General features: G+C 68.7%; 51 protein-coding genes and 1 riboswitch (2 of these 52 cut by a window edge). Of the genes, 34 read left to right on the forward strand and 17 right to left on the reverse strand.

What is annotated here, in order from left to right:
- The 14 genes from ribD to ppc all read left to right on the forward strand — a co-directional run.
- A protein-coding gene (gene ribD / locus KB201_RS17310) for a bifunctional diaminohydroxyphosphoribosylaminopyrimidine deaminase/5-amino-6-(5-phosphoribosylamino)uracil reductase RibD (RefSeq protein WP_211539969.1) crosses the window boundary here: on the forward strand, nucleotides 1-392 show its 3' portion. The gene continues 634 nt to the left of window position 1, outside the view; only the last 392 of its 1,026 coding nucleotides appear in the window; its start codon lies off the left edge, out of view; it ends in the stop codon at nucleotides 390-392.
- A gap of 82 nt (nucleotides 393-474) precedes the next feature.
- A riboswitch (FMN riboswitch) is annotated at nucleotides 475-631 on the forward strand.
- A gap of 44 nt (nucleotides 632-675) precedes the next feature.
- Nucleotides 676-1,314 carry a riboflavin synthase gene (locus tag KB201_RS17315; protein WP_211539970.1) on the forward strand — a complete coding sequence of 213 codons (639 nt, stop codon included), beginning with the start codon at nucleotides 676-678 and terminating at the stop codon, nucleotides 1,312-1,314.
- Nucleotides 1,315-1,334: 20 nt separating this feature from the next.
- Nucleotides 1,335-2,663, forward strand: a complete 1,329-nt coding sequence (locus tag KB201_RS17320; RefSeq protein ID WP_058250565.1) for a bifunctional 3,4-dihydroxy-2-butanone-4-phosphate synthase/GTP cyclohydrolase II — start codon at nucleotides 1,335-1,337, stop codon at nucleotides 2,661-2,663.
- Nucleotides 2,660-3,172 (forward strand): 6,7-dimethyl-8-ribityllumazine synthase, encoded by a 513-nt coding sequence (gene ribH, locus KB201_RS17325; RefSeq protein WP_058250361.1) that lies wholly within the window; start codon nucleotides 2,660-2,662, stop codon nucleotides 3,170-3,172. Before KB201_RS17320 ends, ribH begins: the two co-directional genes overlap by 4 nt.
- On the forward strand, nucleotides 3,169-3,657 hold the full coding sequence (locus KB201_RS17330) for a PH domain-containing protein (RefSeq protein ID WP_068971584.1): 489 nt from the start codon (nucleotides 3,169-3,171) through the stop codon (nucleotides 3,655-3,657). The genes ribH and KB201_RS17330 overlap by 4 nt, the downstream gene beginning before the upstream one ends.
- A gap of 10 nt (nucleotides 3,658-3,667) precedes the next feature.
- Complete coding sequence (gene uvrC / locus KB201_RS17335) at nucleotides 3,668-5,725, forward strand: excinuclease ABC subunit UvrC (protein ID WP_211539971.1); 2,058 nt, start codon at nucleotides 3,668-3,670, stop codon at nucleotides 5,723-5,725.
- Nucleotides 5,718-6,650 (forward strand): RNase adapter RapZ, encoded by a 933-nt coding sequence (rapZ, locus tag KB201_RS17340; protein WP_065632222.1) that lies wholly within the window; start codon nucleotides 5,718-5,720, stop codon nucleotides 6,648-6,650. Before uvrC ends, rapZ begins: the two co-directional genes overlap by 8 nt.
- Nucleotides 6,647-7,675 carry a uridine diphosphate-N-acetylglucosamine-binding protein YvcK gene (gene yvcK, locus KB201_RS17345; protein WP_058250364.1) on the forward strand — a complete coding sequence of 343 codons (1,029 nt, stop codon included), beginning with the start codon at nucleotides 6,647-6,649 and terminating at the stop codon, nucleotides 7,673-7,675. Before rapZ ends, yvcK begins: the two co-directional genes overlap by 4 nt.
- A gap of 72 nt (nucleotides 7,676-7,747) precedes the next feature.
- Nucleotides 7,748-8,725, forward strand: coding sequence for a DNA-binding protein WhiA (whiA, locus tag KB201_RS17350; protein ID WP_174316851.1), 978 nt, complete (start codon nucleotides 7,748-7,750; stop codon nucleotides 8,723-8,725).
- 159 nt (nucleotides 8,726-8,884) lie between these two features.
- A complete protein-coding gene (gene gap, locus KB201_RS17355) occupies nucleotides 8,885-9,904 on the forward strand; it encodes a type I glyceraldehyde-3-phosphate dehydrogenase (protein ID WP_058250365.1) in 1,020 nt (339 codons plus the stop codon).
- 33 nt (nucleotides 9,905-9,937) lie between these two features.
- Nucleotides 9,938-11,149: a phosphoglycerate kinase gene (pgk, locus tag KB201_RS17360; protein ID WP_058250366.1), complete on the forward strand. Its 1,212-nt coding sequence runs from the start codon at nucleotides 9,938-9,940 to the stop codon at nucleotides 11,147-11,149.
- Nucleotides 11,150-11,152: 3 nt separating this feature from the next.
- Nucleotides 11,153-11,941, forward strand: a complete 789-nt coding sequence (gene tpiA, locus KB201_RS17365) for a triose-phosphate isomerase (protein ID WP_058250367.1) — start codon at nucleotides 11,153-11,155, stop codon at nucleotides 11,939-11,941.
- A gap of 106 nt (nucleotides 11,942-12,047) precedes the next feature.
- Nucleotides 12,048-12,284 (forward strand): preprotein translocase subunit SecG, encoded by a 237-nt coding sequence (gene secG, locus KB201_RS17370; RefSeq protein ID WP_010841002.1) that lies wholly within the window; start codon nucleotides 12,048-12,050, stop codon nucleotides 12,282-12,284.
- Between the two features lie 55 nt (nucleotides 12,285-12,339).
- Complete coding sequence (gene ppc / locus KB201_RS17375; RefSeq protein ID WP_211539972.1) at nucleotides 12,340-15,171, forward strand: phosphoenolpyruvate carboxylase; 2,832 nt, start codon at nucleotides 12,340-12,342, stop codon at nucleotides 15,169-15,171.
- Nucleotides 15,172-15,178: 7 nt separating this feature from the next.
- On the opposite strand, the gene pgl is transcribed toward ppc, so the two are convergent.
- From pgl to tkt, 5 genes are read right to left on the reverse strand one after another with little or no spacing between them, the layout of a single operon-like run.
- Entirely contained in the window at nucleotides 15,179-15,916 is a 738-nt protein-coding gene (gene pgl / locus KB201_RS17380; RefSeq protein ID WP_058250369.1) for a 6-phosphogluconolactonase, read from the reverse strand.
- Complete coding sequence (locus KB201_RS17385) at nucleotides 15,913-16,845, reverse strand: glucose-6-phosphate dehydrogenase assembly protein OpcA (RefSeq protein ID WP_058250370.1); 933 nt, start codon at nucleotides 16,843-16,845, stop codon at nucleotides 15,913-15,915. Before KB201_RS17385 ends, pgl begins: the two co-directional genes overlap by 4 nt.
- A gap of 49 nt (nucleotides 16,846-16,894) precedes the next feature.
- Nucleotides 16,895-18,448, reverse strand: a complete 1,554-nt coding sequence (gene zwf, locus KB201_RS17390) for a glucose-6-phosphate dehydrogenase (protein ID WP_058250371.1) — start codon at nucleotides 18,446-18,448, stop codon at nucleotides 16,895-16,897.
- Nucleotides 18,449-18,454: 6 nt separating this feature from the next.
- Nucleotides 18,455-19,576 carry a transaldolase gene (tal, locus tag KB201_RS17395; protein ID WP_058250567.1) on the reverse strand — a complete coding sequence of 374 codons (1,122 nt, stop codon included), beginning with the start codon at nucleotides 19,574-19,576 and terminating at the stop codon, nucleotides 18,455-18,457.
- Nucleotides 19,577-19,605: 29 nt separating this feature from the next.
- Nucleotides 19,606-21,684 (reverse strand): transketolase, encoded by a 2,079-nt coding sequence (gene tkt, locus KB201_RS17400; protein ID WP_058250568.1) that lies wholly within the window; start codon nucleotides 21,682-21,684, stop codon nucleotides 19,606-19,608.
- Between the two features lie 340 nt (nucleotides 21,685-22,024).
- On the opposite strand from tkt, the gene KB201_RS17405 reads away from it, so the two are divergent.
- Nucleotides 22,025-23,020 carry a heme o synthase gene (locus KB201_RS17405; protein ID WP_078112378.1) on the forward strand — a complete coding sequence of 332 codons (996 nt, stop codon included), beginning with the start codon at nucleotides 22,025-22,027 and terminating at the stop codon, nucleotides 23,018-23,020.
- A gap of 7 nt (nucleotides 23,021-23,027) precedes the next feature.
- Here the strand turns inward: KB201_RS17405 and KB201_RS17410 are convergent, their stop codons facing one another.
- Nucleotides 23,028-24,002 carry a quinone oxidoreductase gene (locus tag KB201_RS17410; RefSeq protein WP_078112379.1) on the reverse strand — a complete coding sequence of 325 codons (975 nt, stop codon included), beginning with the start codon at nucleotides 24,000-24,002 and terminating at the stop codon, nucleotides 23,028-23,030.
- Nucleotides 24,003-24,034: 32 nt separating this feature from the next.
- Between KB201_RS17410 and KB201_RS17415 the strand changes: the two genes are divergently transcribed.
- A complete protein-coding gene (locus tag KB201_RS17415; protein WP_058250374.1) occupies nucleotides 24,035-24,421 on the forward strand; it encodes a hypothetical protein in 387 nt (128 codons plus the stop codon).
- 13 nt (nucleotides 24,422-24,434) lie between these two features.
- Here the strand turns inward: KB201_RS17415 and KB201_RS17420 are convergent, their stop codons facing one another.
- The 4 genes from KB201_RS17420 to mptB all read right to left on the reverse strand — a co-directional run bounded on the left by KB201_RS17420 (nucleotide 24,435) and on the right by mptB (nucleotide 29,217).
- Entirely contained in the window at nucleotides 24,435-25,484 is a 1,050-nt protein-coding gene (locus KB201_RS17420) for a heme A synthase (RefSeq protein ID WP_058250569.1), read from the reverse strand.
- On the reverse strand, nucleotides 25,481-26,311 hold the full coding sequence (locus tag KB201_RS17425; RefSeq protein WP_058250375.1) for an ABC transporter permease: 831 nt from the start codon (nucleotides 26,309-26,311) through the stop codon (nucleotides 25,481-25,483). The genes KB201_RS17420 and KB201_RS17425 overlap by 4 nt, the downstream gene beginning before the upstream one ends.
- Complete coding sequence (locus KB201_RS17430) at nucleotides 26,308-27,288, reverse strand: ABC transporter ATP-binding protein (RefSeq protein ID WP_374193952.1); 981 nt, start codon at nucleotides 27,286-27,288, stop codon at nucleotides 26,308-26,310. Before KB201_RS17430 ends, KB201_RS17425 begins: the two co-directional genes overlap by 4 nt.
- A gap of 108 nt (nucleotides 27,289-27,396) precedes the next feature.
- Nucleotides 27,397-29,217, reverse strand: coding sequence for a polyprenol phosphomannose-dependent alpha 1,6 mannosyltransferase MptB (mptB, locus tag KB201_RS17435; protein ID WP_211539989.1), 1,821 nt, complete (start codon nucleotides 29,215-29,217; stop codon nucleotides 27,397-27,399).
- 133 nt (nucleotides 29,218-29,350) lie between these two features.
- Between mptB and KB201_RS17440 the strand changes: the two genes are divergently transcribed.
- The 8 genes from KB201_RS17440 to KB201_RS17475 all read left to right on the forward strand — a co-directional run bounded on the left by KB201_RS17440 (nucleotide 29,351) and on the right by KB201_RS17475 (nucleotide 36,345).
- The gene (locus KB201_RS17440) at nucleotides 29,351-30,193 is read left to right on the forward strand and encodes a metalloregulator ArsR/SmtB family transcription factor (protein ID WP_078112382.1); all 843 of its coding nucleotides are present in this window, start codon (nucleotides 29,351-29,353) and stop codon (nucleotides 30,191-30,193) included.
- Nucleotides 30,190-31,638: a Fe-S cluster assembly protein SufB gene (sufB, locus tag KB201_RS17445; RefSeq protein WP_058250379.1), complete on the forward strand. Its 1,449-nt coding sequence runs from the start codon at nucleotides 30,190-30,192 to the stop codon at nucleotides 31,636-31,638. Before KB201_RS17440 ends, sufB begins: the two co-directional genes overlap by 4 nt.
- On the forward strand, nucleotides 31,638-32,825 hold the full coding sequence (gene sufD, locus KB201_RS17450) for a Fe-S cluster assembly protein SufD (protein WP_078112383.1): 1,188 nt from the start codon (nucleotides 31,638-31,640) through the stop codon (nucleotides 32,823-32,825). Before sufB ends, sufD begins: the two co-directional genes overlap by 1 nt.
- A gap of 57 nt (nucleotides 32,826-32,882) precedes the next feature.
- The gene (gene sufC, locus KB201_RS17455) at nucleotides 32,883-33,656 is read left to right on the forward strand and encodes a Fe-S cluster assembly ATPase SufC (protein WP_058250381.1); all 774 of its coding nucleotides are present in this window, start codon (nucleotides 32,883-32,885) and stop codon (nucleotides 33,654-33,656) included.
- A 45-nt stretch (nucleotides 33,657-33,701) separates the two neighbouring features.
- Nucleotides 33,702-34,979 carry a cysteine desulfurase gene (locus KB201_RS17460; RefSeq protein ID WP_058250570.1) on the forward strand — a complete coding sequence of 426 codons (1,278 nt, stop codon included), beginning with the start codon at nucleotides 33,702-33,704 and terminating at the stop codon, nucleotides 34,977-34,979.
- 3 nt (nucleotides 34,980-34,982) lie between these two features.
- On the forward strand, nucleotides 34,983-35,450 hold the full coding sequence (sufU, locus tag KB201_RS17465) for a Fe-S cluster assembly sulfur transfer protein SufU (RefSeq protein WP_211539974.1): 468 nt from the start codon (nucleotides 34,983-34,985) through the stop codon (nucleotides 35,448-35,450).
- On the forward strand, nucleotides 35,447-35,851 hold the full coding sequence (locus KB201_RS17470; protein WP_082652858.1) for a metal-sulfur cluster assembly factor: 405 nt from the start codon (nucleotides 35,447-35,449) through the stop codon (nucleotides 35,849-35,851). The genes sufU and KB201_RS17470 overlap by 4 nt, the downstream gene beginning before the upstream one ends.
- A 101-nt stretch (nucleotides 35,852-35,952) precedes the next feature.
- Nucleotides 35,953-36,345, forward strand: coding sequence for a DUF1992 domain-containing protein (locus KB201_RS17475; RefSeq protein ID WP_211539975.1), 393 nt, complete (start codon nucleotides 35,953-35,955; stop codon nucleotides 36,343-36,345).
- On the opposite strand, the gene KB201_RS17480 is transcribed toward KB201_RS17475, so the two are convergent.
- Together KB201_RS17480 and KB201_RS17485 are read right to left on the reverse strand one after the other, a co-directional pair.
- Nucleotides 36,346-37,473, reverse strand: a complete 1,128-nt coding sequence (locus KB201_RS17480; RefSeq protein ID WP_211539977.1) for a lycopene cyclase family protein — start codon at nucleotides 37,471-37,473, stop codon at nucleotides 36,346-36,348.
- A gap of 58 nt (nucleotides 37,474-37,531) precedes the next feature.
- A complete protein-coding gene (locus KB201_RS17485; protein WP_058250384.1) occupies nucleotides 37,532-38,344 on the reverse strand; it encodes an SDR family oxidoreductase in 813 nt (270 codons plus the stop codon).
- A gap of 100 nt (nucleotides 38,345-38,444) precedes the next feature.
- Here KB201_RS17485 and KB201_RS17490 point away from each other — a divergent pair, with 100 nt between their 5' ends.
- On the forward strand, nucleotides 38,445-40,073 hold the full coding sequence (locus KB201_RS17490) for an ABC-F family ATP-binding cassette domain-containing protein (protein WP_058250385.1): 1,629 nt from the start codon (nucleotides 38,445-38,447) through the stop codon (nucleotides 40,071-40,073).
- Here the strand turns inward: KB201_RS17490 and KB201_RS17495 are convergent.
- From KB201_RS17495 to KB201_RS17505, 3 genes are all read right to left on the reverse strand, one after another.
- Complete coding sequence (locus KB201_RS17495) at nucleotides 40,057-41,043, reverse strand: histidinol-phosphate transaminase (RefSeq protein WP_211539991.1); 987 nt, start codon at nucleotides 41,041-41,043, stop codon at nucleotides 40,057-40,059. The genes KB201_RS17490 and KB201_RS17495 overlap by 17 nt on opposite strands.
- A gap of 12 nt (nucleotides 41,044-41,055) precedes the next feature.
- Nucleotides 41,056-42,618 carry an AMP-binding protein gene (locus KB201_RS17500; RefSeq protein ID WP_058250386.1) on the reverse strand — a complete coding sequence of 521 codons (1,563 nt, stop codon included), beginning with the start codon at nucleotides 42,616-42,618 and terminating at the stop codon, nucleotides 41,056-41,058.
- 113 nt (nucleotides 42,619-42,731) lie between these two features.
- Nucleotides 42,732-44,297: a GMC oxidoreductase gene (locus KB201_RS17505; RefSeq protein ID WP_211539993.1), complete on the reverse strand. Its 1,566-nt coding sequence runs from the start codon at nucleotides 44,295-44,297 to the stop codon at nucleotides 42,732-42,734.
- Nucleotides 44,298-44,492: 195 nt separating this feature from the next.
- Between KB201_RS17505 and KB201_RS17510 the strand changes: the two genes are divergently transcribed.
- Nucleotides 44,493-45,365 carry a hypothetical protein gene (locus KB201_RS17510; RefSeq protein ID WP_078112389.1) on the forward strand — a complete coding sequence of 291 codons (873 nt, stop codon included), beginning with the start codon at nucleotides 44,493-44,495 and terminating at the stop codon, nucleotides 45,363-45,365.
- A 2-nt stretch (nucleotides 45,366-45,367) separates the two neighbouring features.
- Here KB201_RS17510 and KB201_RS17515 read toward each other — a convergent pair whose 3' ends face one another.
- Both KB201_RS17515 and KB201_RS17520 read right to left on the reverse strand, forming a co-directional pair.
- Complete coding sequence (locus KB201_RS17515; protein WP_058250388.1) at nucleotides 45,368-45,934, reverse strand: TetR/AcrR family transcriptional regulator; 567 nt, start codon at nucleotides 45,932-45,934, stop codon at nucleotides 45,368-45,370.
- Between the two features lie 15 nt (nucleotides 45,935-45,949).
- Nucleotides 45,950-48,751: an aconitate hydratase gene (locus KB201_RS17520; protein ID WP_058250389.1), complete on the reverse strand. Its 2,802-nt coding sequence runs from the start codon at nucleotides 48,749-48,751 to the stop codon at nucleotides 45,950-45,952.
- 381 nt (nucleotides 48,752-49,132) lie between these two features.
- Between KB201_RS17520 and KB201_RS17525 the strand changes: the two genes are divergently transcribed.
- From KB201_RS17525 to KB201_RS17560, 8 genes are all read left to right on the forward strand, one after another.
- Nucleotides 49,133-49,744 carry a DUF6676 family protein gene (locus KB201_RS17525; RefSeq protein WP_078112390.1) on the forward strand — a complete coding sequence of 204 codons (612 nt, stop codon included), beginning with the start codon at nucleotides 49,133-49,135 and terminating at the stop codon, nucleotides 49,742-49,744.
- 372 nt (nucleotides 49,745-50,116) lie between these two features.
- On the forward strand, nucleotides 50,117-51,631 hold the full coding sequence (locus KB201_RS17530; RefSeq protein ID WP_078112462.1) for an NlpC/P60 family protein: 1,515 nt from the start codon (nucleotides 50,117-50,119) through the stop codon (nucleotides 51,629-51,631).
- 185 nt (nucleotides 51,632-51,816) lie between these two features.
- The gene (locus KB201_RS17535; protein WP_078112391.1) at nucleotides 51,817-53,016 is read left to right on the forward strand and encodes a MoxR family ATPase; all 1,200 of its coding nucleotides are present in this window, start codon (nucleotides 51,817-51,819) and stop codon (nucleotides 53,014-53,016) included.
- On the forward strand, nucleotides 53,006-53,944 hold the full coding sequence (locus KB201_RS17540; protein WP_058250392.1) for a DUF58 domain-containing protein: 939 nt from the start codon (nucleotides 53,006-53,008) through the stop codon (nucleotides 53,942-53,944). The genes KB201_RS17535 and KB201_RS17540 overlap by 11 nt, the downstream gene beginning before the upstream one ends.
- Nucleotides 53,945-53,948: 4 nt before the next feature.
- Entirely contained in the window at nucleotides 53,949-54,917 is a 969-nt protein-coding gene (locus tag KB201_RS17545) for a VWA domain-containing protein (RefSeq protein WP_078112392.1), read from the forward strand.
- A 90-nt stretch (nucleotides 54,918-55,007) separates the two neighbouring features.
- Nucleotides 55,008-55,742, forward strand: coding sequence for a 3-oxoacyl-ACP reductase FabG1 (gene fabG1 / locus KB201_RS17550; protein ID WP_065632177.1), 735 nt, complete (start codon nucleotides 55,008-55,010; stop codon nucleotides 55,740-55,742).
- Between the two features lie 87 nt (nucleotides 55,743-55,829).
- Nucleotides 55,830-56,669, forward strand: a complete 840-nt coding sequence (gene inhA, locus KB201_RS17555) for an NADH-dependent enoyl-ACP reductase InhA (RefSeq protein ID WP_078112393.1) — start codon at nucleotides 55,830-55,832, stop codon at nucleotides 56,667-56,669.
- Nucleotides 56,666-57,671, forward strand: the 5' portion of a protein-coding gene (locus KB201_RS17560) for a ferrochelatase (protein ID WP_211539979.1). It continues 116 nt past the right edge of the window; only the first 1,006 of its 1,122 coding nucleotides appear in the window; its start codon is at nucleotides 56,666-56,668; its stop codon lies beyond the right edge, outside the window. Before inhA ends, KB201_RS17560 begins: the two co-directional genes overlap by 4 nt.

Genomic DNA, 57,671 nt, shown 5'->3' on the forward strand with positions numbered 1-57,671 from the left:
GCGCGCTCCATCCGCACCAACCCGCTCGCGTCGTCCTCGGTCATCGCGGCATCCCGGCCGACGCCCGGCTCCGGGATCCGGCCGGCGGGCCGCTGGTCCGCGTCGAATCCCACGACCCCGCCGACGTCCTCGCCGCGCTGCCCGACGCGCTGTGGGTGCTGGTCGAAGGCGGGCCACACATCCTGGGGGCGTTCTTCGCGGCGGGCCTCGTCGACGAGGTGCACGCCTACGTCGCCCCGCTGGTGCTGGGTGCCGGTCGCAGTTCGGTCGAGATCCCGGGCGTGACCACCCTCGACGACGGCCAGCGGTTCAGCACGAGATCGGTGACCCGACTCGGGGAGGACGTCCTCGTCACACTGTCGCGGCCGTCGACCACCCCGCGCGACAGCTGAGCGAGACGACATGCCCGCGACGCATTTCGCTCACCGGAATCGCAATGCGACTGACATCCCCGACCGTGCTAGCGTCGATGTCACCAGTTCTCGGGGCGGGGTGGAAATCCCCACCGGCGGTGATGAGGGTGCGGTGGATCCGCATCGTCCAGCCCGCGAGCGCCTGCCACCAGGCAGGGACAGCAGATTCGGTGCGAATCCGAAGCCGACGGTCATAGTCCGGATGCGAGAGAACAGGCGACACGAGGCCGCCCTGTCTGCTCCGAGCGAGCAGGAGGAGTGCGTGTTCACCGGAATCGTGGAAGAACTCGGCGTCATCGCCGACCGCGAGGATCTCTCCGATGCCGCCCGATTCACCGTCCGCGGGCCCGTGGTCACCGCCGACGCCGGTCACGGCGACTCCATCGCCGTCAACGGCGTGTGTCTGACGGTCGTCGACCTCCGTCCCGGTGAGTTCACCGTCGACGTGATGGGCGAGACGCTGCGCCGCAGTTCGCTATCCGACCTCGCCGCCGGGAGCACCGTCAACCTCGAACGCGCCATGCCCGCGAACGGCCGCTTCGGCGGCCACATCGTGCAGGGGCACGTCGACGGCACCGGGACGATCGCCGCGGTGAGCCCGTCGGAGAACTGGACGGTCGTACGGATCGCCGTGCCCGCGGCGCTCACCCGGTATCTCGTCGAGAAGGGTTCCATCACCGTGGACGGGGTGTCCCTCACCGTGTCCGCGGTCGGCGGGTCCGGCGACGACTCCTGGTTCGAGATCTCCCTGATCCCGACGACCCTCAACGAGACCAACTTCGGCGCCGCCCGACCCGGCACCGTGGTCAACCTCGAAGTCGATGTCATCGCGAAATACGTCGAGCGCCTTCACCTGGGTTCGGACACGACTGGTACTCCTGATGTAGCGGGGGCGAAATGAGCACAACGAGTGAGGTTCTGATGAGCGAGTCACCGCGCGAGGGGAACGACGCGACGGCAACCGAGGGTGGCGGCGCCGTCGCCTTCGACACGATCGAGCGCGCCATCGCCGACATCGCCGCCGGCAAGGCGGTCGTCGTGGTCGACGACGAGGATCGTGAGAACGAGGGCGACCTGATCTTCGCGGCGGAGAAGGCGACCCCCGAACTGGTGGCGTTCATGGTGCGCTACACCTCCGGCTACCTGTGTGTCCCGCTCGACGGCGACGCCTGCGACCGGCTCGGCCTGCCGCCGATGTACTCGATGAACCAGGACAAGCACGGCACCGCCTACACCGTGACCGTCGATGCCCGTGAAGGCATCGGTACCGGCATCAGCGCCGCCGACCGCGCCACCACCATGCGTCTGCTGGCCGACCCCGACGCCGCGGCCGCCGACTTCACCCGGCCCGGCCATGTCGTGCCGCTGCGAGCCAAGGAGGGCGGCGTGCTGCGTCGTCCCGGGCACACCGAGGCCGCGGTCGACCTCGCCCGCCTGGCCGACCTCGCCCCGGCCGGCGTGATCTGCGAGATCGTCAGCCAAAAGGACGTCGGCTCGATGGCGCAGACCGACGAGCTGCGTGTGTTCGCCGACGAGCACGACCTCGCACTGATCTCGATCGCCGACCTCATCGCGTGGCGCCGCCGTCACGAGAAGCACGTGGTCCGCGTCGCCGACGCCCGGATTCCCACCCGGCACGGCGACTTCCGTGCCGTCGGCTACTCCAGCGTCTACGACGACGTCGAACACGTCGCGCTCGTCAAGGGAGACGTCACCGGCGAGGACGGCGAGGGCCACGACGTCCTGGTCCGGGTGCACTCGGAGTGCCTGACGGGCGACGTCTTCGGATCGCTGCGCTGCGACTGCGGCCCGCAGTTGGACGCCGCGATGGAGATGGTGGCCGACGAGGGCCGCGGGATCATCCTGTACATGCGCGGGCACGAGGGTCGCGGGATCGGGCTGTTGCACAAACTGCAGGCCTACCAGCTGCAGGACGCGGGGTCCGACACCGTCGACGCCAACCTGGAACTGGGCCTGCCCGCCGATTCGCGGGACTACGGACTCGGTGCCCAGATCCTCGTCGACCTCGGCGTACGGTCGATGCGTCTGCTGACCAACAACCCCGCCAAGCGCGTGGGGCTCGACGGATACGGTCTGCACATCGTCGACCGGGTCCCGATGCCGGTGCGCGCCAACGCCGAGAACCTGCGGTACCTGCGTACCAAGCGCGACCGGATGGGCCACGATCTGATCGGGCTCGACGATCACGTCCAGCCCACCGACGGCGCGTCCGAAGGAGCACCTGCATGAGCGGCCACGGAGAGCCGACCCTCGAACTCGCCGACGCCGGCTCGCTGCGCCTGGCGATCGTCTCGTCGCAGTGGCACGAGGTCGTCTGCGGCGCGCTACTCGACGGCGCCATCCGGGCCGCGCGCGACAACGGCGTCGTCGACCCGACCATCGTGCAGGTGGCCGGCGCCATCGAGCTGCCCGTCATCGTGCAGGCACTGGCGCGGACGCACGACGCGGTCGTCGCGCTGGGCGTCGTGATCAAGGGTGAGACACCGCATTTCGAGTATGTGTGTGACGCGGTGACCGCCGGCCTGACACGGGTGTCGCTCGACGAGTCGACCCCGGTCGGCAACGGAGTCCTGACCGTGCTCACCGAGGACCAGGCGATCGCACGGGCCGGACTCCCGGGCTCGACGGAGGACAAGGGCGCCCAGGCGACGGTCGCCGCGCTGGCGTCGGCGCTGACCCTGCGCGCGCTCGCGCGTGGCGAAACCCTCCCGGTGGCGGTCGGAGGAGCATCGGCGTGAGTCCCGCGGACACCCCGCCGACCGACTCCGCCGGCTGGGACCTGGTCTACCGGCCCCGCAACCTACCGCGATGGGCCATCGCCGCCGCGGTCGTGGTGATGGCCATCCACATCACGTTCGGTCTGCTGCTCACGATCGACGACGTCGGAGTCCGCAATCTCGGCGGTTCCGACCAGATCGCGATCATCCTCATCGGCGTGCTCATCTCGGCAGCCATCCTGCTGTTCACCCGCCCGCGACTGCGCGTCGGAGCCGCCGGCGTCGAGGTGCGCAACCTGGTGTCGGCGCGGCTCTTCGAATGGGACCGTGTTCTCGGTCTCACCTACCCGGAGCAGGGTTTCGGGGCGTGGCTGCTCTTCCCGGCCGACGAACACATCACCGTCCTGGCGGTTCAGGCCGGTGACGGTCAGCGCGCCATCGACGCGATGGGTCGATTCCGCGAGCTCGAGGAGCGCTACCGCGGGACTGTCCGGCCCGGACACTAGCCTGGAACACGTGGCCGACCCGACTACCTACCGACCCGCCCCGGGGTCCATCCCGACCGATCCCGGGGTGTACAAGTTCCGCGACGAGCATCGTCGTGTCATCTACGTGGGTAAGGCCAAGAACCTCCGGTCGAGGCTGACGTCGTACTTCGCCGACAGCGCCTCGCTGCACCCCCGCACCCGTCAGATGGTGACGACGGCCGCTTCCGTCGAGTGGACGGTGGTCGGCACCGAGGTCGAGGCGCTGCAGCTCGAATACAACTGGATCAAGGAATTCGACCCGCGCTTCAACGTCCGCTACCGCGACGACAAGAGCTACCCGATGCTCGCGGTCACCCTGAACGAGGAGTATCCGCGCCTCTTCGTGTATCGGGGTCCGCGCCGGCGCGGCGTGCGCTACTTCGGTCCGTACGCTCACGCGTGGGCGATCCGCGAGACGGTCGACCTGCTGACCCGGGTCTTCCCGGCCCGGACCTGCTCGGCCGGAGTGTTCAAACGGCACCGGCAGATCGACCGCCCGTGTCTGCTCGGCTACATCGACAAGTGCTCCGCCCCCTGCGTGGGGCGGGTGGACGCCGAGGAACACCGGGAGATCGTCGAGGACTTCTGCGATTTCCTCGCCGGCCGCACCGACCTGATGATCCGCAAGATGGAACGGGACATGAACGTCGCGGCCGAGGAGCTCGACTTCGAGCGTGCCGCACGGTTGCGTGACGACATCGGTGCGATGCGACGCGCCATGGAGAAGCAGGCGGTCGTGCTCGGCGACGGCACCACCGCCGACGTGATCGCGCTCGCCGGTGATCAGCTCGAGGTGTCGGTCCAGGTGTTCCACGTCCGCGACGGACGGGTGCGCGGCCAGCGCGGATGGGTGGTCGAGCGCAGCGACAACGGCACCGACGGCGATGTGGTGGGGGAGTTCATCACCCAGTTCTACGGCGCCCAGGTCGATTTCGACGCCACCGTCGACGTCGGGACCGATCGGGCACACGGGGAGTCCATACCCCGTGAGGTGCTGGTGCCAGAGTTGCCGTCCGACGCCGAGGAGCTCGAGGAGTGGCTGTCCGGTCTCCGCGGCAGCCGGGTGCGGTTGCGGGTGCCCCAGCGCGGCGACAAGAAGGCGCTGTTCGAGACCGTCGCCCGCAATGCCGGCGAAGCCCTGGCGCAGCACAAACTCCGACGCGCGGGCGATCTCACGACCCGATCGGCGGCGCTCACCGAACTGCAGGAGTCGCTACTGCTCGATCAGGCGCCGCTGCGCATCGAGTGCGTCGACATCTCGCACGTGCAGGGCACCGATGTGGTCGCCTCCCTCGTGGTCTTCGAAGACGGTCTGCCGCGTAAGTCCGACTATCGGCACTACTCGATCCGGCACGCCGCCGGCGAGGGCCGATCCGACGACGTCGCGTCCATCGCCGAGGTCACCCGACGCCGGTTCCTGCGCCACCGCACCGACCGCGATGCGCCGCCACCGGTGTCCGGCGAGATCAGCGCGGCGGCCGACACAGCGGCGCAACCGCGAAAGTTCGCCTACCCGCCGAACCTCTTCGTCGTCGACGGCGGTGCGCCCCAGGTGCACGCCGCCGCGGCGGTCCTCGACGAACTCGGCATCACCGACGTCTCGGTGATCGGGCTCGCCAAACGCCTCGAGGAGGTGTGGGTGCCCGGCGACGACGACCCGATGATCCTGCCGCGCAACAGCCAGGCACTGTTCCTGCTGCAACGGGTGCGCGACGAGGCCCATCGGTTCGCCATCACGTTCCACCGCAGCAAGCGCAGCAAGCGCATGACCGAGTCGGTGCTCGACGGGGTCCCCGGCCTCGGCCGAACCCGCCGCACCGCGCTGGTGACCCACTTCGGTTCGGTTGCGCGCCTGCGCGAGGCATCGTTGGATGAGATATCCCAGGTGCCCGGGATCGGCCTCACCACGGCGCGTGCGGTCCAGACCGCGCTCTCCGGCGAGGTGGCGGCGCCCGACCAGACCCCGAACCCGGCCCCGATCCCGGAGCGGGCCGAGAAGGAGATGACGGTGGCGACCGGTGACGCGGGACGAGGTGCCGATGAGTGACCACACCGAAGTGCAGAGCGCGGCGATCGCCGAGGCGAACGACACCGACTTCACCGTCCTGTTCGTGACGGGGATGTCCGGCGCGGGACGCTCCACCGCGGCGAACGTGCTCGAGGACGACGGCTGGTACGTCGCCGACAACGTGCCTCCCTCGCTGATCTCGACGATGGTCGGGATGGTCCGCGAAGACGATCCGGCGATCACCCGGCTCGCCATGGTCTTGCGCGCGTCCGACGCCAACCTGGCCCATCAGCTCGAACAGCTGCGGGACCGTCTCGAAGAGTCCGGGATCCGGACCCGGCTCCTCTACCTCGACGCCAGCGACCAGGTGCTGGTTCGCCGTTTCGAGCAGGTTCGTCGCCGACATCCGTTGCAGGGCAAGGAAACCCTCGTCGAGGGGATCGCCCGCGAACGGGCGATCCTCGCCCCGATCAAGAACGTGGCCGATCTGGTGGTGGAGACGTCGGCGCTGACCGCGGCCAAGCTGCGCGCGATCGTCGAGGGCGTCGCGCCGGGCGACACCGAACCGCGGCTGTCGATCGCGGTGCAGTCGTTCGGCTTCAAGTACGGTCTGCCCATCGATTCCGATCTCGTCGCCGACGTCCGCTTCCTGCCCAATCCGCACTGGATCGACGAACTGCGCGATCACAACGGCCGGGAGGCGCCGGTCCGCGACTATGTCCTCGGCCAACCGGACGCCGACGGATTCCTCGACCTCTACACCGGCCTGGTCTCGATCGTCGGCCGCGGTTACCTGCGGGAAGGCAAGCGCTACATGACCATCAGCGTCGGCTGCACCGGCGGCAAGCACCGCAGTGTCGCCATCGCCGAGGAACTGTCGGCTCGGTTGCGCCGCGCCGTCGACGACGCCGGCCACGCGTCCTATGACGTCCGGGTCATGCATCGTGATCTGGGGCGCGAATGAGTTCCCGGGAGCCCCGGATCGTCGCGCTCGGCGGCGGTCACGGCCTGTACGCGACGCTGACCGCGATGCGCTATCTGAGCGCCGACATCACCGCGGTGGTCACCGTCGCCGACGACGGGGGGTCGTCGGGACGGTTGCGCGCCGAACTCGGACTCATCCCGCCCGGCGACCTGCGAATGGCGCTCGCCGCCTTGATGAGTACGCCCGACGGGTTGCCGGACGCACAGGCCGCCGACGGCCCGGCGGCCCGCCGCCGGCACGAACTGTGGGCCGAGGTGCTCCAGCACCGCTTCGGCGGCCGTGGGGCGCTCGCCGGGCATCCGATCGGCAATCTGCTTCTCGCCGGACTCACCGAGGTGCTCGGCGACACCGTGGGGGCCCTCGCCGAGTTGCGGGAGATCTTCGGCATCACGGGGCACGTGCTGCCGATGTCGACCGTGCCCCTCGACATCGAGGCCGACGTCTCGGGACTCGAGGCCGATCCACGCATCAGTCGCGAGATCCGGGGACAGGTCGCGGTGGCCACCACGCCCGGCAAGGTGCGCCGCGTCCGGCTGTTGCCCGGCGACCCACCGGCCTGCGAATCGGCGCTGACCGCAATAGAATCGGCCGACCTGCTGATGCTGGGGCCGGGCTCCTGGTTCTCGAGCGTGATCCCGCACGTGCTCGTCCCCGAACAGTTGAAGGCCTTGCAGCGCAGCAGCGCTCGCAAGGTCCTCGTGGTCAATCTGGCCCCCGAGCCGGGGGAGACCCCGGGGTTCTCGGTCGAGCGCCACCTCCACGTCCTGCACGCCCATGCGAACACCTTCCGCGTCGACCACGTCCTCGTGGACGCGTCGTCGGTGCCCGCCGGGCGAGAACGCGATCACCTCGTGCGTGCGGCCGGATTGTTCGGCGCGGAGCTGAATGTCGGAGACGTCGCGGTGCCGGGCCGGCAGGTCCATGACCCGGCGAAAGTCGCCGCCGTGGTGAACGAACTGTGCGAAGGTGAACTGACCCGTTACTCTGACCGAGCGGACGCCTGATTCGGGCGATGTCTCCGCGATTTCACTCGAGGGACGTGTGGTCTGTTGACAGGAGGACAGGTACCGGTGGCGATGACGGCGGCGGTGAAGGACGAACTCAGTCGCCTGTCGGTGACTCAGGTGAGTTGCCGGAGAGCCGAGGTGTCCGCGCTGCTGCGTTTCGCCGGCGGTCTGCACATCGTCGCGGGTCGCGTGGTGGTCGAGGCCGAGGTGGACATGGGCAACGTGGCGCGCCGACTGCGCCGCGAGATCCACGACCTCTACGGCTACGCCTCGGACGTCCACGTCCTGCGCGGTGGCGGGCTGCGGAAGTCGGCGCGCTACATCGTGCGGATCACCAAGGACGGCGAAGGCCTGGCACGACAGACCGGGCTGCTCGACCTGCGCGGCCGCCCGGTGCGCGGCCTGCCCGCCCAGGTCGTCGGCGGTAGTGTCGCCGACGCCGAGGCCGCCTGGCGCGGAGCATTTCTCGCGCACGGCTCGCTCACCGAGCCGGGCCGGTCGTCGGCCCTGGAGGTCAGCTGTCCCGGGCCGGAGGCGGCGCTCGCCCTCGTCGGCGCGGCCCGACGCCTCGGTGTCACGGCCAAGGCCCGCGAGGTCCGCGGAGCCGACCGCGTCGTCATCCGCGACGGCGAGGCCATCGGGGCGTTGCTGACCCGGATGGGGGCCCACGACACGAGGCTCGTGTGGGAGGAACGCCGGATGCGCCGCGAGGTGCGCGCCACCGCCAACCGCCTGGCCAACTTCGACGACGCCAATCTGCGTCGATCGGCGCGTGCGGCGGTCGCCGCCGCGGCCCGCGTGGAACGCGCGCTGGACATCCTCGGCGACGAGGTGCCCGACCATCTGATCGCGGCCGGACAGCTCCGGATCACCCATCGGCAGGCGTCGCTGGAGGAGCTCGGTCAGCTCGCCGACCCGCCGATGACCAAGGACGCCGTCGCCGGGCGCATCCGCCGCCTGCTGTCGATGGCCGACAAGAAGGCCCGCCAGGACGGCATCCCCGACACCGAATCCGCGGTGACCTCCGAGCTGCTCGACGAGGCCTGACACGGACCTGCGGTGTGCCGAGCAGAGGGTCGCCTACTAGGCTGGTGGCGACGTGGGCGGAGGCGTGACCACTCAGGTGTGCTTCGCTGACCGCTCACGCGCGGCCAGACCGGGCTTGACCACCAGGCCCGACCATGAATACCGCTAAGGAGCACAACTGTGACTGTTCGGGTAGGCGTCAACGGATTCGGCCGGATCGGCCGCAACTTCTTCCGTGCCGTCGAAGCGCAAAAAGCTTTGGGCACCACCGACATCGAGATCGTCGCGGTCAACGACCTGACCGACAACGCGACCCTCGCGCACCTGCTGAAGTTCGACTCCATCCTCGGTCGCCTGTCCGACGACGTCACCCTCGAGGGCGACGACACCATCGTCGTCGGTGAGCAGAAGATCAAGGCCCTCGAGGTCAAGGAAGGTCCGGCCGCCATCCCGTGGGGCGACCTGGGCGTCGACGTGGTCGTCGAGTCGACCGGCATCTTCACCGCCCGCGCCAAGGCTCAGGGACACCTCGATGCCGGCGCCAAGAAGGTCATCATCTCCGCCCCCGCCTCGGACGAGGACATCACCATCGTGATGGGCGTCAACGACGACAAGTACGACGGCAGCCAGAACATCATCTCGAACGCCTCGTGCACCACCAACTGCCTCGGCCCGCTGGCCAAGGTCCTCAACGACGAGTTCGGCATCGTCAAGGGCCTCATGACCACGATCCACGCCTACACCCAGGACCAGAACCTGCAGGACGGCCCGCACAAGGACCTGCGTCGCGCGCGCGCCGCCGCCATCAACATCGTGCCGACCTCGACCGGTGCCGCCAAGGCCATCGGCCTGGTGCTCCCGGAGCTGAAGGGCAAGCTCGACGGCTACGCGCTGCGTGTCCCGATCCCCACCGGTTCGGTCACCGACCTCACCGCCCAGCTGTCGAAGACCGCCACCGCCGAGCAGATCAACGCCGCGCTCAAGGCCGCTGCCGACGGTCCGCTCAAGGGCATCCTGAAGTACTACGACGCACCGATCGTCTCGTCCGACATCGTCACCGACCCGCACAGCTCGCTGTTCGACGCCGGCCTGACCAAGGTGATCGACGACCAGGCCAAGGTCGTGTCCTGGTACGACAACGAGTGGGGCTACTCCAACCGCCTCGTCGACCTCATCGGTCTCGTCGGCAAGTCGCTCTGACCCACCCCCAACGACCTTAGGAGTCAACGCCTCATGGGTGTTCCCACTCTGAAAGACCTTCTGGACGAAGGTGTTTCGGGCAGGGGTGTGCTGGTCCGGTCGGATTTCAACGTCCCGCTCGACGGGTCGACGATCACCGATCCGGGTCGCATCCTCGCGTCCCTGCCGACGCTCAACGCGCTCATCGACGCCGGTGCCAAGGTGATCATCACCGCGCACCTGGGTCGTCCGAAGGGCGAGCCGGATCCGAAGTTCTCGCTGGCGCCGGTGGCCGCCCGCCTCGGTGAGGAACTCGGCCGCAACGTGCAGCTCGCCGGGGACGTCGTCGGCACCGACGCGCTGGCCCGCGCGGAAGGACTCACCGACGGCGACGTCCTGCTGCTGGAGAACATCCGCTTCGATCCGCGGGAGACCGCCAAGGACGACGCCGAGCGCGAGGCGCTCGCCAAAGCGCTGGTCGAGCTCGTCGGCGACGACGGCGCGTTCGTCTCCGACGGCTTCGGAGTGGTGCACCGCAAGCAGGCCTCGGTCTACGACGTCGCCAAGCTGCTCCCGCACTACGCGGGCGAGCTGGTGGCGGCCGAGGTCGACGTGCTGTCCAAGCTCACCGAAGAGGTGACGCGACCCTACGCCGTCGTCCTCGGCGGATCGAAGGTGTCGGACAAACTCGGCGTCATCGAGGCGTTGGCACCCAAGGTCGACACGCTGGTCATCGGTGGCGGTATGGCGTTCACCTTCCTTGCCGCACAAGGGCATTCGGTGGGCTCCTCGCTGCTGCAGGAAGATCAGATCGACGTCTGCAAGAGCCTGCTCGAGCGGTTCGGTGACGTCATCCACCTGCCGGTCGACGTCGTGGTGGCCGACAAGTTCGCCGCCGACGCCGAATCGGACACGGTGGCCTCGGACGCCATTCCCGACGGCTGGATGGGGCTCGACATCGGACCGGAATCGGTGAAGCGATTCGCCGCGGTCCTCTCGGGTGCCAAGACCATCTTCTGGAACGGCCCGTCGGGCGTGTTCGAGTTCGAGAAGTTCTCGGCGGGCACCCGCGGTGTCGCCGAGGCCATCGCCGGTGCGACGGGCAACGGCGCGTTCACCGTGGTCGGCGGCGGCGACTCGGCGGCCGCGGTCCGCACTCTGGGTCTGCCCGACTCCGATTTCTCGCACATCTCCACCGGAGGTGGCGCATCGCTGGAGTACCTCGAGGGCAAGGAACTCCCCGGACTGAAGGTTCTGGAGAGCTGATCCATGGCAACTCGTAAACCGCTCATCGCGGGCAACTGGAAGATGAACCTGAACCACCTCGAGGCCATCGCGCTGGTTCAGAAGATCGCCTTCGCCCTCCCGGCGAAGTACTTCGACAAGGTCGATGTGACGGTCATCCCGCCGTTCACCGACATCCGCAGCGTGCAGACGGTCGTCGACGGCGACAAGCTCCTGCTCACCTACGGTGCGCAAGACCTGTCGGCGCACGACTCGGGCGCCTACACCGGCGAGATCAGCGGTGCGTTCCTCGCGAAACTCGGCTGCACCTTCGTGGTGGTCGGGCACTCCGAGCGTCGCACCCTGCACAACGAGACCGATGAGGTCGTGCTGGCCAAGACGAAGGCGGCGCTCAAGCACGAACTCACCCCGATCGTGTGCATCGGTGAGGGGCTCGACGTCCGCGAGGCCGGCGACCACGTGGCCTACAACGTGGCGCAGCTCAAGGGATCGCTCGCCGGTCTGTCCGCGGCCGAGATCGCTCAGACCGTCATCGCGTACGAGCCGGTCTGGGCGATCGGCACCGGCCGGGTGGCGAGTGCGGACGACGCCCAGGAGGTGTGCAAGGCGATCCGTGAGGCGCTGGCGGAGATCGCCGACGCCGAGACCGCGGCATCGGTGCGGATCCTCTACGGCGGATCGGTCAACGCCAAGAACGTCGGCGACATCGTCGGACGTCCCGACGTCGACGGCGCGTTGGTCGGCGGTGCATCGCTGAAGTCCGACGAGTTCGCGACGCTGTCGGCGATCGCCGCGGGTGGCCCCTTGCCCTGACGGGTCGCACCCACGCGTACACTGTGGCAGGTTGGCCTCTTTTCGGGGGTTGACCTGCCACAGCTGTATGTAGGGGCTTTACGGAAGGGCGTTGCGACTCGTGACTGTGCAAGGTGCACTCGACATCGGATTGATCGTGACCAGCGTGTTGCTGATCGTGCTCATCCTGCTGCACCGCGGCAAGGGTGGCGGTCTGTCGTCGCTGTTCGGCGGCGGTGTCCAGTCCAGCCTCTCGGGCTCGAGCGTCGTCGAACGCAACCTGGACCGGTTGACGATCTTCGTCGGGCTCATCTGGGTGATCTTCATCGTCGGCGTGGGCGTCGACATCAAACTGTCCGGCTAGTCACCCTTCGCGCCTCGGGATGCCGCGCCCGTAGGTTGCCGGGATACTTGACGGCATGAGTGAAACCGTTCCCGCGCGGGGAGTCCCGGACTGGCGCCCATCGATCTCCATCGTCGACCACATCGTCGTCGACGACGAGGGCCGAGCACTCACCGAACCCCTACGGGAGGACATCCGCCTTCTCGGCGGGATCCTGGGTGACGTCGTCCGCGAACACTCCGGCAGCGACGTCTTCGACCTCGTCGAAGCCGCCCGCGTGGCCGCATTCCGGGTGCGCCGGAACGAGATCGACCGCACCGAACTCGCCGACATGTTCGTCGATCTGGACATCTCCACCGCGGTCCCGGTCATCCGCGCGTTCAGCCACTTCGCGCTGCTGGCGAACCTGGCCGAGGACATCCACCGCGAGCGGCGCCGCGCCATCCACGTCCGGGCCGGTGACCCGCCCCAGGACAGCAGCCTCGCCGCCACCTACCGCAAACTCGCCGATGCCGGTCTCGGCGACGACGAGGTCGGTCGAGCCCTGACCGACGCCGCGGTGATCCCGGTCATCACCGCACACCCCACCGAGACCCGCCGCCGCACCGTCTTCGAGGCCCAGAACCGCATCACCGAGCTGATGCGATTCCGCGGCCGCACCGAGCTGATGCCGGACGAGGACGCGGAGGTCACCGAGTCCATCCGGCGTCAGATCCTGACACTCTGGCAGACCGCCCTCATCCGCCTCGAACGTCTCACCATCCAGGACGAGATCCGTTCCGGGCTCCGCTATTACGACGCCTCGTTCTTCGAGGTCGTGCCCGCCATCAACACCGCGGTACGCACCGCGCTGCGCTCGACATACCCCGACGCCGGACTCGCCGACGAACCGATGATCCGGATGGGGTCCTGGATCGGCGGCGACCGCGACGGCAATCCGTTCGTGAACTCCGAGGTGGTGACCCTGGCCACCACGCTCGCCGCGCAGACCGCAGTCGGACATCACCTGGCCGAACTCGAGAGTCTCGCACAGGAACTCAGCATGTCGGCCCGGCTCATCGACGCCAGCGACACCCTGTTCGACCTCGCCGGGGCCGACGCCGACGACCCGGGGGCCGACGAGCCCTTCCGGCTCGCCCTGCGCTCCATCCGGTCCCGTCTGGTGGCGACCGCCCGGGAGATGTTCGACGACGACTTCCTCACCTCGAGCGACCTCTTCCTCATCGACGGGAAACAGCCGTACGGCGACGCCGCCGAACTCCTCGCCGACCTCGATGTGATCGACGGCGCGCTGCGCGCGAACAACGACGACACGATCGCCGACGACCGGTTGCTCGCCCTGCGAGAAGCCGTGCGCACCTTCGGGTTCCACCTGTCCGGACTGGACATGCGGCAGAACTCCGACATGCACGAGGAAGTGGTCGCCGAGCTGCTCGCGTGGGCGGGTGTGCATCCGGACTATGCGTCGCTCGACGAGACCGAGCGCGTCGAGATCCTCTCCGCGGAACTGCGTGCGCGTCGACCGTTGACCAGTCCCGACGCCGAGCTGAGCGAGCTGGCCACCAAGGAACTCGGAATCGTCCGGGCCGCCGCCAGGGCGGTCGCGACCTTCGGTCCCGCGGCCGTGCCCAACTATGTGATCAGCATGTGCACGTCGGTCAGTGACATGCTCGAGGCGCTGATCCTGCTCAAGGAGGCAGGCCTCTACGACGCGAATGACGGTTCTCCGCGGTGTAGTGTCCGCGTGGTTCCGCTGTTCGAGACGATCGAGGATCTCCAGCAGGGCGCAGCGACCCTCCTCGCCGTTCTCGACGTCCCGTTCTATCGGGCGATGGTCGAGTCCCAGAACGGGATTCAGGAGATCATGCTCGGCTACTCGGACTCGAACAAGGACGGCGGCTACATGGCCGCGAACTGGGCGCTCTACCGCGCCGAGCTCGATCTGGTCGACGTGGCGTCGCGGTCGGGCATCAGGTTGCGTCTGTTCCATGGGCGCGGCGGGACCGTCGGGCGCGGCGGCGGTCCCAGTTACGACGCCATCCTGGCCCAGCCGCCCGGTGCGGTTCAGGGCTCGCTGCGCATCACCGAGCAGGGCGAGATCATCGCCGCGAAGTACGCCGAACCGGTCACGGCGCGGCGCAACCTGGAGACGCTGCTCGCCGCAACCATCGAGTCCTCGCTCCTGGACACCGAAGGCCTCGGCGACGAATCCGATTCGGCCTACGAAATCATGGACGACATCGCGGCGAAGGCGCGAGCCGCGTACAGCCGGCTGGTCCACGAGACCCCGGGATTCGTCGAGTACTTCACCACCTCGACGCCCCTGTCGGAGATCGGTGCCCTCAACATCGGCAGCCGGCCGGCGTCGCGCAAGCAGACCGAGAAGATCTCCGATCTGCGGGCCATCCCGTGGGTGCTCTCGTGGACGCAGTCGCGCGTGATGCTGCCCGGCTGGTACGGCACGGGCTCGGCGTTCGAGGAATGGGTCGGGGACGATCCGGAGCGGTTGGAGACGTTGCGGCGGTACTACGCCAAGTGGCCGTTCTTCCGCACCGTGATGTCGAACATGGCTCAGGTACTGGCGAAGTCGGACATGGGCCTGGCCCACCGGTACGCACAGCTGGTGCCCGACGAGGAGCTGCGCGAGCGGGTGTTCGGGATGATCGTCGACGAACACGAGCGGACGATCGCGATGTGCGCGAAGATCACCGGCACCGACGACCTGCTCCACGACAACGCCGCGCTGAAGCGGTCGGTCTACAACCGCTTCCCGTATCTCGAGCCGCTCAACCTGCTGCAGGTCGAGTTGCTGCGGCGCTTCCGTGCGGGGGAGGACACCCCGATCGTGCGGCGCGGGATCCAGCTCACGATGAACGGCCTCGCCACCGCGCTGCGGAACTCGGGCTAGCGGACGGTCACCGGATGTCGGCGGCGGCCGCGTCGTCGAGGAACCAGATGGTCTCCTCGGTGCCGCGCGCCCCGGCGGCGGGCCAGTCGGCCGGGTCCGCGCCACCGTGTGCGGCACCGACCGCCTCGGCCTTGTCGGCGCCGGCGACCAGGAACCACACCTGCCGGGAACGGTTGACGACGGGCAGGGTCAGGGTGATCCGGCGCGGCGGCGGCTTCGGCGAATCCTCGACGGCGACCACCGACTTCGTGGTCTCCGCGGTGGCCGCAGTGTGCGGGAACAACGAGTTGATGTGTCCCTCACCGCCCATGCCGAGCAGATGGAGATCGAACTCCGGCGCCACGCCGTCGCTCGACCGGCCGGCGAGAATCGCGGCGTAATCCGCGGCGGCGGCCTCGATGTCGTCGCCGAGCGGTCCGTCCGACGGCGCCATCGGGAACACCCGCGACGGGTCGACGGGCACGGTGTCGAGCAGCGCCTCGCGCGCCTGACCCGAATTGCGTTCCGGATCGTCGGCGGGGACGAAACGGTCGTCGCCCCAGTAGATGTCGACCTTGGACCAGTCGATGGTGCCGCTGTCGGCGGCGAGCGCCGACAGGAGGCCGATCCCGTTGCTGCCGCCGGTCAGCACCACACTCGCGACGCCGCGTTCGGCTTGGGCCCGGGTCACGAGGTCCACGAACCGGGTCGCGGCGGTCTCGACGAGTTCCTGCTTGGAGTCGAAGACGAGGGTCTCGGTGGTCATCGGGCGGCAACTCCTTCGGTGTCATCTGTGAACTCGACCTCGGGCACACCCTTGAGTGCTTCGATGTACACCTCGTCGGTGTCGAGTCGTCGTAGTTCCTCCGCGATACACGCGGGAAGTTCACGTCGGCCCATGGCGACGCGTCCATCGGGTTTGCCGGGCATCGTCAGCACGGCGTTGTTCTCCTCGTCGACGGCGAGGATGGTCGGACCCTCGTCGCGGTGGAGTCGGATCTCGAAACTGCCGCGGCGGCGTCGCGTCGGGACGTTCAGGGTGGACCGCAGCCAACCGGCGATCAGGTCCACCGAGGGCGAGTTCTGCGACCCGGTGACCACGACCTCGGTGATCGGGGTGTGCGGCGGCCGGTCGACCGCGGACGCGAGGATCGCGCGCCAGTGGGTGATGTGGGTCCAGGCGAGGTCGGTGTCGCCGGGGGAGTAGGTCTCGAGGCGCTGCGCCAGCACCGCGAGCGAGTCGCCCGCCTTGCTCGCGTCGACGATGCGCCGGTGCCCGAGTTTGCCGAGCGGATCGTCTGCGGGGCGTCGTGGCCCCTTGCCCGGCCACCAGGTGACGACCGGGGTGTCGGGGAGGAGGAAGGGGGTCACCACGCTGTCCGGATGGTCGGCGAGTTCGCCCTGCAGCGACAGCACGACCACCTCGGAGGCGCCGGCATCGCCGCCCACGCGGATCTGGGCATCGAGCCGTGAGTCGCCTTCGCGCACACCGCGATACACGACGATGACGCGGCTCGGGTGCTCGCGGCTCGCGCCGACCGCCGCCTCGATGGCCCCCTCCATCGGCTCACCGAGTTCGACGCACACGACCAGGGTGAGCACGCGACCCAGACTCAGCGCGCCGCCCGCGGCGCGCACCTCGATGATCTTCTTGGCGACCTTTCCGGTCGACGTGTCGGGCAGTTCGACGATCATCGGGAGGCCTCCTGAACGGATCGGACGGTGCGGGCGTACGGACGTCTCGTCACGGCCGACGCCACGCGCGACCCGTGCGGGCCATCATCTCCTCGGCCGAACGCGGCCCCCACGTCCCGGACTCGTAGGTGTCGGGCGACCCCGACCCGGCCCAGTGGTCGAGCACCGGATCGAGGATGCGCCACGACAGTTCGACTTCCTCGTTGACGGGGAACAGCGAGGGTTCACCCAGCAGGACGTCGAGGATGAGACGCTCGTACGCTTCTGGCGAGGCCTCGGTGAAGGCGGTGCCGTAGCTGAAGTCCATGTTGACGTCCCGGACCTCCATGCTCGACCCGGGGACCTTGGAACCGAACCGCAAGGTGATGCCCTCGTCCGGCTGGACCCGGATCACCAAGGCGTTCTGACTCAGTTCCTCGGTCATGGTCTGGTCGAACGGCAGGTGCGGAGCGCGCTTGAAGACCAGTGCGATCTCGGTGACGCGACGGCCCAGGCGCTTTCCGGTGCGCAGATAGAACGGGACCCCTGCCCAGCGGCGGGAGTCGACCTCGAGGGCGATGGCGGCGAAGGTCTCGGTTTTCGAGTCCTTCGCGAAACCCTCCTCCTCCTTGAGGCCCGGCACCTTCTCGCTGCCCTGCCAACCCGGTCCGTACTGACCGCGGGCGGTGTTCTCGTCGATCGGCAGGACGTTGCGCGTCGCGGCGAGGACCTTGATCTTCTCGGCCTGTAATTGCTTGGGCTCGAAGGAGATCGGCTCTTCCATCGCGACCAGGGCCATGAGCTGCAGCAGGTGGTTCTGGATGACGTCGCGCGCCGCGCCGATCCCGTCGTAGTAGCCCGCCCGGCCGCCGAGTCCGATGTCCTCGGCCATGGTGATCTGGACGTGGTCGACGTAATGCGAACTCCACAGCGGATCGAACAACTGATTGGCGAACCGCAGGGCCAGGATGTTCTGGACGGTCTCCTTGCCCAGATAGTGGTCGATCCGGAACACCGACGACTCGGGGAAGACGTTGTTGACGATCGCGTTGAGTTCGCGTGCGGACTCGAGATCGTGACCGAACGGCTTCTCGATCACCACCCGTCGCCAGCTGTCGCCCGTCGGCGTGGCGAGACCGCTGCGCTCGAGCTGCTCGCAGACCGTCGGGAAGGCCCCCGGCGGAATCGACAGGTAGAACGCGTGATTGCCGTCGGTCCCGCGTTCGACATCGAGCGACTTGAGCGTGTCGCGCAGCCTGTCGAAGGCGGCGTCGTCATCGAATGCGCCCTGCACGAACCGGAATCCCTCGGCGAGGCGTTCCCACACCTCTTCGCGGAATCCGGTCCGTGCGTGTTCACGGACGGCGTCGTGGACGATGGCGCCGAAGTCCTCGTCGGTCCAGTCGCGCCGAGCGAAGCCGACGAGGGCGAACGACGGTGGCAGGAGGCCGCGGTTGGCGAGGTCGTAGACCGCCGGCATCAACTTCTTGCGGGCGAGGTCGCCGGTGACCCCGAAGATGACCAGGCTGCATGGTCCCGCGATGCGCGGCAGCCGTTTGTCCTGCGGGTCACGGAGCGGATTGGTCCACGAACCGGTCCCGGTTGACTCCTCGCCTCCCGCCACCTGGGGTCAGCCCTTGTTCGCCGCGGACAGTTGCTCGGCGGTCGCGCTGAGCAGGTCGTTCCACGCGTCCTCGAACTTGCTGACGCCCTCGTTCTCCAGGACCAGGAAGACGTCGGTCAGGTCGACGCCCACGGCGACGAGCTTGTCGAAGATCTCCTGCGACTCGGCGGCGAGACCGATGATGGACTCGGTGTTCACCCAGCCGTGGTCGGCGAAGGCGTCCATCGTCTTGCCCGGCATCGTGTTGACCGTGTTGGGCGCGACCAGTTCGCTCACATACAGGGTGTCGGGGTAGTCGGGGTTCTTGACGCCCGTCGACGCCCAGAGTGCGCGCTGCGGGCGGGCGCCCTTGGCCAGCAGCTCGGGGAACCGGGACTCGACCTCGAAGACCTGCTGGTAGGCCGAGTAGGCGAGACGGGCATTGGCCAGTGCTGCCTTGCCCTTGAGCTCGGTGGCCTCCGGGGTGCCGATGGCGTCGAGTCGCTTGTCGATCTCGGTGTCCACCCGCGACACGAAGAACGAGGCGACGGAGTGGATGCGGGAGAGGTCGTGGCCGGCCTGGGCGGCGGCGTCGAGGCCGTCGAGGTAGGCGGCGATGACCTTCTCGTAGCGCTCGACCGAGAAGATCAGCGTCACGTTCACGCTGATGCCCTCGGCGATGACCTTGCTGATCGCGGGGAGCCCGGCCTCGGTGGCCGGGATCTTGATGAGCAGGTTCGGCCGGTCGACGATCTTCCACAGCTCGACGGCCTGTGCCACCGTGGCGTCGGTGTCGTGGGCGAGGCGCGGATCGACCTCGATCGACACGCGTCCGTCGACGCCGTCGGTCGACTCGTAGGTCGCGGCGAGCACGTCACAGGCGTTGCGCACGTCGTCGGTGGTGACCGTCCGGATGGTGGCGTCGACGTCGGCGCCCCGTGCGGCCAGTTCGTTGACCTGGTCGTCGTAGGCATTGCCCGACGACAGCGCGGCCTGGAAGATCGACGGGTTGGTGGTCACCCCGACGACCGACTTGGTGCTGATGAGTTCGGCGAGGTCACCTGAGCTGATCAGGTCCCGGGACAGGTCGTCCAGCCACACCGACACTCCGGCGGCGGACAATTCGGCGAGCTTCTCGTTCTGGGTCACCATTCTCTCCTCTTCGGGTTGTGGTGCGCTCAGCCGGCGACAGCGCGCTCGGCGGCTGCGGTCACGGCCTCGGCGGTGATGCCGAACTTCGTGAACAGCACCTTGTAGTCGGCGGAGGCGCCGAAGTGCTCGATCGAGACGATCTCGCCGCCGGCGCCGACGATGCGGTACCAGGGCATGGCGATGCCGGCTTCGACGGCGACGCGCGGAACCGACGGCGGCAGCACGTGGTCGCGGTAGCCCTGCGGCTGCTCGTCGAACCACTCGACACAGGGCATCGAGACGACGCGGGCCTTGATTCCCTTCTCCGCCAACGCCTTCTGCGCGTCCACGGCCAGGTACACCTCGGAACCGGTGCCGATGAGTACGACCTGCGGGTCGCCTTCGGAATCGCTCAGGACGTATCCGCCGTTGGCGACGCCCTGCGCCGAGGTGCCCTCGAGGATCGGGATGTTCTGGCGGGTGAGCGCCAGGCCGACCGGGTGGTTGCGGCGGGTCAGCAGGTGCTGCCAGGCGTACGCGGTCTCGTTGGCGTCGGCAGGACGCACGACGTCGAGGTTCGGGATCGCCCGCAGTGCGGCGAGGTGCTCGATCGGCTGATGGGTCGGGCCGTCCTCGCCGAGGCCGATCGAGTCGTGGGTCCAGACGTAGATCGGATCGATCTCCATCAGTGCCGCGAGGCGCACGGCGGGACGCATGTAGTCGGCGAACTGCAGGAAGGTACCTCCGTAGGCGCGGGTCGGCCCGTGCAGGGCGATGCCCGAGAGGATCGATCCCATCGCGTGCTCACGGACACCGAAGTGCAGGGTGCGGCCGTAGGGGTTGGCCGACCACTTCTTGGTGCTGATCGAGGTCGGTCCGAACGACGGCTCGCCGTCCATGGTGGTGTTGTTGGAGCCGGCCAGGTCGGCCGAACCGCCCCACAGCTCGGGCAGCACGGGCGCGAGCGCGCCGAGCACCTTGCCCGAGGCGCTGCGGGTCGCGACATCCTTGTCGCCGACGTTCCAGCTGGGCAGCACGTCGGTCCAGCCCTCGGGCAGTTCGTGGGCGGTGAGCCGGTCGAACAGCTTCTTGGCGTCGGGGTTCTTCTCCGCCCAGGCATCGAACGACGACGTCCACGCCGTGCGCTCCTCAGCGCCGCGGTCGATGAGCTTGCGGGTGTGGCCGATCACCTCGTCGGTGACCTCGAAGTTCTTCTCCGGGTCGAAACCGAGGACCTTCTTCGTCGCCGCGACCTCGTCCTCACCGAGCGCCGCGCCGTGGGCCATACCGGTGTTCATCATGTTGGGGGCGGGGTAGCCGATGATGGTGCGCAGACAGATGATCGACGGCCGGTCGATGACCTGCTGGGCCGCCTCGATCGCCGCCTCGATGGCGACGATGTCCTCGCCGCCCTCCACGGTCTGCACGTGCCATCCGTAGGCCTCGTAGCGCTTCGCGACATCCTCCGACAACGCGATGTCGGTGTCGTCCTCGATCGAGATCTGGTTCTGGTCGTAGAACACGATCAGGTTGCCGAGCTGCTGCGTTCCGGCCAGCGAGCTGGCCTCGGAGGTCACACCTTCTTCGATGTCACCGTCGGACGCGATGACATAGATGTAGTGGTCGAACGGACTCTTTCCCGGGGCCGCATCGGGGTCGAACAGGCCGCGCTCGCGTCGGGCTGCCATCGCCATGCCGACCGACGAGGCCAAACCCTGACCCAGGGGACCGGTGGTGATCTCCACACCGCGCGTGTGGCGGAACTCCGGGTGGCCGGGCGTGAGGGAATCCCAGGTACGCAGCGCCTCGATGTCGGACAGCTCGAGACCGAACCCGCCGAGGTAGAGCTGGATGTACAGCGTGAGGCTCGAATGACCGCACGACAGCACGAAGCGGTCGCGGCCGGCCCAGTCGGTGTCGGTGGGGTCGTGGCGCATCACCCGCTGGAACAGGGTGTAGGCGAGGGGAGCGAGGCTCATCGCGGTGCCGGGGTGCCCGCTTCCGCACTTCTGCACTGCGTCAGCCGCCAGCAGCCGGGCCGTGTCGACGGCGCGGGTGTCGAGTTCGGTCCAGTCGTCCGGGTGGCGGGGGGTGGTCAATGCGCGGATCTCGTCGGTGTCGGCCACGATGCTGATTGTCTCCTGTGCCTGCTCGGTGCTTGTGTACTCGGTCCGTCTCGGACACATGGCGATCGGTACCCGGGGCGATCGGTACCGGGGCCATCCGTCTTCGGGCAACCGACGATCGTCGGCGTGTATGAGTCCAGAGTAATCGGCGCCGGGCCCGAGCTGCGCGCCGACCGATGGTTACCGGCGAGTTCAGGTGTCGTCGCCGGTCGCGGTGCCGCAGCCGGCGTCGCCATGCCTCGATTCACGGTTCGCAAAGGCAAACGTCTACCATGCTCTGTAGTAGCCCGCGGGCGTCTGTGCGGGCGGACGAGGAGTGTTCGTGAGGATAGGGGAGCGTGTGAGCGGGGACAGTTCCGCCGCATCTCACTCGACCGACACCGCATCGAATCCGCAGGTATCGACCGATCCGGTCGCACCGGGAGATCAGTCGTGGGCCGGGCGCGTGCGTGCGACGGTGCTCGCCTACATCGCACTGACCAAGCCGCGTGTCATCGAGTTGCTTCTCGTCGCGACGATCCCGGTCATGCTGCAAGCCGATCGCGGTCACGTCGACATCGCGGTCATCGCGTTCACGCTGATCGGCGGCTGGCTCGGTGCCGGCAGTGCCAACACCCTCAACATGGTCGCCGACGCCGACATCGACAAGAAGATGAAGCGCACCGCCCGGCGTCCGCTGGCCCGCCGCGCGGTCGCGCCGCGGAGCGCGCTCATCTTCGGTCTCGCGTTGTGGGCGGCGTCGTTCGCGGTCCTGTACTTCGCCGCCAACCTCCTCTCGGCGCTGCTGGTCTCGGCGACGATCCTGTTCTACGTCGGGGTCTACACGCTGATTCTCAAGCGTCGGACCTGGCAGAACGTGGTCTGGGGCGGCGCCGCGGGCTGTATGCCGACCCTGGTGGGTTGGGCCGCGGTCACCGGGTCGCTGAGCTGGCAGCCGATCGTCCTCTTCGCGGTCATCTTCTTCTGGACGCCGCCGCACACCTGGGCGCTGGCGATGCGCTACAAGGAGGACTACAAGGCGGCCGGTGTGCCGATGCTCCCGGTCATCGCGACCGAGGAACGCGTCACCCGCCAGATGCTGATCTACACGGTTCTCACCGTGGTGACCTCACTGCTGCTGATCCCGGCGACGAGCTGGATCTACACCGTGATCGCGCTGACCGCCGGTGGCTGGTTCCTGGAGCGGGTGACCAAGCTGTACCGCGACACCAAGCGCGGTGCCGAGGTGGCACCGCTGAAGGTGTTCCTACAGTCCAACGAGTACCTCGCCATCGTGTTCTGCGGACTCGCGATCGACGCGGTCGTCGGACTGCAGACCATCTCGTCCTACTTCTGAGCGCGGCTCACGTCCCGGCCGGCAACAGCACCGTCGAACCCGTGGTGACACGTGCCTCCAGGTCGGTGTGTGCGGCAGCCGCGTCGGCCAATCGGTAACGCTGGCCGACGCGCACCTCGACACTGCCGTCGACGATCGCCTCGAAGTACTCACCGGCCCGGCGGTTCAGTTCGTCGGCCGTGTCAGTGAAGTGCGCCAGTGTCGGCCGCGTCACCGACAACGACCCCGCGGCGTTGAGACGCTGGAGGTCGAACGGCGGAACCGGCCCGCTCGCCGCCCCGAAGAGCACGATGATCCCCCGGACCGCGGTCGACGCCAGCGACTGCTCGAAGGTGTCGGCGCCGACGCCGTCGTAGACCACCGGCACGCCGCGCCCGTCGGTGAGGTCGCGGACGCGGGAACTCAGGTCCTCTCCGTAGCGCAGAACGTGATCCGCCCCGGCGGCGCGCGAGAGTTCCGCCTTCTCATCGGACGAGACCGTCGTGATGACCGTCAGTCCGCGGCGCTTGGCGAGCTGGGTGAGGATCAGTCCGACACCGCCGCCACCGGCGTGCACGAGGATCGGATCGCCGGCCTGGGGATGAGCACTCCCGTCGAGGAGATAGTGCGCGGTGAGACCGCGGAGCAACGACGAACCGGCCACCGCGTCGTCGACCGCGTCGGGTACCGGGACCGCCTTCGAGGCCGGGACCGCGACAAGCTCGGCGTACGAACCCGGGGCCGCACACCAGGCGACCCGCTGACCTTCCTGCAGCGACGTCACATCCGAGCCGGTCGCGACGACGACGCCCGCGCCCTCGGTACCGGGGATGTAGGGCGGTGTGGAGGGGTACAGGCCCCGGCGCAGATAGGTGTCGATGAAGTTCACGCCCACCGCTGCGGTCCGGACGATCACCTCGTCGGCGGCCGGGATGGGATCGTCGACACTGCCGAAGGTCAGGACGTCGGGTCCTCCGTGGCGGGTCACCTGGATAGCTCGCACGACACCGTTCTACACGCCGGGATCGCCCCGGTATGCTGACCCCCATGACGAACACCACCGACGACGAGAAGTCGGGCACACAGCAGAAGGTCGAGGCGCCCACCGAGGTCGTCGCCTCGGTACGCAAGTTCGTCGAGCGCGAAGGTGGCAGCGCGAAGGTCGTCCTCCAGGCGATCGGGGACGCCGGTGTGCGGATCACGCTCGTCGGCGACGCCAACGGCATCCTCGGGGACCGGGTCGTGCCCGACCTCGCGACCGCGCAGGCCGTGGTCGACGCCGTCGACGGTCTCGAGATCGCCGAATGGGACCGTGACCTCACCTCGGAGACCACGGTGTCGACGTCGCACTACCGCAAGATGGCGGGTTGGGTCGCGCGGCAGAAGCGCTTCCCGCGTGCGCGCAACCGCGCCATCCTCTGAGGCCGGAGTTCGATCAGGCAGGCTCGCGCAGCGGGTCTGCCTTTTTCGTCGCCGGATCCTTGACGATCGGGTTCCGCGCGATCAGGAGCTGCCAGGTGGCGCCGATGAGCAGGACCGCACTGCCGAACATGTGCGCGATGACGAGGGCGATGGGCAGATCGGTGGCGAACTGCACGAACCCGATCAGGCCCTGGAGCAGCAGGAGCAGCATGAACACCACTGCCGAGCGCTGTTGCGGCCGTGCGAAGACCCGTGCGTAGACGAGGGCCGCGATCGCGAGCCCGACGAGGGTGAAGACGGCGTCGGCGTGCAGCTGTGTCGCGTTGCCGGGGTCGAGACCGTTCCGCGGGGCGTCCACATCGCCGGCGTGCGGGCCGGAACCGGTCACGACCGTGCCGAGGTAGATCGTGCCCCAGGTGACGAGATAGACCAGCCAGGCGAGGTAGATGCCGAGCCGGCGCGTGGCGGTCGAGGGGGCGTCGGCATCGGGCGCGGTGGGCGTCGGATACGGACGCATCCGGTAGACGAGCACGGTGGATGCGGAGACCAACGCCATGGACAGCAGGAAATGCAGCGCGACGACCCACGGGTTGAGCTGGGTCAGGACCGTGATCCCGCCGATCACCCCCTGGAACGGGATACCGAGCGCGATGAGGGTGACCAGCCACTTGTCCCGGCGCGCCGCTCCGGCCGACCGCAGGACGGCGACCCAGGTCGCGATCGCGATGACGATCAGCACGAAGGTGAGCAGACGGTTGCCGAACTCGATCGCGCCGTGCATGCCCAGTTCGCCGTGCGGCACGAACGACTCGTCGGTGCACCGCGGCCAGGTCGGGCAACCGAGGCCCGAGGCGGTCACGCGCACGGCGCCGCCGGTGACCACGATGCCCACGTTCGAGACGAGCAGGGCGATGGCCCAGCGATGCACGAATCGTGCCGTCGGCCGGCCGAAGCCGGGGACGAACCGCCACGGACCGGTCAGCGGCCGGCGCGCGTCGCCGGCGGCCGCGGCATGATCGCCCGACCGGGCCGTGGCCGGGGCGTTCGAAGTATCGGATGTCATCGGAATCGGAACCACCTCACCGCCAAGGTGCCGGCCACCGCGGCCCACACCAGCAAGACACCCACCCCGAAGGCGTCGAACGAACCCTCCGAGGCCATCTCGAGCGCCTCGCTCAGTGCCCCCGACGGGATGCACCGCGCGATCCAGTGCACGGCGTCGGGGATGTTGGAGTCGACGACGACGAGACTGCCGAGGCCGATGAACGCGAACCACAGCAGGTTCGCCAGTGCCAGCACGACCTCGGCCTTCAAGGTGCCGCCGAGCAGCAGCCCGAGAGCCGCGAAGCACGCGGTGCCGACCGCGAGGACCACCGCACCGATGAGCAGACCGACGGGGCTCGGTCGCCAGCCGAACGCGGCGCCGATCCCACCGAGGATCACCGACTGCAGCGCGACCACCACGAGGACCGCGATCGACTTGCCGGCGATGATGCCCCAGCGCGGTATCGGCGTCGCGCCGAGGCGTTTCAGCGCGCCGTAGCGACGGTCGAACCCGACGGCGATCGCCTGTCCGGTGAACGCCGTCGACATCACCGCGACGGTCAGGATCGCCGGGACGAACAGCGCCGCCCGCTCGGCGGGGCCGTCGCCGAACCCGGTGTCGATCGGCAGCAGGCACAGACCGACGAGCAGCGTGATCGGGATGAACATCGTGAGGAGCAACTGCTCGCCGTTGCGGAGCAGGAGCTTGAGTTCGAGGCCGCTCTGCGCGGCGATCATCGCCGGCAGCGACGCCGCCCGGGGAGCGGGGCGGAACAGACCGTCGGGGAATGTTCCGGCAGCACGGTCGGCGGGGCGGGGGAGCCCGGTGGGTGCGGATGAGGTCACGGTCGAAGGGTCCGTCCGGTGAGATCGAGGAAGACGTCTTCGAGGCTGCGGGTCTCCACGCGCAGATCGGTCGCGAGGACGTTGATCTTGGCGCACCAGGCGGTCACCGTGGCCAGCACCTGCGGCGTCATCGGACCGATGACCAGATACGAGCCGGGGGTGGCCTCCGTGCAGTGGTAGTCCTCGGGCAGGGCCAGCACCAGCATCGACAGGTCGAGTCCACGTGGTGCGGTGAAGCGCAGTTCGTTCTCGGCGCCGGTGCTGGTGAGGTCGGCGGGTGTCCCGTCGGCGACGACGCGGCCGTGATCGATGATCGCGACGTGGTCGGCGAGTTCCTCGGCCTCGTCCATCAGATGAGTCGTGAGCAGGACGGATGCTCCGTCGGCCCGGAGCCGGTCGATGAGTTCCCACACGACGAGGCGGGCGTGGGCATCGAGTCCGGCGGTCGGTTCGTCGAGGAAGACCAGTTCGGGGCGGCTGACGACCGCGCAGGCGAGGGCTAGGCGCTGCTGCTGGCCACCGGACAGACGTCGGTAGGACGTACGACGCACCTCGGTCAGCCCGAGTGCGTCGAGCAGGAACTCGGGATCGATGGGATCGGCCGAATACGCGGCCACCAGGCGCAGCATCTCCTCGGCCCGGGCTCCCGGGTAGGCGCCACCGCCTTGCAGCATGACGCCGATGCGGCGCCGGAGCGCGTCGTTGTCGGCGATGGGATCGAGACCCAGGACGCGGACGCTGCCGGCGTCGGGTGCGGTGAAGCCCTCGCAGATCTCGACGGTCGTGGTCTTGCCCGCGCCGTTGGGACCGAGCAGGGCGAGGATCTCGCCGCGTTCGAGGGTGAGATCGAGCCGATCGACCGCGGTGCGATCACCGAAGCGCTTGATAAGACCGCGGACCTCGACGGCCGCCGCAGTGGCGGCCGGGGTGCCGGCGGAGGCGGCTGACCCGGGATCGCGGAGCCGACGATCGTTCACCCGATCGTCGTCGTTGATCTGCCGAGAGGTCGTGCTGCGCACACTGGTCAGACTAGGCGCTCGGAGCCCAGGGACGAAAAGCGGTGACCGGGCACACGGCGCATGCGCTCATCGTCGTGCCGACGCCGACCCGGCCGTCGCCTCGTCGTCGTCCGACACGGGCCCGCGGCGGCGTCGCCGACGGGGCGCGCGGTCCTCGAAGAACAGGGCGGTGAGAACCGCGACCATGATCACACCGGCCAGAAGTCCTTGTGCCAGAACCACTCCGCTCGTGTTGGAACTCGTGGGCATCACCACGATGGCGATGATCGCCGACGCCGCGATGGTGGAGATCCGGAACCAGGCGCCGGTGGCCCACGCGGCCAGCGGGATCACGGCCCACAGGAGGTACCAGGCCTGCACGAACGGGAAGAACAGCACGACTGTGGCCATCGACACACCGAGTGCGCCGAGTGGGTGGAGCCGGCCGCCGAGCGTGGCGAGCATCCACCGGACGATGAACAGGGCGGCGACGAGCTGGCCGATGGGCCGGGCCACCTCGAGGATCGCCTGCGTGTGCTCACCGAGGCCGAGGGTGACACCGATCCGGCCGGTGGTCACCGACAACAGGGTCGGCATCGACATCCACGAGCGGACGATCTCGCCCGTCGACAACGTGCCCGTCCAGCCGAAGCCGAGCCCGGTGCCGAGGGAGATTCCCATCATCACGATGCCCAGGACCACCACGTAGAAGGCCGCCGACGCGCTCAGCATGTACACCGACCACCGGGAGCGACCCCACCATTCCCGGATCGGCGTGTGGCGGAGCACGGGCAGGGTGGCGCCCCACCGCATGGCCAGGGCGATGCCGACGAAGCCCAGGGCGAGCATCGAGGTGACCTTGATCATCGCCGACGCCGCGAGCACCGCACCGCCGCCGATGAGCAACCAGCCCGCTCGGGTGGGGACGAGGGTCCCGGGTCGGCGGAGTCGTTCGGCGCCGTAGATGGCGCGGAAACTCAACTCGAGACCGACCAGCATCAGGCCGAGCATGAGGGCCTCGTTGTGGATGCCCCCGACGAGATGCAGGATGACCAGCGGGTTCATCGCGCCCAGCCAGAGTGCGGCCACCGACGAGACCCCGCAGCGGCGGGCCAGGCGGGGGAGTGCCCAGACGATGAGCGCGACGCCGATCAGTGCGACGACACGGTGCAGGAAGATCGCGGCGGTGATGTTGTCGCCGGTGACCTTGGTGATGCCCTCGCCGATCCACAGGAAGAAGGGGCCGTAAGGCGCGGGGGTGTCACGCCAGAGGTTGGGCACCGACCTGGTCAGGATGTGGTCCACGCCGAGTCCGCGGGCCGGACTGACCGAGTACGGATCCATGCCCCGGAAGGCGATGGCGCTCTGCGCGAGATACGAGTAGATGTCCTTGCTCAGCAGCGGCGGCGCCACGATGATCGGGGCGATCCACAGCATGAGGGTCCGGTCGGCCTGGCGGCGGCTCATACGGCGCTCCGGGCTCCGGCCGTGGCGGACCTCGATGCTGAACCGGCCGACTGCGAACCGGCCGAGCAACAACCACGCGACGACCAGGGTGATCGCGCCGCCGATGGACAGCGCGAGGGCGGTGCCGAACATGCGTGACGGCAACGACAGGACGCGCATCCCGGCAACGGGGTTCTGCAGTACGGGTACCGCACCGGTCCCGAGGGCGCCGATGAGGATCAGTACCGAGCCGGTGGCGCCGAAGAGCTTGATCCGGCGGAGCCGGCGGGTCTCCTCGGCGTTGAGCGGGCCGACCTCGCGCTCGTCGTCGTGTAGGCGGGCCACGGTCTTGCCGTAGTCGCCGGGCTCGGCGCCGGCAGCGGCAGGGCGCTGTTTGCGCAGTCCGAGATAGTCGAGCAGGGCGACCAACCGGGTCCACACGAGTCCGAAGTAGTCCGGCACGCGGCGCGGAGCTGTGGTTTCGGGCACACGACGACTGTAATCGCCGGACGTGGTGGCCTCACGACCCCCTGCGATAAGGGCACCCTTGCTGGCAGCAGGGAAGTAATTACGTCACACTCGTGTTGTGAAAACCATGCGGAACGATGTTGTGCTGCCTTCTGGCAGTGCCGGCGCCGTGCCCTCCGCTGGTACGGGTGCCGGAGTGACCGGCGGTGTCGACGCGCACCACGACGGTCAGACCCGGGAGGCCGTGGTCACCCTGCTCGTCGAAGACGGCCCGCTCACCGCCGGCGACATCGGCGAGCGCCTCGGCATCTCGGCGGCCGGCGTGCGTCGCCATCTCGACGCCCTGACCGGCGCCGGGGACATCGAGGTCGCCTCGCCGGGGTTCGGCCAACGCGGCCGGGGCCGACCAGCCAAGTACTTTCAGCTCACCGCTTCCGGACGCGGCAAGATGCGCCACGCCTACGACGACCTGGCCGGTGCGGCGATGCGTAAGCTGCGTGATCTCGGCGGCACCGACGCGGTCGCCGAGTTCGCCCGCGAACGCGTCGAACGCATCGTGGCCGGCGTCCGTCCCAGCACCGGCCCGGTGACCGTCGCCGACACGGTCGACGAGATCGCCGACGCGCTCACCAGCGCGGGGTACTCGACCAACACGCGTCAGGTCGGGACCGGCATGCAGATCTGCCAGCACCATTGCCCGGTGGCGCACGTTGCCACCGAGTTCCCGGAGCTGTGTGAGGCGGAGACCGCGGTCTTCACCGAACTGCTCGGCACGCACGTGCAGCGTCTGGCGACCATCGCCAACGGTGACTGCGCCTGCACCACCCATGTGCCGATCCACCCACCGCCGGGTGGGACCACCGAACACCGACCCGGGGCCGTCGCGGACCCCGATATGCAGCCCGTATCGCCCCGCGCCACCCCGAACCAGACACCGACCGCCACGACAACCCGAAAGGCCACGCGATGACTGTCACCGATCCGGCCACCCCGACCCCAGCGGCGCCCCTCACCCAGGAGGAGACGATCGCCGCCCTCGGCAAGTACGGCTACGGCTGGGCCGATTCCGACGTCGCGGGCGCGAGCGCCAAGCGCGGACTGTCCCCGGCGGTCGTCGCCGACATCTCGGCGAAGAAGAGCGAGCCCGAGTGGATGCTCGAGCAGCGCCTCAAGGCCCTCAAGATCTTCGACAAGAAGCCCATGCCCGGCTGGGGTGCGGGGCTCGAGGGCATCGACTTCGACAACATCAAGTACTTCGTGCGCTCCAGCGAGAAGCAGGCCGCCACGTGGGACGACCTGCCCGAGGACATCAAGAACACCTACGACAAGCTCGGCATCCCCGAGGCGGAGAAGCAGCGTCTCGTCTCCGGTGTCGCGGCGCAGTACGAGTCCGAGGTCGTGTACCACTCGATCCGTGAGGACCTCGAGAAGCAGGGCGTGATCTTCCTCGACACCGACACCGCGCTCAAGGAGCACCCGGAGATCTTCCAGCAGTACTTCGGGACCGTCATCCCGGCGGGCGACAACAAGTTCTCCGCGCTCAACACCGCGGTGTGGTCGGGTGGGTCCTTCATCTACGTGCCGCCGGGTGTCCACGTCGACATCCCGCTGCAGGCCTACTTCCGGATCAACACCGAGAACATGGGCCAGTTCGAGCGCACGCTGATCATCGTCGACGAGGGTGCCTATGTGCACTACGTCGAGGGCTGTACCGCGCCGATCTACAAGACGGACTCGCTGCACTCCGCGGTCGTCGAGATCATCGTGAAGAAGGGCGGCCGCTGCCGCTACACGACCATCCAGAACTGGTCGAACAACGTCTACAACCTGGTGACCAAGCGCGCGAAGGCCGAGGCCGGTGCGACCATGGAGTGGATCGACGGCAACATCGGTTCCAAGGTCACCATGAAGTACCCGGCGGTCTGGCTGACCGGCGAGCACGCCAAGGGCGAGGTCCTCTCGGTCGCGTTCGCGGGTGAGGGCCAGCACCAGGACACCGGTTCCAAGATGGTCCACCTCGCGCCGAACACCTCGAGCAACATCGTCTCCAAGTCGGTGGCCCGTGGCGGTGGCCGGGCGTCGTACCGCGGTCTGATCAAGATCAACAACGGCGCGCACGGCAGCCGGTCGACGGTGAAATGCGACGCGCTGCTGGTGGACACCATCTCGCGCAGCGACACCTACCCGTACGTCGACATCCGCGAGGACGACGTGACGATGGGCCACGAGGCGACCGTCTCGAAGGTCAGCGACGATCAGCTCTTCTACCTGATGAGCCGCGGTCTGACCGAGGACGAGGCGATGGCCATGGTGGTCCGCGGCTTCGTCGAGCCGATCGCCAAGGAACTCCCGATGGAATACGCGCTCGAGCTCAACCGCCTGATCGAGCTCCAGATGGAAGGAGCTGTCGGCTGATGGCCGATCCCACATTGCCCGTGACCACTCCCGGCTCGGCGGCGCCCGTCGTCAACAAGGGCGAGATGTTCACCTCGTTCGACGTCGACGCCTTCGAGGTGCCGAGTCCCCGCGAGGAGGCGTGGCGGTTCACCCCGTTCCGTCGCCTCCGCGGGTTGCACGACGGGTCCGCGCAGCGGACCGGCGAGGCCGGCGTAGAGGTTGCCGGGGCCGTCGAGGGTGTGACCGTCGAGACCGTCGGTCGCGACGACAAGCGGCTCGGTGAGGGCGGCGTGCCGTTCGACCGTGTTGCCGCGCAGGCGTATTCGTCGTTCACGCAGGCGACCGTGGTGACCGTCGGCCGCGAGGTCGAGCTCGCCGAGCCCGTCACCGTCACGGTCACCGGTCCCGGCGAGGGCGAGACCGCCTTCGGCCACACCCAGATCCGGCTCGAGGCGTTCGCGCGCGCCGTCGTCGTCCTCGATCAGAAGGGCAGCGGCACGTTCGCGGAGAACGTCGAATTCGTCGTCGGCGACAGTGCCGCACTGACCGTCGTGAACATCCACGACTGGGAGGACGACGCCGTCCACGTCGCGACGCATCACGTGCGTGCCGGCCGTGACTCCGTGGTCCGCCACTTCGCGATCAGCTTCGGCGGCAACCTGGTTCGGCTGTCGCCGATCGTCCACTACGACGCGCCCGGTGGCGACGTCGAGATGTGGGGTCTGTACTTCGCCGACGCCGGCCAGCATCTCGAGCAGCGACTCCTCGTCGACCACAGCCAGCCGCACTGCCGCTCGAACGTCGTCTACAAGGGCGCGCTGCAGGGCGACGTCTCCGGCGATCGCAGCCGTGAGGCCCACACCGTGTGGGTCGGCGACGTGCTGATCCGAGCCGAGGCCGAGGGCACCGACACCTTCGAGCTCAACCGCAACCTGGTGCTCACCGACAACGCGCGTGCCGACTCGGTGCCGAACCTCGAGATCGAGACCGGCGAGATCGTCGGTGCCGGACATGCCAGCGCCACCGGTCGTTTCGACGACGAGCAACTGTTCTACCTGCAGGCCCGCGGCATCCCCGAGGACCAGGCCCGACGCCTCGTCATCCGCGGCTTCTTCGGCGAGGTGATCGCCAAGATCGGTGTGCCCGAGCTGCGCGAGCGTCTCTCGGCCGCGGTCGAGCAGGAACTCGAACTCGCCGGCGCCTGACCGCCGATCACCCTCGCCATCCGAACTTCCCAGCCCGGAGAAAGAAATCCTGAGACTATGACCACACTGGAAATCCGTGACCTGCACGTCGATGTCGCGCAGACCGACGCCGACGCCGAGCCCATCCACATCCTCAAGGGTGTCGACCTGACCGTGAAGTCGGGGGAGACGCACGCGATCATGGGCCCCAACGGTTCCGGCAAGTCGACGCTGTCCTACGCCATCGCCGGTCACCCCAAGTACGAGGTGACCTCGGGGTCGATCACCCTCGACGGTGAGGACGTCCTGGAGATGAGCGTCGACGAGCGGGCCCGCGCCGGACTGTTCCTCGCCATGCAGTACCCCGTCGAGGTGCCCGGCGTCTCGATGTCGAACTTCCTGCGGACCGCCGCCACCGCCGTGCGTGGTGAGGCGCCGAAGCTGCGCCACTGGGTCAAGGAGACCAAGGAGGCGATGACCTCGCTCGACATCGATCCGTCGTTCTCCGAGCGCAGTGTCAACGAGGGTTTCTCCGGCGGTGAGAAGAAGCGTCACGAGATCCTCCAGCTCGATCTGCTCAAGCCGCGGATCGCGATCCTCGACGAGACCGACTCCGGCCTCGACGTCGACGCCCTGCGGGTGGTCAGCGAGGGCGTGAACCGCTATAAGGAGCGCGACAACGGCGGGATCCTGCTGATCACGCACTACACGCGCATCCTCCGCTACATCAAGCCGGAGTTCGTGCACGTGTTCGTCAACGGCCGCGTCGTCGAATCCGCCGGTCCCGAACTCGCCGACGAGCTCGAGGAGAAGGGTTACGAGCGTTTCACCTCGGCTGCCAAGGCCGGCTGAGACCGCCCGACCGATCCGAGCCGACCAGCACAGGAGGTGTACCAGGTGACACTCTCGACAGAGGTTTCCACCGCCCTGGACGTCGATTCGCTGCGCGCCGACTTCCCGATCCTCTCGCGCTCCGTGCGCGACGGAAAGCCGCTGGTGTACCTGGATTCCGGGGCGACCTCGCAGCGTCCGGTCCAGGTGCTCGACGCCGAACGGTACTTCCTCACGCACCACAACGCGGCGGTGCATCGCGGCGCGCATCAGCTCGCCGAAGAGGCGACCGATGCGTATGAGGACGCCCGGGAGGTCATCGCGGCGTTCGTGGGGGCGTCCGCCGACGAGCTCGTGTTCACCAAGAACGCGACCGAGGCACTCAACCTCGTGACCTACACCCTCGGCGACCCGCGGTCCGCGGACGTCCTCGGGGGTTCGGCGCTCGGGCCCGGCGACACCGTCGTCATCACCGAGCTGGAGCATCACGCCAATCTCGTTCCGTGGCAGGAGCTCTGCGGCCGCACGGGCGCGACGCTCCGCTGGTTCGGGGTCACCGACGAGGGCCGGATCGACCTGGATTCGCTGACCCTCGACCAGTCGGTGAAGGTCGTCTCGTTCACCCATCAATCGAATGTGACCGGTGCGGTCGCCGATGTGGCCGAGCTGGTCTCGCGCGCACGCGCGGTCGGCGCACTCGTCGTGCTCGACGCCTGCCAGTCGGTGCCGCACATGCCGGTCGACTTCCGTGCACTCGACGTCGACTTCGCCGCCTTCTCCGGGCACAAGATGTTCGGGCCCAGTGGCGTCGGAGCGCTGTACGGCAAGTCCGATCTGCTGAATGCGTTGCCGCCGTTCATCACCGGCGGCTCGATGATCGAGACAGTGACCATGGAGGGGTCGACCTACGCCCCGCCGCCGCAACGGTTCGAGGCGGGCGTGCCGATGACCTCGCAGGTCGTCGGACTCGGTGCCGCGGTGCGCTACCTGACCGACCTCGGCATGGACGCCGTCGCCGCGCATGAGCATGCGCTGACCGCGCGGGCGCTGGAGCATCTCGGCGACATCGAGGGCCTGCGGATCATCGGGCCCTCGACCCCGGAGAACCGCGGCGGCGCCGTGGCCTTCCTCGTCGACGGCATCCACGCCCACGATCTCGGTCAGATCCTCGACGACGAGGGCGTGGCCATCCGGGTGGGTCACCACTGCACGTGGCCGCTGCACCGGCGCTTCGGCGTCGCCGCCACCGCGCGTGCGTCGTTCGCCGCGTACAACACGTTCGCCGAGGTCGATGCGCTCGCCGCCGCGATCGTCACGGCGCAGAAGTTCTTCGGGACGGTCTGAGCCATGCGGATGGAACAGATGTACCAGGAAGTGATCCTGGACCACTACAAACACCCGCACGGGCGCGGACTCCGTGAACCGTTCGGTGCCGAGGTTCACCACGTCAACCCGACCTGTGGTGACGAGGTCACCCTGCGCGTGGCGGTCTCCGACGACGGTTCGAACATCGACGACGTGTCCTACGACGGGCAGGGATGCTCGATCTCGCAGGCGTCGACGTCGGTGTTGCACGACCTCATCGTCGGCCGGCCGGTCGGGGAAGCACTGGCCACCGTCGAGTCGTTCAACGCGATGATGACCTCCCGCGGCAAGGACGCCGGTGACGAGGACGTCATCGGCGACGGGATCGCCTTCGCCGGGGTGAGCAAATACCCGGCACGCGTCAAATGCGCGCTCCTGGGCTGGATGGCCTTCAAGGACGCACTCGCGCAGACGATGGACAGCCACGAGACACGAGCGGAGACAGCATGAGTGACGACACAGCCACCACGGACACACCGACGACCGCGGCCACCGACACCGGCGTGACGGGGACACCCGCCGCGCCCGCGACGTCGCTGCCGGCCATCGAGGACGTCGAGGAGGCGATGCGCGACGTGGTCGACCCCGAACTGGGGATCAACGTCGTCGACCTCGGTTTGGTCTACGGCATCGAGGTGACCGACGACGCGGTCGCGAAGATCGACATGACCCTCACCTCGGCGGCCTGTCCGCTGACCGACGTGATCGAGGATCAGTCGCGCGGTGCGCTGGTCTCCAGCGGTCTGTGCACCGACATGGAGATCAACTGGGTCTGGCTGCCGCCGTGGGGTCCGGACAAGATCACCGACGACGGTCGCGAGCAGCTCCGCGCCCTCGGCTTCACCGTCTGACCGACGATCGGACACACCACTGCGCCGGCCCCGGTCATGATCGACGACCGGGTCCGGCGCTTGTTCGTCGACAGGGCACTTCCGTGCGGGGAGTTGATCGCATGAGGCGTTTCGAGTCGCGGGTCGAGCGGATGATCCGAGAGGCCACCGAACGCGGCGAATTCGACAACCTGCCGGGCGCGGGGAAGCCATTGGACCTGACCGACAGCGACGATCCCGACTGGTGGGTCAAACGCAAGATCCGCGAGGAGAACCTCGACTCGTCGGCGTTGCTCCCCGCGCCGCTGCTGTTGCGCCGGGAGGCACAGGATTTCCCGGAGTCGCTGCGCCACATCGCCGACGTGGACGCGGTCCGCGACATCCTCGTCGACTTCAATCGCCGTGTGCGCGAGGCGCATCTCGCCGCCCGCCAGATGGCGCTGCCGCACAGCGTCGTCGCGCACACCGTCGACGTCGATGACGTGATCCGACGCTGGCGGGCTCTGCGGCGGTAATCAGCCGGCGTCGCCGACCCACGCCGGGGTGGACATCGCACCCCGCGCCACCACGACGCGAGTACGCATGTCGACAGCAGCGATGACCCTGGTCATCGCGCTCATCGTGCCGGTGAGATCGTCCCGCTTGCTCAGGTAACTGCGTTGTGCGGCAAGGGGCATCGTGAAGAACGCCTCGAAGAACGCGACCGTTTGCGACGGACCGAGCCCCAGCAGGGCGCTGAGCCCACGGAGACGCAGGTTGTGTACCGCACGGGTGGACGGCGGCCACAGATCCTTGGCGGGTTCTCGACCCGCGGCGAGAGCGGCCACCACGGCGTCGGTGCACATGAACGATGTCGCGACGCTGTAGCCGGTCGTCGGGTTCTTGAAACCGCCCGCGGCGCCGAACCGGAAAACGGGATCGCGCCAGGGGTGTGGTGACGAGCCGGTCAGCGGGAAGTCGACGTGCTCGACCCGCCGGATCCCCGACGGCATCCCGCCGAGCCGCGCGGCCAGGCGGCGCTCGAGTTCGTCGAGACCGAGGGCGGGATGCCCGGCGAGGCAGGTCTCCTCGAGGAGGTACTCGCCCCCGCCGAGCGGCACGACATACAGAAAGGACGGCAGCGCCCGGCGGTCTGTCGCGCCACCCCGCCAGTCCATGAGCAGTGCCTCGTGTCCGTCCAGCACGGGTGCGGCCACCTCCGCGTCGACGATGATCCCGTACGCGGTCTGTCGAGGTGCGTCGTGGGGGAGCGCACCGCGACAGTCGACCACGACATCGCCGGTCAGGACCGAACCGTCATCGAGATGCACACGCGCGCCGTCGATCTCGACCACCCGGGCGGAACGGGTCGGAACCCCGTCGAGGGTCAGTGACCGTTGCAGGCCGGGGGTGTCGAAGACGGTGTACCCGCGGGCCACCTCCTCGAGTTCGCGGCCCGCGATCCCGATGCGCTCGGTCCGGGCGGCGACGGCGGACTGCTCGACCCACTCGGGCAACTCGTCGGACCAGCAGGCGAACGTGGACCGCCAGACCCGGTCGGGGGACGGATCGACCAGGGTGACCGGTACGCCGGCACGGGCCAGGCGGTGGACGAGGGCGCGGCCGGCCGGCCCGGCCCCCGCGACGATGACTCCGGAACTCACATCCTGTCCTTCGGCGCGGGCGACGATCCGGACGGTGACGCGTCGTCGGGTTGGGACGTCACGAACCGCCGGTGGCGAGCATGCCACCGTCGACGGCCAGGGTCTCGCCGGTGATCCACGCCGACTCGTCGCTCGCGAGGAAGGCGACCGCCCGGGCGACGTCCTCGGGTTCCCCGATCCGCTTCATCGGGTACGAGTTCGCCGCGCGGGCCTCGTTCTCGCCCTCGATCAGCCCGGAGGCGAACTTCGTGCGCACGATGGACGGGGCGATCGCGTTGACCCGGATGGCCGGACCGAGTTCCCAGGCGAGCTCGGCGGTCAGGCGGATCAGCGCCGCCTTCGACGTGCCGTACGCCGCGATCACGCCCGTCGACCGCAGACCCGCGACCGACGAGATGTTGACGACCGACCCGCCGGTGTCCTTCATGCCCGCCCGGTAGGCCTCCTGGACGAACCCGAGCGCGGCGACGACATTGGTGTCGAACGTCTTGCGGTACGCGGCGAGGTCGGCCCCCATCAGCGGGCCGGCCAGCGGCGCGATCCCGGTGTTGTTGACCAGGATGTGGATTCCGCCGCCCTGTGCGACGGCCGCGGCCACGGCGGCCGTCCGGTCGTCGGCGTCGCCGGTGTTGCCCGCACACGCCGAGACCGTTGCTCCGGGCACCGCCGTCCGGATCCGGCCGGCCGCCTCCTCGAGTGGCTCGGCCTTCCGGCTCGTGATGACGACCGAGGCACCGCGTCGGGCCAGTTCCGTCGCGATCGCCTCACCGATGCCGCGACTGGCACCGGTGACGAGCGCGGACCGGCCGGTCAAGTCGGAGGACTGCGGGAAGTTCTGCGGAATCGTTGTGGAGTGCGTCACGTCCCACACCGTATCGGTCCACCGTGACGGGGGTGGTCGACTCGGCCGCACGGCGCCGGGGTCCGCACGTGGGAAAAGCAGTGGCGCGGCACCGGTAGAATCGACCGTCGTGATCACCGCGACCGACCTGGAGGTACGAGCGGGCGCTCGGACCCTGTTGGCGGCGCCCGGCGACGCCTTACGCATCCAGCCCGGCGACCGGATCGGCCTCGTGGGCCGCAACGGTGCCGGCAAGACCACCACGCTGCGCATCCTGGCCGGCGAGACCGAACCCTACGCGGGATCGATCCGCCGGTCCGGTGAACTCGGTTACCTCCCGCAGGACCCCAAAGAGGGCGACCTCGACGTCCTGGCCAAGGACCGGGTGCTCTCCGCGCGCGGTCTCGACGAGATCTTGCGCGACATGGAGAAGCAGCAGGCGCAGATGGCCGAGGCCGCCGACGACAAGCTGCGGGACAAGGCCGTGGCGCGGTACGGCCGGCTCGAAGAGCGCTTCGCCGCCCTCGGCGGATACGTCGCCGAATCCGAGGCCGCGCGGATCTGCAACAGCCTGGGTCTGCCCGACCGGGTTCTCGAGCAGCCGCTACGGACACTCTCCGGCGGTCAGCGCCGACGGATCGAGCTCGCACGCATCCTGTTCGCGGCGTCCGACGGTTCGGGGAAATCCGACACCACCCTCCTGCTCGACGAACCGACCAACCACCTCGACGCCGACTCGATCGCCTGGCTCCGCAGCTTCCTGCAGAACCACGAGGGGGGTCTCGTCGTGATCAGTCACGACGTCGACCTGCTGGCCGACGTGGTGAACCGGGTGTGGTTCCTCGACGCGGTGCGCGGTGAGGCCGACATCTACAACATGAGCTGGAAGCGGTACCTCGATGCCCGGGCGACCGACGAGCAGCGCCGTCGTCGCGAACGGGCCAACGCCGAGAAGAAGGCGTCCGCCCTGCGCGCGCAGGCCGCGAAGCTCGGTGCCAAGGCGACCAAGGCGACCGCCGCGCAGAACATGCTCAAGCGCGCGGAGCGGATGATCGACGCCCTCGACGAGGAGCGGGTGGCCGACCGCACCGCGCGGATCCGGTTCCCCGAACCGGCCGCATGCGGCAAGACACCGTTGATGACGTCCGGACTCTCGAAGAGCTACGGCTCGCTGGAGATCTTCACCGGGGTGGACCTCGCGATCGACAAGGGCAGTCGCGTAGTCGTCCTCGGCCTCAACGGCGCGGGCAAGACGACGCTGCTGAGAATGCTTGCCGGAGTGGAGAAGCCGGACACAGGGTCGATCGCGCCGGGATTCGGTCTGAAGATCGGCTACTTCGCGCAGGAACACGACACCCTCGACGACCGGGCGTCGGTGTGGGAGAACATCCGGCACGCGGCACCCGACGCGGGCGAGCAGGACCTCCGAGGCCTGTTGGGCGCGTTCATGTTCAGCGGCGCCCAGCTCGATCAGCCGGCCGGCACGCTGTCCGGCGGTGAGAAGACCCGGCTCACGCTGGCCGGGCTGGTGTCCTCGGCGGCGAACGTCTTGCTCCTCGACGAGCCGACCAACAACCTCGACCCGATCTCGCGCGAACAGGTCCTCGACGCCCTGCGCAGCTACACCGGGGCCGTCGTCCTGGTCACGCACGATCCGGGCGCCGCCGCCGCGCTCGATCCGCAGCGTGTGATCCTGTTGCCCGACGGCACCGAGGACCACTGGAGCGAGGAGTATCAGGAGCTCATCGAGCTCGCCTGATCGCCTCGATGACCCGATCGGTCCCGGCGCGGTCGGGCACCGTCAGCCGGTGACCGTGTTCGGCGAACTGCCGGCCGACGACCCCCGCGGCCCGCAGCCGCCGCCCGAACTCGATGCCGTCGGTGCCCGGCACGAACACGAAATTCGCCTCGCTCGGCAGCGCCGGGTGGCCCGAGTCGCGCAGCGCGTCGGCGATTCGATCGCGTTCGCGGCGCATCGCCGTGACCCGTCCGGCCAGCTCGTCGGACGCGGCAAGTGCCAGCGACGCCGCGTGTTCGGCGGCCGCGGTGATCGAGAAGGGGACTTCGTGACGGCGGGCACCGCCGATGGACGTCGCCGACCCGATCGCATAACCGACCCGCAGTCCCGCGAGACCGTGGGCTTTGGAGAGGCTTCGCACCACGATCAGGTTGGGGTACTCGTCGACCAGCGTCCGGACATCGGGTGCGTTCCGGCAGTACTCGACGTACGCCTGGTCGAGGATCACCGGGATCGCCGGGTCGACAGCCATGAGCAGATCACGGATCTCCGTGTCGGAGAGGACCGATCCGGTCGGGTTGTGCGGGCTGCAGACGATGACGGCCGCGGTGTCCGGACGCGCGGCCGCGGCGAGCGCACCGATATCGGGACGCCCGGCGTCGAACAGCGGGGTCGTGTCGATCCCGAGCCCGATCATCTCGGCGAGCAGCGCGAAACCCTCGAATGTCGGTGCGGGGGTGACGATCCGCGGTCCGGTGCGACCTCTGGCCCGGCACTGCGCCGCCGAGTCCTGCAGGATCGCGGAGAGTACGGCCGTCGCCCCGGCGGGTAGGCTAAAGTCCGGCGTCGGAGGGCTGTGGTCTGGACGAGCGGTCGGGTCACCAGGTGGCTTCGACTCGGCTCCTCGACCTCGACGCGCTCCTTCGTCGCTTGCTCGGCCCGGCGGCTCCGCTCGGTGCCGGCTCGACCAGCGTTCGGGCGGCTCGGCCAGCGGTGGGGCGGCTCAACCAGCTGACGGGCTTGATGCCTCCGGCCAATACCGCTTGCGCAGATCGCCTTTCACGAGCTTCCCGGTGGGCGTGCGCGGCAGGTCGTCGACGAAGTCGACCGACCGGGGCGCCTTGTAGGCCGCGATGTTCTCGGTGGTGAACGCGATCAGCTGCTCGGCGAGCCGATCGGTGGGTTCGTGGCCGTCAGCGAGCTGCACGCAGGCCTTCGCGACCTCGCCGAGGTCGGGGTCGGGGACACCGATCACCGCGACGTCGAACACCGCCGGGTGATTGATGAGGACGTTCTCGGCCTCCTGCGGGTAGATGTTGACGCCGCCGGAGATGATCATGAACGCCTTGCGGTCGGTCAGATACAGATAGCCCTCGTCGTCGACGTATCCGACATCCCCTGTGGTGGACCAGTTCTCGTGTTCGGGGTGCTGGGCCTTGCGGGTCTTGTCGGGGTCGTTGTGGTACTGGAACGCCACGTCCTCGCGTTCGAAGAAGACCTGGCCGACCTCACCGGTCGGGAGTTCCTTGCCGTCCTCGTCGCAGATGTGGACCACGCCGAGCAGCGGCTTGCCCACCGAGCCGGGGTGATCGAGCGCCTCCTGCGGGCCGATGAACGTTGCGCCGGCGGCCTCGGTCGATGCGTAATACTCGTGGATGACCGGGCCCCACCACTCGATCATCGCCCGCTTCACCTCGACCGGGCAGGGCGCGGCCGCGTGGACGGCGATCTTCATGCTGCTGACGTCGTACTTCGAGCGGACGTCGGCGGGCAGCTTCAGCATCCGGATGAACATGGTGGGCACCCACTGGCTGTGGGTCACGCGATACTTCTCGATGGCGGCGAGGGCCGCTTCGGGATCGAACCGGTCCATCATGACCACGGTCCCGCCGACCGAGTTGGTCATCCCGCAATAGCGCAGCGGCGCTGCGTGATACAGCGGTGCGGGGGACAGGTAGACCGCGGAGTCGTCGTAGCCGTACATGGGCGCGAAGATCGCGGTGTAGGCGTCGGGCACCTGGTCGACCTGCCCTTCGGGCATCGGTGTCTTGATGCCCTTCGGACGGCCGGTGGTCCCGGAGGAGTAGAGCATGTCGGTGCCGCGCGGCTGGTCGGTGCGGGGCTCTGCCGACGCATTGGCCAGGACCTTGTCGTAACTCTCGAAGCCGTCGAGATCGCCACCCCACACGATGCGGCGACCCGGGCCGGCAAGGGCCTCGATCTCGCCGGCGGCCGACACGGCCTCGACGACCGAGGCGCCGGCGAACAGGACCTGCGCGTTGCAGTCGGAGAGGATGTAGTTGGTCTCCGCCGCGGTGAGGTGGTGGTTGACCGCGGTCACGTACAGACCGCTGCGCAGGGCCGCCCAGTACACCTCGAAGACGTGGAAGTCGTTGGCGGAGACCACGGCGATGTTGTCGCCGCGTCGGAGTCCGAGGGAGTCGAGGTAGTTGGCGAGCCGGGTCGAGTTCTCGTCCAGTTGTCGGTAGGTCAGTACCTCGCCGGTAGCGGCCCGGATGACGGCCGGCTTGTCGGGGGTGGATTTCGCGAAGACTCCAGGAAACAAGAGTGACGCTCCTCGTGACGAAGGGGATGGCCACCCCGAACGACCGTATCTAACGCTCGTTCGGGGTGTTGCGAGTCACAGTACCCTAGCGTCGTGTCCGATTTCGCAGTTCCTCAGTGCGTCGCGAGAAACCTGTCCATGGTTCGCTCCGCGAGCGCGGTGATCGTCAGCGCGGGATTCACCAGGCCGACTGCGCCGGGGACGAAGGAACCGTCGACGACCCACAGGTTGTCGTAGCCCCGGACTCCGCCGTCAGCGTCGGCCGCGGCACCCATGACGACGCCGCCGAGCCCGTGATAGGTACTCGCGGAACCGAATCCGAGCGCGCGAGACGACACGTGGGTTCCGTTGGCGGCGAAGCCGAAACGGCCCTCGGTGCGTTCGTGGAAACGCTTGATGAAGGCGTTGCTGCGGCGGTCGAGGTCGTTGCGGTCGGCGGGGTGGGGATAGTTCAGTTGCGCCCGCCGGATGCGATGGTCGTAATCGATCGTGCCGCGTTCGTCGGTGTGGGCCTGCACGAGGTGGGTGGTCGCGGCCTTGCCGAGCGGTGCCGGCAGCGGGGTGGCCTGATAGACCATCGAGACCGGTCCGCCGGGCAGGTTGTCCTCGTAGATCCGTGCGTAGCCCGGTCCGGCCTGGACGGCGCCGAAATCCTCGCGGGGGTTCGCCCGGATGGTGAGGAAGTCGCCGTTCACGCCGAAGCCGTCGCCGATGCGCGGTGACAGTCGCGGCAGGCGCCCCTGCGCGCGCGCTTCGACGAGCAGCCGGGTGGTGTGGAAGGAGCCCGCGGCCATGAAGAGGTGATCGGCCTCGGTGGTCACGGTGCGTACCGTGCGGCCCTGCTCGTCGAGAACCCGTGCGGTGACGACGAATCCGGCGCGGCGCGAGCGAGGCCGGATGTCGAAGACCTCGTGCATCGGCTTGACGGTGACGTTGCCGGTCCGTTCGGCGGCGAGGAGGTAGCTGCGGTCGAGAGACTTCTTGGCGCCGCTGTTGACGCCGTAGCTCAGTTCGCCCGCGGTCACCGACGGGGTGGCCCGGCCGGCCAGTTCGTCGCGGGCGATGTCCCAGTCGATGGCGAAGTCGAAGAAGTGCGGTGACGCGCCGTAGCGCTCGATCACCTTCAGCCAGGACCGGGCCCCGACGTACTTGGGGTGCGCGAGGATGTCCGCGGGCAGCGGCGAGACGCCGAGCCCGGCCTTCGCGCGCGGGAAGTAGGTCTGGGCGAGCTGCGCGTAGTCGGCGGCCGCCGGGAAGATGTGCTCGAAGTCCTGTCGGCGGGGGACGGGCGTGAAGGAGCCGAACACGAGCGACCCGCCGCCGACGCCTGCGCCGTACACGGCCTCGACGCCGTTGCCCATCACATGGTCGAGCACGCCGGGATACGGCTCCACCGGGAGGCCGCTCGCCGCACTCGCGCCGGCGGGGCTGCCGAACCACGCGGCGCGCTTGTCCGGGGTGGTCGTCGTGGCGAAGGTGTTGCCGTCCGGTCGGATCGGCCACCGGCGCCCGTGCTCGAAAACCGTTGTCGTGTAGCCGGCCTCGCCGAGGCGACGTGCCGCCACCGCGCCGCCGAAGCCGGTGCCGATGACGATCGCGGTCTGCCCCGGTGCCGCCTGCGCCGGGGTGACGGTCGCGCCGAGCGCGGCGAGGGCGCCGACGCCGGCCGCAGAGCGCATGAGGGTCCGGCGAGAGACGGCGGGACCGGGTTTGTCGAGTTTCACCCGGGAACCTTAGCGTGAGCTAAGTAAGGTTAGGGAATCCTTAGCAGCAGCAACTGTGTGGGATGGATCTTGGCCGGCTTGATCCGGCCCGGCAGCCGCGGTGCGTGATCGCCGAGTCGGCCGGGGCCGCGGGACGTTAGGCTCCGGGGTGTGACGGCTGCGCTGCAGATCGAGGTGGACCGCGACAGCGTGGCGATGGGGGATGACGTCGCTTCCCACGCACACTCACTCCTGGTGGAGCCGGGTACGGCGCTGAGTGTCGTCCTCGCCGCGGCGGCGCCCGGGATCCGTGCTCGGGGCTGGTCCTGGGTGGCCGACGTCGACGGCCGGGTCGCCGCCGTCTGGTCGGCCGACCACGGTGTGCAGATGCTCGTCGGGGACGGCCCGGTGACCGCGGACGTCGTGCCGTGCCGGATTCATTACCGGTACTTCCTGCAGATCGACCCGGCGTGGCTGTATCGGCGCCTCGCCGAGGGGGCCGCGGCGGACCGGGGCGCCCTCGAACGCGAGTACCGCCCGATCGGTGATCGGCGACGCGAGGAGGACGAGCGTCGCCGCGAACGCGATTCGGCGACAAGGTATCTGACCGTCGAGTGCACCGCGGCGCTGCGCGGCTTCGGTGCGGAGTTCGATCTGCACAACGACCGGACGGCACGGTTCGACGTGGTCGGCTCGATGTGGCGGGTACAGCGCGCCGACACCATGACCATGACCTTCGACGGGGCGAATCAGGTCCTGTCGTCGATCCGACCCGTCGGCGTCGCCGAGTGCTGGCTGGTCGCGGCCGTCGGAATGCGTATGCGACAGGTGCAGGGACTCACGCCGGTCCCGAACGACCCCCGTTTGCCGGTGCCGGAGCTGCGGCCGATGGGGTCAGGGGTGGCCGGATCGCCACGCTGGACGACGAGAGGTACGAGAGGCGATCCCGTCGTCCAGCTGACCGGCGATGAGGCGGTGCGGGCCTACCGGTTGTCGGCGAACCGTTCGATCGACGAGGTCGTGTCCCTGCTGGCCCCGGACTGAGGTCAGTCGTGTGCGCGCACGGACTCCTCGACGAGGTCGAGCACCGCGTGCAGATCGTCGGTGGGCTGGCCGGTGGCCAGCCGGGTGATCAGACCGTCGAGCACGAGGTCGAGGTAGTTGAGCAGAACGTCGGTCGGGACGTCGTCGCGCAGGCGCCCCGCTTGCCGACCCCGCTCCAGCCGGCTGAGTGTCGCCTGCTCGACCTCGGCCGCGTAGGACACCCACTCCGCACGGAATCCGTTGTCCGTCCGTAGTTTCCGCGCGATCTCCAGGCGCGTGCCGAGCCAGTCGAAATCCTGGGGGCGCGTGAGCATGTCGCGCATGACCTGCACCAGGCCCTGCTCGGCGGCGACATCGGCCATCCGCTCGGCATCCTCGCGCGCGAGGGCCAGGAACAGCGCCTCCTTGTCCCGGTAATGGTGGAAGATCGCACCCCGGGACAAGCCGGTGGACTCTTCGATCCGTTTGACGGTCGCGCCGTCGTATCCGTACTCCGCGAAGCAATGCCGCGCGCCGTCGAGAATCTCCCGACGACGCGCGGCAAGCCGGTCATCGCTGACCTTGGGCACGTCGAGTGCCTCCTGTCAGCTCTTGATCATGTTGCGCAGCACGTACTGCAGGATGCCTCCGTTGCGGTAGTAGTCGGCCTCACCCGGGGTGTCGATGCGGACCTTGGCATCGAACTCCACCGTCGAGCCGTCTTCCTTGGTGGCGGTGACGTGCACGGTCGACGGCGTCGTCCCGTTGTTGAGCTCCTCGATGCCCGCGATGTCGTAGGTCTCGGTGCCGTCGAGGCCCAACGACTTGTGCGACTCGCCCTCGGGGAACTGCAGCGGGATGACGCCCATGCCGATGAGGTTTGAGCGGTGGATGCGCTCGAAGCTCTCGGTGATGACGGCCTTCACGCCGAGGAGGCTGGTGCCCTTCGCCGCCCAGTCACGCGACGATCCGGTGCCGTACTCCTTGCCGCCGAGCACGACGAGCGGGATGTTCTGCTCGGCGTAGTTCTGCGCGGCGTCGTAGATGAACGACTGCGGTGCACCCTCCTGGGTGAAGTCGCGGGTGTAACCACCGGTCACACCGTCGAGCAGCTGGTTCTGTAGGCGGATGTTGCCGAAGGTCGACCGGATCATCACCTCGTGGTTGCCGCGGCGGGCGCCCAGCGAGTTGTAGTCCTTGCGGGCCACCCCGTTGGCATCGAGGTACTGCGCGGCGGGGGTGCCGGGCTTGATCGTCGACGCGGGGGAGATGTGGTCGGTGGTCACCGAGTCGCCGAGCTTCGCGAGCACGCGTGCGCCCTTGATGTCGGAGACGGGCGACGGCTCACGCTGCATGCCCTCGAAGTACGGAGGCTTGCGGACGTAGGTGGACTCGTCGTCCCACTCGAAGGTCTTGCCCGACGGGGTCGGCAGGTTCTGCCAGCGCTCGTCACCCTTGAAGACGTCGGCGTAGTCCGAGGCGTACTGCTCCGGCGAGATCGACGAGGCGATGGTCGCCTCGATCTCCTCGTTGGTCGGCCAGATGTCCTTGAGGAACACGTCGTTGCCGTCGGTGTCCTTGCCCAGCGCGTCGGTCTCGAAGTCGAAGTCCATCGTGCCGGCCAGGGCATAGGCGATGACCAGCGGCGGCGACGCGAGGTAGTTCATCTTCACGTCGGGGTTGATGCGACCCTCGAAGTTGCGGTTGCCCGACAGCACCGCGGTGGCGGTGAGGTCGTTGTCGTTGATCGCCTTCGAGATCTCCTCCGGCAGCGGGCCGGAATTGCCGATGCACGTGGTGCAGCCGTAGCCGACGAGGTAGAAGCCGAGCTTCTCCAGGTACGGCCAGAGACCGGACTTGTCGTAGTAGCCGGTGACGACCTGCGAGCCCGGTGCCATCGACGTCTTGACCCACGGCTTGGACGACAGGCCCTTCTCCACGGCCTTCTTGGCCAGGAGCGCCGCGCCGAGCATGACCGACGGGTTGGAGGTGTTGGTGCAGCTGGTGATCGAAGCGATCGTCACGATCCCGTGGTCGAGGATCATCGATCCTCGTTCCTCGGAATCCACCCGGACCGGATTGGTCGGCCGACCCTCGGCGCCGTTGGCGGCCGAGTGCAGCGGCTCGGCGTCGTCGTCGGCGAAGGACAGGGTCGCGGGGTCGGACGCCGGGAAGGTTTCCTCGACCGCCTCGTCCAGCTTGGTCTGCGGAGCGGAGTTGCCGTTCTCGACGTAGTTGTGGATGTCCTTGCGGAACGCGTTCTTCGCGTCCCACAGCTCGATGCGGTCCTGCGGACGCTTCGGGCCGGCGATCGACGGGACGACGTCGGCCAGGTCGAGCTCGAGGTACTCCGAGTACACGGCCTCCTCGGCGTCCTTCTCCAGCCACATGCCCTGTTCCTTGGCATAGGCCTCGACGAGCGCGAGCGTCTCCTCGCTGCGCCCGGTGAGTCGGAGGTAGTTGACGGTCTCGCCGTCGATCGGGAACATCGCGCAGGTCGAGCCGAACTCGGGGCTCATGTTGCCGATGGTGGCGCGGTTGGCGAGCGGGACCTCGCCGACACCGTTGCCGTAGAACTCGACGAACTTGCCGACCACGCCGTGCTTGCGCAGCATCTCGGTGATGGTGAGGACCACGTCGGTCGCGGTGACGCCCGGCTTGGTCGCGCCGGTGAGCTTGAAGCCGACGACGCGGGGGATGAGCATGGAGACCGGCTGACCGAGCATCGCGGCCTCGGCCTCGATGCCGCCGACGCCCCAGCCCAGGACGCCGAGGCCGTTCTCCATCGTGGTGTGCGAGTCGGTGCCGATGCAGGTGTCGGGGTAGGCGACGCCGTCACGGACCATCACCGAGCGCGCGAGGTGCTCGATGTTGACCTGGTGCACGATGCCGGTGCCCGGCGGCACGACGCGGAAGTCGTCGAAGGCGCCCTGACCCCAGCGGAGGAATTTGTAGCGCTCCTCGTTGCGCTGGTACTCGATCTCGACGTTGCGCTCGAACGCCTGGGCATTGCCGAAGGCCTCGATGATGACGGAGTGGTCGATGACCATCTCGGCCGGTGCGAGCGGGTTGACCTTGTCCGGGTCGCCGCCGAGTTCCTTGACGGCGTCGCGCATGGTCGTGAGGTCGACGATGCAGGGCACGCCGGTGAAGTCCTGCATGATCACGCGGGCAGGCGTGAACTGGATCTCGACGCTCGGTTCGGCGTTCGGGTCCCAGTTCGCCAGGGCCTCGATGTGCTCCTTGGTGATGTTCGCGCCATCCTCGGTGCGCAGGAGGTTCTCGGCGAGGACCTTCAGAGCGTAGGGGAGCTTGGCGGTGCCCTCGACGGCGTTCAGACGGTAGATCTCGTAGCTGTTGTCACCGACGTCCAGCGTGCCGCGGGCGCCGAAGGAATTGATACTCACGTCTAAATCCACTCTCCTCGTGTGCCGGCGGGCTGCGCCGGCGATTACTCGATGATCCACTTGCGGTCGGGCGGGGCTGGTCGATCCGGCGCAGTCGTGCCGCACCGGCTGACGTTCTGCACCGGCGGGCTGCACCGGCACCATCGGATGTCCGCGAGGGCCACCCGCGACAACGTCGTCCAGTCTAACAGTACGGACGTACTGTTACCAAGCTCGGGCCGGGACACGCCGGATCGGACCTGCCGACACCGGAATACCCAGACGAGTCCATTGTGTCGTACGGTGCAGGGCGGGGTTCGGCGAGGAGACACTCGACGCCGGCGCGATACCGCCGTCAACGTGCACGCAACCCCGGGTGATCTCGAGAGGCAGGGGTGGCGGATGGGTCCGCAGGCGACGACGCTGGTGCTGGCAGCTCCCGCGGAGAACAACGAACTCACCGGACTCGTCGGGGTCGACATGGGTGAGCTGTCGCGGGACATCGCCGACGACGGCGTGGCGGGGGCGACGCCCGAACAGTTGCCCGGCATGCTCGAGGTCGTCGAATACGCCCAGTCGAAGGGCCATGACGTCAGCTTCGTGGTCATCGACCAGGTTCAGCCCCGGTTCACTCTCTACCGCGACGTCGCGAACCAGTTGCAGGAACAGGTCGGCGGCACCGTCATCGTGCTCGGCCCCAACTCGGTCGGCAGCTCGTCGCCGGAGTTCAGCCGGGTGGTGCAGGAACAGGCCACCGACGGCCTGACCCTCACCGACCCCGCGGGTGCGGCGCGGCAGATGATCGACACGATGACCGGTCCCAACGTGGACTGGACGATCGTGGGCCTGCTGCTGATCCTGGTCGTCGCGGGCGGAGCCGTGCTCGCCCGGCTGCGGCAGGTCCGCAGCCGCAAGAGCCTGGCCGCCGGTCCGCTGGGACCCGTGCAGACCACCGCCGCGGAGTCGGATGACTCCTCGGAATCACGCCGCGAGCCGACCGCTTCCGGCCGGTAGTAGACAGGCCCGGGCCGCCTCTGCCGGCCGGCGATGCGGCGGGTGGGCCCGCCCCCTGGCACCTTGTTCTCGCGCGGCGGGGACCCTTCTCGGCGTGTCTTCCGGTCTGTTGCCAATTCGAGACCTTGACGACCGTTCGATCTTTCGCCAGTTCACGGCATTTTCGCAGGTAATCACGCCTTTGTAATTCACGAACACGGTTTTCTCGTGTGGTTGATGTGACGTACGGTTCTGATGTCGCGTGTGATGCCTGTGTTCCCTACAGGGTCCGATGTGGCGGAAGTGCAGTGCGTGATCGCCGCGGGTTCAGACACCCCGGACGGTCGCCGGACCGGGGATCGGACGATCCCCGCGAATCGCGAGGAGTTCCAGGTGAGGCGAGGAAGAACTGGTGCGTCATGGCCGGCGCGCGTCTCGGCGGCCCTTGCTGTCGTACTCGTCTGCGCGGTCGGTGCGGGTCATGCCGACGCGGCGCCCAAGAAGACGCCCGAGTCGCCCATCTCCGGTCTGATCAACCGGATCGCGACGGTCAACCAGGACATCGCCGACCTCGATCAGGCGCTCGCGTCCCGCCAGGAGAACGTGAACCGATCGATCGTCGACTTCCAGAACTCGCTCGCGCAGCAGCGCCTCGCCACGGTGGCCGCGCGCGGAGCACGCACCGAACTCGACCGCTCGAGCAAGGCCGTCGTCGACGCTCAGAAGGAGTTCGACCGGTTCGCCCGTCTGGCCTACCAGCAGGGGCCGGAGCAGGGTTCGATGTCGAACTACGTCGCCTCCGAGGACCCGCAGGCCGTCCTCGACCGCATGAAGCTGATCGATCAGGTCGGCAAGAAGCAGCAGGAGATGATCCGGCGGCTGCAGGTGGCCCGTAACCAGAAGGCCAACCGACTCGCGGCCGTCGAGGCCACCCGCCGGCAGGCGTCGTTCGCGGCCAAGAGCGCCGAACAGCGCAAGACCGACGCCATGGCGGCGGTCACCGAGGCGAAGGCCGCCATCGCCTCCCAACAGAAGCGCAAGGCCACCCTGATCGGGGAACGCGACCGGGTCCAGAAGCGCCTCAACACGATTCGCGGATATGTGCCGAAGAAGACGGTCGAGGGGCCGTCGGCGAGCGATCTGCTCTCGAACCTGTTTCCGACCGATCCGTCGGCCGAGGGTGTGCTCAAGGCGCTGCCGGCCACGCCCGCGACCGACAACCAGGCACTGGCCGTCGCGGCCGAGGCCGCGGCGCGCCTCGCCATCGACGTCGGTTCGTCCATCCTCGCCGGTCTGGTCGGGCAGCAGCAGTTGCCCCAGTCCGAGTTGCTGAACGAGCTCGGCATCGGCGGTGCGGACATCACCGGCAGCAGCGGTGGCGACACCCTCAGTGCGCGACTCGGTTCGGGGAGCCTCGGCTCACTGTTCGGCAGTTCCTCCGGCGGCGGCGGGGGCGGGGGCGGCGTCGTCCGACCCGGGCTGCGCGGTCCGCAAGCCGTCGAGATCGCCGTCAACCGTGCGCTCTCGCAGCTGAACGTGCCCTACGCCTGGGGCGGTGGCGACGCGAACGGCCCGACGCAGGGAATCCGCGACGGCGGTGTGGCCGACAGCTACGGCGACTACAACAAGATCGGTTTCGACTGCTCCGGCCTGATGATCTACGCGTTCGCCGGCGTCGGGATCGAACTGCCGCACTACACCGGTTACCAGTACACCTCGGGGCCGCAGTTCCCGCTGTCACAGATGCGACGCGGCGACATGATCTTCTACGGCCCCAACGCGAGTGCGCACGTCGCGCTGTACCTCGGCGACAACAAGATGGTCGAGGCACCGCAGTCGGGTGACGTGGTCAAGGTGTCCCCGCTGCGCACCAACGGCGCGATGCCGAACGTGGTCCGTCTGCTCTGAGGCGTGGTGGTTCCGGCGGGCGCGGTGAACGACCGACCCCCGCCGAGTCTTCTTGGCACCTTTTCAGCCGGCACGGCTAGGCTGGCACAGACACGCGGGGTCGACGCCTGCGCGCTGCGCGTTCGCGCCGCCCGTGGGCCCTCGCGGTTCGACGGAACAGCAGTTCAGAGGAACAGGAGCACGGGTTGACCGAATCGCACTCCCTCGGCAAGGCGGCCACGGGGGATTCCGCGGCGGCAGGAGCGGACGGCTCGGTGCTGAGCGACGCCGACGTCGCCCTGCTCGAGCGGGCCATCTACGAGGTCAAGCGCGTCATCGTCGGCCAGGATCAGCTCGTCGAGCGCATTCTCGTCGGTCTCCTCGCGCGCGGACACATCTTGCTCGAGGGCGTGCCGGGTGTCGCGAAGACGCTCGCTGTCGAGACGTTCGCCCGCGTCGTCGGCGGGTCGTTCTCGCGAGTGCAGTTCACCCCCGACCTCGTGCCCACCGACCTGATCGGTACGCGTATCTACCGGCAGGGCCGCGAGGAGTTCGACACCGAGCTCGGCCCGGTGGTCGCGAACTTCCTGCTCGCCGACGAGATCAACCGCGCACCCGCGAAGGTGCAGTCGGCACTGCTCGAGGTGATGGCCGAGCGGCACGTCTCGATCGGCGGCAAGACGTACTCGATGCCGGATCCGTTCCTGGTCATGGCGACGCAGAACCCGATCGAGAACGAGGGTGTCTACCCGCTGCCCGAGGCGCAGCGGGACCGCTTCCTGTTCAAGGTCCTCGTCGACTACCCGTCGGTGGAGGAGGAGCGCGAGATCGTCTACCGGATGGGCAACGTCCCGCCGACCGCCTCCCAGGTCCTCGACCCCGCCGCGATGCTGCGCCTGCAGCGGACCGCGGCGAACGTCTTCGTCCACCACGCGCTCGTCGACTACGTCGTCCGGGTCATCAACGCCACCCGCCGGCCGGCCGAGCTGGGCCTGAACGACGTCGCGTCGTGGCTGTCTTACGGCGCGTCGCCCCGTGCGACGCTGGGCATCGTGGCCGCGGCCCGCGCCCTGGCGCTGGTCCGCGGACGCGACTACGTGATCCCGCAGGACGTCGTCGAGATCATGCCCGACGTGCTGCGGCACCGCCTCGTGCTGTCCTACGACGCACTGGCCGACGAGATCGATGCCGACCAGGTCATCGCCCGCGTCCTGCAGACCGTCGGACTGCCGCAGGTCGGCGCGCAGCCGGTGCCCCAGGGGCAGTACCCGGCCGGACAGCAGCAGGCGCCCAATCCCGGACACGGGCCGAATGGGTATGCGGGACAGCAGGTCCCGCAGTCCGCCGGCCCGATGGACCCGAATTCGGCCCCGGCGAACCGGAATTCACCTCAGTATGGCGGCTAATCGGGACCTACCGCGTCTCGGCGCCGGGCTGCTCGACGAGGCGCAGCTGACGGCGGCGCTGAAGATGCTCGAGCTCACCGTGCGGCGCAAACTCGACGGCGTGCTCCAGGGCGAGCACCTGGGTCTGATCCCCGGACCGGGTTCGGAGCCAGGGGAGGCGCGGGCCTATCAGCCGGGCGACGACGTCCGGCGGATGGAGTGGTCGGTCACCGCACGCACGACCCAGCCGCATGTCCGGCAGATGATCGCCGACCGCGAACTCGAGACCTGGCTCGTCGTCGACGCCTCGGCCAGCCTCGACTTCGGCACCGTCGACTGCACCAAGCGCGACCTGGCCGTCGCGGCGGCCGCGGCTCTGGTCCACCTCACGACCGGCGGCGGTAACCGGCACGGCGCGCTGGTGGTGACCGGTGACGACGTGGTGCGGGTACCGGCCCGTGCCGGGCGTGCGCACGCCCAGAACCTCCTCAAGACCATCGCCACCACGCGGCGCAGTTCGCCCGGGGTCCGGGGCGATCTGAAGGCGGGGATCGAGGCTCTCCGACGGCCCCAGCGCCGTCGCGGCCTCGCCGTCGTCATCAGTGACTTCCTCGGCCCCATCGACTGGGAGCGTTCGCTACGCGCCATCGGCGCCCACCACGAACTCCTCGCGGTCGAGGTCCTCGACCCCCGCGATCTCGACCTCCCGGCGATCGGCGAGGTCACCCTGGCCGACGCGGAGTCCGGGGAGATCCACGACGTGACGATCACCGACGACCTCCGGCGCGACTTCGCGGCCGCGGCGCGCGCACACCAGCAGCGGGTCCACCGCACCCTGCGCAGCTGTGGCGGCGCGATCCTGACGTTGCGTACGGATCGGGAGTGGATCGCCGACACCGTCAAGTTCGTCGCACAACGCCGCCGCGGTCTCGCGGCGGGGGTGGGGTAGGTCGATGCTGTCCAGTCCCTGGTGGTTGCTCCTGCTCCTGGTCGTGGCGTTACTCGGCGCCGCGTATGTCTACATGCTGCGCCGGCGGCGGCAGCGTGCGCTGACCTTTGCGAACCTGGACCTGCTGAAGTCGGTCGCGCCCGCCGATCGGAGTCGCCTGCGGCACCTTCCGATCGCGCTGCTGATCATCTCGCTGATCCTGCTCACGGTCGCGCTGTCCGGGCCGCAGGCCGATCGCAAGGTGCCGCGCAACAAGGCGACCGTCGTCCTGGTGATGGACGTGTCGCGGTCGATGAACGCCACCGACGTGTCGCCGTCGCGGATCCGTGCGGCGCAGGAGGCCGCCAAGAAGTTCGCCGACGAACTGACCGAGGGGATCAACCTCGGACTGATCTCCTTCGCCGGTACCGCCGCGAGCCTCGTGTCGCCGACGCCGGACCACAACGCCACCAAGGTCGCGGTGGACAAACTGCGGCTCGACGACAAGACGGCAACCGGGGAGGGCATCTTCGCGGCCCTGCAGCAGATCAGCACGCTGAACGCGGTGCTCGGCGGGACCGAGGGCGCACCACCTGCGCGGATCGTGCTGCTCTCCGACGGCAAGGAGACCGTCCCGGACGACCCCGACGACCCGCGGGGTGCGTTCACCGCGGCTCGGAAGGCCAAGGAGGAGAAGATCCCGGTCTCCACGATCTCCTTCGGTACCCGGACCGGCACCGTCGAACTCGAGGGCGACCGGGTGCCCGTGCCGGTCGACGACGACTCGCTGCGCAAGATCGCCAACCTGTCCGGTGGCGACTTCTTCACCGCGGCCAGCCTCGACGAGTTGAACAAGGTCTACGAGCAGCTCCAGGACGAGATCGGTTACGAGACCCGTCGAGGGGACAACTCGAAGCCGTGGCTGATCGCCGGTACGTTGTTCGCGCTGGTGTCGGCCTTCGCCGCGCTGGCCATCAACCGCCGGCTGCCCTGACGCGGATGTGTCCGGGGTGTGCCGCAAGTGCCCCCCGTCCGCCGACCGCGTGTCACCCCCCCGCAATGAGAACGGATAAGTTGAACACCCATGACGGCAGCTAGCAACGAAGCGCAGAATCCCTCCCGCTCGGTCCTGGTGACCGGCGGCAACCGCGGAATCGGCCTGGCCGTGGCCCAGCGACTGGCGGCCGACGGTCACCGGGTGGCGGTGACGCACCGCGGTTCCGGAGCACCGGACGGACTGTTCGGCGTCAAGTGCGATGTCACCGACTCGGAGTCGGTCGACCGCGCCTTCGCCGAAGTCGAGGCGCATCAGGGTCCCGTCGAGATCCTCGTCGCCAACGCGGGGATCACCGAGAACATGCTCCTCATGCGACTGTCCGAGGAATCCTTCGAGAAGGTCCTCGACGCGAACCTCACCGGCGCGTTCCGGTGCGCCAAGCGCGCCACCAAGGGGATGCAGCGCGCCAAGTGGGGCCGGATGATCTTCCTCGGCTCGGTGGTCGCGATGTCCGGCATCCCCGGCCAGGTGAACTACGCGGCCTCGAAGGCGGGCCTGATCGGGATGGCGCGCTCGATCGCGCGTGAGATCGGCTCGCGCAACATCACCGCGAACGTGGTGGCGCCCGGGTTCATCGAGACGGACATGACCGCGTCGATGGAGGACCGCTACATCGAGATGGCCAAGCAGGCGATCCCGCTCGGCCGAACCGGCAAGCCCGAGGACGTCGCGGCGGCCATCAGCTTCCTCGCCTCCGACGAGGGCGGTTACATCTCCGGTGCGGTCCTGCCCGTCGACGGCGGAATGGGCATGGGGCACTGAACTGCCGAGCGCGGTCGCACGGCTACTGACCCGCGCAGCGCGGTCGTAAGGCACGTCAATCAACGTCGATCTCAGGAGCACATCTTCGTGAGCGGAATCCTGGACGGGAAGACCGTCCTCATCACGGGCATCATCACCGATGCGTCGATCGCCTTCCACGCCGCCGCCATGGCGCAGGAGCAGGGCGCCACGGTCCTCATCACCGGCATCCCGGAACGGCTCCGGTTGATCGACCGGATCGCCAAGCGGTTGCCGAAGGAGGTGCCGCCGGCCATCGGGCTCGACGTCACCAACGAGGACGATCTCGGCGCGCTCGCCGGGAAGCTCACCGAGCTGGCGCCGCAGGGCATCGACGGCGTGATGCACTCGATCGCGTTCGCGCCGCGCACCCTGATGGGTCCCGAGGCCAAGCCGTTCCTGGAGGGGCCGGGCCCCGACGCCGCCAAGGCCTTCGAGATCTCGGCGTGGAGTTATGCCTCGCTCGCCCGCGCCGTACTCCCCGCCATGAACGAGGGCGGCTCCATCGTGGGCATGGACTTCGATCCCCGCACCGCGATGCCGTACTACAACTGGATGGGTGTGGCGAAGGCCGCGCTCGAGTCGGTGAACCGGTACGTGGCGCGCGAAGTGGGCAACGCGAAGAACATCCGGTCGAACCTGGTGGCCGCCGGCCCGATCAAGACCCTCGCCGCGAAGGCGATCGCTGGTACCGCGACCGATGACGCCAAGCAGCTCAACATGCTCAACGAGTACTGGGACGGCGCGTCCCCGATCGGCTGGGACGTCGACGACCCCAGCGTCGTCGCGAAGTCGGTGTGTGCGCTCCTCAGCGACTGGCTGCCGGCGACCACCGGTTCCATCGTCTACGTCGACGGTGGCGCCAGCCACAACACCTGGTTCCCGGAGGGCATGACCACCGGCTCATGAGTTCGCCAGCACCTGGGGACACCGCGCCCGTCGATCCCGCACCGTTCGTTCCCGCGCCGTTCGATGCCGTCCTGTTCCTGTCGTTCGGCGGACCGGACGGGCCCGAGGACGTGATGCCGTTCCTGGAGAACGTCACTCGCGGCCGGGGGATCCCGCGCGAACGGCTCGAGTCGGTGGCCGAGCACTACCTGCACTTCGGCGGCGTCTCACCGATCAACCGGCTCAACCTCGAGATGATCGATGCCCTGCGTGCGGAGCTCGACCGACGTGGTGTCGACCTCCCGGTGTATTTCGGCAATCGCAACTGGCACCCGATGGCCGAGGACACCCTGGCCGAGATATACCGCGCCGGTCATCGCCGGATCCTCGTGTTCCCGACCTCGGCGTGGGGCGGCTACTCGGGGTGCCGGCAGTACCACGAGGACATCGACCGGGCGGTCACGGCGCTCGCCGAACGTGAGCCGACGAGCGGTGAACCCGACGGCGCGGTGGTGCTCCGCAAGCTCCCGCAGTACTGGTCGCATCCGGCGTTCGTCGCGGCCGGGGCCGACGCGGTGCGCCGCGCTCTGGACGCCCTCGGGCCCGGTGAGGAGGCGCCGCGGCTGGTGTTCACCGCCCACTCGGTCCCGACCTCGGCCGATGAGGCGTCGGGTCCCGCGGCCGACGGCGGGAAGCTGTACTCGCGCCAGGTGCTGGCCGCGTCGCAGGCGGTCGCCGATGAGCTCGGCATCGCCGACTTCGACCAGGTCTGGCAGTCACGGTCGGGTCCACCGCAGATCCCGTGGCTGGAACCGGACATCTGCGACCATCTGGAGAACCTTGCCGCGGAGGGTGTCCGACGGGTGGTCGTCTACCCGGTGGGGTTCATCTCCGACCATCTCGAGGTGATCTGGGATCTCGACAACGAGGCCGCGGAGGTCGCCGAGCGCCTCGGCATGGACTATGTCCGCGCCGACACCGTGGGTCCCGATCCGCGGTTCATCTCGATGATCGGCGAATTCG

It is taken from the genome of Gordonia sp. SCSIO 19800, from assembly GCF_018132775.1.
Classification (GTDB): Bacteria; Actinomycetota; Actinomycetes; order Mycobacteriales; family Mycobacteriaceae; genus Gordonia; species Gordonia hongkongensis.

Coding starts and splice junctions, on each gene's coding strand:
- sufD (WP_078112383.1), top strand. CDS start 31,638: ATGGCCGATCCCACATTGCCCGTGACCACTCCCGGCTCGGCGGCGCCC.
- KB201_RS17545 (WP_078112392.1), top strand. CDS start 53,949: ATGCTGTCCAGTCCCTGGTGGTTGCTCCTGCTCCTGGTCGTGGCGTTA.
- KB201_RS17470 (WP_082652858.1), top strand. CDS start 35,447: ATGAGTGACGACACAGCCACCACGGACACACCGACGACCGCGGCCACC.
- pgk (WP_058250366.1), top strand. CDS start 9,938: ATGGGTGTTCCCACTCTGAAAGACCTTCTGGACGAAGGTGTTTCGGGC.
- KB201_RS17420 (WP_058250569.1), bottom strand. CDS start 25,484: ATGACATCCGATACTTCGAACGCCCCGGCCACGGCCCGGTCGGGCGAT.
- yvcK (WP_058250364.1), top strand. CDS start 6,647: ATGAGTTCCCGGGAGCCCCGGATCGTCGCGCTCGGCGGCGGTCACGGC.
- rapZ (WP_065632222.1), top strand. CDS start 5,718: ATGAGTGACCACACCGAAGTGCAGAGCGCGGCGATCGCCGAGGCGAAC.
- fabG1 (WP_065632177.1), top strand. CDS start 55,008: ATGACGGCAGCTAGCAACGAAGCGCAGAATCCCTCCCGCTCGGTCCTG.
- sufB (WP_058250379.1), top strand. CDS start 30,190: ATGACTGTCACCGATCCGGCCACCCCGACCCCAGCGGCGCCCCTCACC.
- sufC (WP_058250381.1), top strand. CDS start 32,883: ATGACCACACTGGAAATCCGTGACCTGCACGTCGATGTCGCGCAGACC.
- tpiA (WP_058250367.1), top strand. CDS start 11,153: ATGGCAACTCGTAAACCGCTCATCGCGGGCAACTGGAAGATGAACCTG.
- ribH (WP_058250361.1), top strand. CDS start 2,660: ATGAGCGGCCACGGAGAGCCGACCCTCGAACTCGCCGACGCCGGCTCG.
- KB201_RS17525 (WP_078112390.1), top strand. CDS start 49,133: ATGGGTCCGCAGGCGACGACGCTGGTGCTGGCAGCTCCCGCGGAGAAC.
- KB201_RS17475 (WP_211539975.1), top strand. CDS start 35,953: ATGAGGCGTTTCGAGTCGCGGGTCGAGCGGATGATCCGAGAGGCCACC.
- KB201_RS17440 (WP_078112382.1), top strand. CDS start 29,351: ATGCGGAACGATGTTGTGCTGCCTTCTGGCAGTGCCGGCGCCGTGCCC.
- ppc (WP_211539972.1), top strand. CDS start 12,340: ATGAGTGAAACCGTTCCCGCGCGGGGAGTCCCGGACTGGCGCCCATCG.
- sufU (WP_211539974.1), top strand. CDS start 34,983: ATGCGGATGGAACAGATGTACCAGGAAGTGATCCTGGACCACTACAAA.
- KB201_RS17385 (WP_058250370.1), bottom strand. CDS start 16,845: ATGATCGTCGAACTGCCCGACACGTCGACCGGAAAGGTCGCCAAGAAG.
- KB201_RS17505 (WP_211539993.1), bottom strand. CDS start 44,297: ATGCGCTCTGCGGCCGGCGTCGGCGCCCTCGCCGCGCTCGGCGCGACC.
- KB201_RS17415 (WP_058250374.1), top strand. CDS start 24,035: ATGCTGACCCCCATGACGAACACCACCGACGACGAGAAGTCGGGCACA.
- pgl (WP_058250369.1), bottom strand. CDS start 15,916: ATGACCACCGAGACCCTCGTCTTCGACTCCAAGCAGGAACTCGTCGAG.
- KB201_RS17540 (WP_058250392.1), top strand. CDS start 53,006: ATGGCGGCTAATCGGGACCTACCGCGTCTCGGCGCCGGGCTGCTCGAC.
- KB201_RS17320 (WP_058250565.1), top strand. CDS start 1,335: ATGAGCGAGTCACCGCGCGAGGGGAACGACGCGACGGCAACCGAGGGT.
- whiA (WP_174316851.1), top strand. CDS start 7,748: ATGACGGCGGCGGTGAAGGACGAACTCAGTCGCCTGTCGGTGACTCAG.